Consider the following 57,671-nt stretch of genomic DNA (forward strand, 5'->3'; position numbering starts at 1 on the left):
GCCGCGCAGCGGCCGGGGCGGCGCGGGTCGCGCTGGCCGACCTCGCGCGACGCGGCGGGGAGTTCGCCGCGGCGGCGGACCTGCTCGAGGTGGCCCTCACCGACTTCGCGGCCGCCGAGGACGACGCCGGTCGCGGTCGGGTCCTGCACCTGCGCGGCACGCTCGCGGGTCAGCAGGGCCGGCTCGACGAGGCCCGTGAGCTGTACGGCCGGAGCCTGGAGATCCGCCGACGCGTGGGCGACCGCGCCGCGGAGGGGTCGCTGCTGGCGAACCTCGGGATGATGGCCGAGTACGCCGGCGACTACCCCACCGCGATCGCGCTGACCGAGGAGGCGTTGGCGGTCCGCGAGGAGGTGGGCGACCGCTGGGCCGTCGGGCACGCCCACAGCAACCTCGGGATGCTGCTGCTGGCGGTGGGGGAGACCGACCGCGCGATCGCGTCGCTCACCGAGGCGTTGCGCCTGCACCGCGAGGTCGGTGACCTCTGGATGATCGCCATCGGCCACGAGAACCTCGGCGTCGCCGAGCTGCGGGCGGGCGACCTCGCGGCCGCGGCCGACGACCTGGGGACGTGCGTCGAGGCGCACCGGCTGATGTCCGACCCGTGGTCGAGCGCTCACCTGCTGGAGGACGTCGCCCGACTCGCGGCGCGGGCGGGGTCGACCGACGCCGTCGCGGTGCTGCTCGGCGCAGCCGACCGGCTGCGGGACCAGATCGGGTCACCGCGGTCGGAGGCGCAGGCGGCGGAGCTCGCGAGCGATCTCGGGCCGGCGGCGGACGACGGTGACGGGCGCGACCGGGGACGGGAACTGGACCTCACTGCGGCGCTGGCGCTCGCCGACGAGGTGTGTTCGTCCGTGACGTCCGGTTGATCCGGTTCGTCGGTCACGAAGGTGACCGGGGACAGGACCTGGGTCGGTTCCGGATGTCGGCGGCGGGTGTTTGACTGTCGCCGCACCGCGTGGCCCGAAGCCCTCGGGCCGGTGCGTCCGATCGAGAGGCACGACCCGTGAGCACCAGCGTCGTCCGCGTCCGTGCCGTCACCGCCGGGCTCGCGCTGGTCGCCCTCGTCGCGGGTCTGCTCGTGGTGGTGCAGGTCGTCGCCGCGCCACTCGCCCGCGCGGCGAGCTTCCCCGTCGGGGGCCCCGGGTCGGTCCCCGAGGTCACGGCGCAGCCGAAGTCCTTCCAGGACGCCCCGTACGACACGACGTGCTCCGACGACGACGGCGGCTCGAGCCAGCCCGTGACCTCGCTGCGACTGCTGCGCTCGAGTGCCGACGCCGGCACCGAGCCCGTCAACGACCTGACCTTCCACTGCGAGTACCCCGCGGGCGCTCCGGTCTCCCCGCCGCTGCCCGGGCGTGACGAGGCCCTGGTCCCCGACGCGGTCTCCCAGCCCGGTGGGGACACCGGTGCCTGCGCGGCGCCGACCCCCGTCCTGGTCGGTCTCAACACCCGATGGCGGAGCGGCACGCTGGTCTCGGGTCCGGAAGGGCAGCTCGAGTTCCTCGGTGACGCCCTCGTCGACGTGCAGCCCGTCTGCGGGGTCCTGGGCAGCGACGGCCGCGCCTACGGTGCGCGCACGGGGTCGTTCGTCACCGGCGACACCGACTGGGACGGCTCGGACTTCCTGCTGTGTCAGCCGGGCGAGTTCGTGAACGGTTTCCAGGGCTCGTCGGACGCCCCGTACACGACCCCCTCGCAGATCTACGCACTCGGCATCCGATGTGACGCGCCGACCTTCGACCCGGCGGCCGTCGCGGCGACCTACCCGCGGACCACCACGGAACGTCGGGCCACGGGCATCGGTGACGTCACCGGGAGCGACTTCATCCCGGCAGCGTGCGGGGGAGGCGTGCTCGGCACCGGGTTCCGGATCGACCTGCAGGGCAACGAGGGTGGCGGCATCCAGACCTCCTCGATCGGCGTCGACTGCACCCGCCTGGCCGCGCCCGAGGCGCCGGCGACGCTCGACCCGGACTCCACCGTCACCGCCGCCTGGCCGCTCGGCGCCGATCCGTTCGAGGAGGCCGCGTGCCCGACCGGCACGGTCCTCACGGGGGCGGTCGGCTACGGCACCGAGGTCGGTCCGGTCCAGGCACTGACCGGCATCCGAGGCTCCTGCTCGCAGCTGGACCCTGACGGCACGACCAGCTACGTCGACGGGGAACCGGTGGGCACGGACCTCATCGGGCAGACGGGGGACGCGTTCGCCACCGCGGACTACTGCCCGGCGGACCAGGTGGTCACCGGCATCGCCCTCGCCCTCACCGACGCCACCCAGTACGGGACGACGCCGACCGGCCTGAACCTGCTGTGCTCGGCCGTCACACTCGCGGCCGCGCCGCCGGCCGCGAACTCGTCGTGGACGACCGCCACCGAGGTGGGGCCGAACTCGACGACCACCCAGGCGCTCACCGCCCCCGGCGGCGCGTTGTGGTTCAAGGTGCCGACCACGGCGGGGAGCACGTTGTCGGCGACGTTGTCGGACCTGCCGGTCGACGACGACCTGACCGTGTTCGGCGACATCGGCAACGCCTTCCTCGGGCGGTCGAGCCTGTCCGACCAGCAGTCGCTGACGCGGCTGTCGGCGCAGTTCGCCGCGGCCGAGGCCGCGCCGACCACGTTCAGTCCGACCACCTTCTCGCCGACGACCTTCAGCCCCACGACGTTCAGCCCGACCACGTTCTCGCCCACCACGTTCAGTCCGACCACGTTCAGCCCGACCACGTTCTCGCCCACGACCTTCAGCCCGACCACGTTCTCGCCCACGACCTTCAGCCCGACCACGTTCTCGCCCACGACGTTCTCGCCCACCACCTTCTCGCCGGCCGCGCCGCTGTCGGACTACATCCGGTCCGGGCTGTTCCCCGACGTCGACCAGTTGGCCAACGCGTTCTCGGCCGCCCAGGTGCAGAGCCTGTTGGCCGTGTCCGCCCACACGGGCACCACGCCCGAGACGTACTCGGCGCCGACCTGGAACCGGGGCGGCTACACCTACCTGCGGGTCACGGGTCGCAACGGTGCGTCGTCGCCGTCGCCGGTGACCCTCACCGTCAGCAGCAGCGGTGGCCCGTGCGCCGGTGTGGCGTTGCAGTCGTTCCCCGGCCTCGCGCTCCTGCCGGCCGGGGCGACACCTGCCGGCACGGTCGTGCTGACCGACACCGGACGCTTCGGTGGAGCCAGCACGTCGGCGTTGACCACCGCCAACGCCGCCCTCGCCCGCGCGGCGGTACCGGGCGGCCCGCTCGCGGCGATCGGGCCGGTCGCCGTGGTCGACCTCGCGGCCAGCCCGCGGGTCCAGGCCCTGCAGGCGCAGTCCGACGCCAACCCGAGCTGCCCGACCGCGGCCAACCTCGCGGCGCAGGGCATCCGCGACATCGTCAACGCCTACCGGGTCGCCGGCCCGTCGTTGCAGTACGTGACGATCGAGGGCAGCGACCACGTCGTGCCGTTCTTCCGGTACGCCGACACCGCAGGCGTCGCCCCCGAATCCGGGTACGTCCCGCCGGTCGGCGACGCCACGGCGTCGAACTCCTCCCTGCGCGGGGACTTCGTCCTCGGCCAGGACGCGTACGGCTCGGCGTTCGACCTCACGATCGGCAGCACGACCCTGCCCGTCCCCGACCTGCCGGTGGGTCGGGTGGTCGAGACGCCGGCCGAGATCGCCGCGACCCTGCAGTCCTACCTCGCCTCGAACGGCGCCGCGATCGTGCCGTCGTCGACCCTCGCGACCGGCTACGACTTCCTCGCGGCCGGCGCGAAGCAGATCGCGTCGTCGTTCGCCGCGGCCAACGCGGGCACCGGTGCCACGAACGCCACCCTCATCACCGACCAGGGTGTCGACCGCACCGTGCTCACCGCGAACGGCAAGCCCAGCCCGACGACGACCTGGACCGCCGCCGACCTGCGCAGCGCCCTGCTCGGCAGCCGACACGACGTCGTCTACCTCGCCGGCCACTTCTCGGCGAGCGCGGCCCTCGCGGCCGACTTCACCTCGACGCTGACCACCCGCGACCTCGTGACCGCGGCCGGGTCGACCTTCCGCAACACGTTGGTCTTCAGCGCGGGCTGTCACTCCGGGTACAACCTCGTCGACGGCGACGCCGTCGGCGGGGTGACCGACCCGCTGGACTGGGCGCAGGCGTTCGCGCAGGCCGGGGCCACCCTGGTGGCCGGCACCGGTTACCAGTACGGCGACACCGACTTCGTCAAGTACAGCAACCAGCTCTACGTCGACTTCACGACCGCGTTGCGGACGGGCGCCGGCGCGGTGAGCGTCGGGTCGGCCCTCGTGCAGGCCAAGCGCGCGTACCTCGCCGGGCAGGCCTCCCTGGACGGCGTCGACCAGAAGTCGTTGCTGCAGGCCACGGTCTTCGGCCTGCCGATGCAGGGCGTGAACTTCCGCACCGGCCGCCTGGCCCCGCCGGCCGCTCCCGCCCCGGTGACCACGACCGCGGTGACCGCGCAGCCGGGGCTCACGTTCGGGTTGCAGACCGGCCAGGTGCAGGTGTCGCCGCAGCTCACGCCGAACAGCAAGGCGCTGACGACCCCAGCGGGCGACCCGGCCGTCACCGCGACCTGGTACTCGGGCCCCGGCGGCGCGGTCGACTCCTCGCCCGGTCAGCCGACGGTGCCGGTGGTGACCGTCGACGCCACGGCGCCGACGGGCACGGTCCTGCGCGGGGTCGGCTTCCGGTCCGGCACGTACACCGACACGCCGGGGGTGACCCCCCTGACCGGCGCCCCGGCCACCGAGACCAACACCGTGCACGGGCCGTTCGTCTCCGACGTGTTCACGCCGTCACGGACCGCCGCCCCGAACTACTTCGACGCCCTGTCCGGCGGCGGGTCGAACGGTGCCACCCGGTTGTTCGTCACGCCGGCGCAGTACCGCTCGGACGCACCGGGCTCGCTGACCGACACCCAGCGGGTCTACTCGGGCCTCGGCTTCGTGACCTACTACAGCGGGAGCACCGCCACCTACGGCTCGAACCAGCCGGCGGCCGCGGCACCGCCCAGCATCTCCGGCACGAGCGGGTCCTCGTCGGGCGGCACGGTGTCGTTCTCCACGCACGTCGTGGGCGATCCGTCCGCGGGCGTCCACGGCGTCTGGGCGACCTGGACCGTCGTGCCGCGCGGCGGCGGCCAGGGCACCTGGCAGTCGGTGGACCTTACCCAGGACGCCGGTGACTCGACGCTCTGGACCGGCCAGGTGGCGCTGCCGGCGGGCGCGTCCGCCTCGGACGTGCGCTTCATGGTGCAGGCGGTCAACGGCGTCGGCGTGGTGGGTGTCGACGACGCCCTCGGCGCCTACCACCGCGTGGACGTCCCGAGCGTCCCGCCGCCCGCCGCCGTGCTGACGATGGGTGACCTGCCGCTCTCGGCCGTCGCGGGCGGGACGCTGTCGCTGGGCGCCTCGCTCGAGGATGCGAGCGGCCGTCCGATCGCGGGGCAGCCGGTTCTGTTCAGCATCGGCGCGTCGTCGGCCGTCGGCGTCACCGACGGGTCCGGGAACGCGACCGCGACCGTCCCGGTGCCGTCCGACCCGGGCGCGGTCACGGTCACGGCCAGCTACGCGGGCTCGGACGGCGCGGGTTCGACCGCGGCCGAGCCCGTGCAACTCGTCCTCGGCGCCCGGCCGACCAGCGCGACGGTCGCCCTCACCGGCTCGGGCTACCGGGTCACCGTGCAGGACACCACGAACCCGACCAAGCCGGTCGGGCTGCCCGCCCGCACGGCGTTCCTCGTGGCGACCGGAGCGAACGGTGCCGTGGTGGCCGTGCGTCCCGTCATCCTCGACGCCACCGGCAGCGGGGTCGTCGCGCCGTCCTCGTTGCCGCCCGGCGCCCGCTTCGTGACGGCCTGGTTCGGCTCGGCGCGCACTCCGCTCGCCGCGGGCGGCACGCTCGACCTCACCGACCCGCTCTTCGCCGCCGCGACGTCCGCCCCGCTCGACCTGACCCCCACCTCGATCACGCTCGGCGGCGCGAGCGTGGCGGTCGCGGGGTCCGCGGTGCCCTTCACCGTGACCGCGCGCTACCCGGCCACGACGCTCCCGGTGACCACCCAGTCGACGTTGACGATCGCCTCGTCGGGCGGGGCGGCCGTGCCCGGAGCGACGTGCAGTGCCGGGTCGTGCTCGGCGACGACGGCCGGGAGCTACGTCGTGAGCGCGTCCTACCTCGGCCGCACCGCGACCCGTGCAATCAGCATCACCGCCGCGGGCCTCGCCGTGCTGACGCCGTCGCCCGCGACCGCGACCATCACGGCCGGCACGACGAAGACCTACACGGTCACGGCCACCGACCGGTACGGCAACCCGCTCGGTGCGGGAACGACGACGTTCGCCATCGCGCCGGTGACCGGCGGATCGACGATCGGTGCATCATGCAACGGTTTCACCTGCACCGCCACGGTCGCGGGCACCTACGCGGTCACCGCCACCCGGTCCGGGGTGAGTGGCAAGGCGGCACTGACGGTCGTCGCCGCGGCCCCCGCGACCGTGACCGCCGTGACGGGCGGCAACCAGTCCGCGCCGGCCGGCGCGAGCTTCCCGACCGCGCTCACCGCGCAGGTGCAGGACCTCTACGGCAACCCCGTGGCCGGCGCCGCGGTCACGTTCGCGGCGCCCGCGCCGGACGCGACCACGGGCGCGGTGACCTTCCCCGGTGGGGTGCGCAGCGTCGTGGTCCGCACTGCCGCGAACGGCGTCGCCACCGCGCCGACCCTCACTGCCGGCACCCAGGCCGGTCCGGTGACGCTCACCGCCGCGGTGCCCGGGGTCGCGAGTCCGGCGTCGTTCACCGTGGCGGTCACCTCGAGCGGACCGGCGCGGGCGGATCTCGCGGTCTCGGGGCGGGTGACCAGTTCGTCGGCCACCGCGCTGACCGTCACCCTCACCGTGCGCAACAACGGCCCGAGCACGGCGAAGCCGGTCGGGGCGGCCCTGTGGGTGGCACGCGGCGGCACGATCAGCGCCGCGGCGGGCGGACGGATCGTCACGCCCCGGTTGGCGACGTTCGCCGTCGCCTCGCTCGCGTCCGGCGCGACCACCACCGTGACCGTGACCGTGACCCGGGCTTCCCGCAACGCGGCCGTGGCCGTGCTGGGTGGGGCGCTGTCGGGCGTCGTCGACCCGCGGCTGGGCGACAACCTGACGGTCGTGTTCGGGTGAAGCCGGCCCGGGACTAGCCGGTGAAGGGCTTGGCCGTCACCAGGGTGACGGCCATGGTGGCGCCCTTCGGCGTCTCGTACGAGACCGTCTCGCCCTCCTTGGCGCCGGTGAGCGCGACGCCCAGCGGTGAGGCGGCGCTGTAGACGTCGATGTCGGACGTCTTCGCCTCCTCACGCGAGCCGATGAGGAAGGTCTCGGTGTCGTCGTCGCCCTCGAAGCGGACGGTCACGACCTTGCCGGGACCTGCGGTGCCGTCGTCGTCGGGGGCCTCGCCGACCTGGGCGTTGCGCAGCATGGTCTGCAGCTGGACGATGCGACCCTCCTGCTTGCCCTGCTCCTCACGGGCGGCGTGGTAGCCGCCGTTCTCCTTGAGGTCGCCCTCCTCGCGGCGGTCGTTGATCTCCTTGGCCATGGCGGGCCGGTTGTCGATCAACTCCTGCAGCTCCGCGGAGAGCCGGTCGTAAGCCTCCTGGGTGAGCCACGTGGTGGTACTCGGAGCGGACAACGGGTCCTCCTTCACGGTGCGGACGGCGGGTGGGAAGTCACCCTCCGGCGAACGGACGAACCTCGAACGTAACACCGGAACGGGTGGGGGAGAAATGCGACGGAGGACGGTGTCGGGGGCAGGTGGAACACTGGAAGCCGTGACGACACCTGGTCCCGAGGGCGACGCGCCCGACCGACTGCGGCTCATGGCCGTGCACGCCCACCCCGACGACGAGTCCAGCAAGGGCGCGGCGACCATGGCCCGCTACGTCGACGAGGGGGCGCAGGTCGTCGTGGTGACCTGCACGGGCGGCGAACGCGGCTCGATCCTCAACCCGGCCCTGAAGGACCGGAAGGACATCGAGGAGAACATCTCCGAGATCCGCAAGGCCGAGATGGACCGCGCCCGCGAGATTCTCGGCGTCGAGCAGCACTGGCTGGGCTTCGTGGACTCCGGTCTGCCCGAGGGCGACCCGCTCCCGCCGCTGCCCGAGGGCTGCTTCGGGCTCACCCCGGTCGAGGTGGGGGCCGAGGCGCTGGTCCGGGAGATCCGCCGGGTCCGGCCGCACGTCATGACCACCTACGACCCCAACGGCGGGTACCCGCACCCCGACCACATCATGTGCCACAAGATCTCCGTCGCGGCCTTCGAGGCGGCGGGCGACCCCGACCGTTTCCCCGACGCCGGCGAGCCGTGGCAGCCCCTGAAGCTCTACTACGACGTCGGGTTCAACCGGGAGCGGATCGAGGCCCTGGACAAGGCCATGACCGACCGTGGGCTGGAGTCGCCGTTCGCCGACTGGAAGAAGCGCTGGGAGGACCAGAAGCTCCCGGACGACTGGTACCGGGTCACGGTCACGACCCAGGTGCCCGTCGGCGACTGGTTCGAGCGGCGCGACGCCGCGCTCATCGCCCACGCCACCCAGGTCGACCCCGAGGGCATGTGGTTCAAGATCCCGCTCGACCTGCAGCGTGAGGTCTGGCCGACCGAGGACTTCGAGCTCGCCCGCTCCTTCGTCGACACCGAGCAGCCCGAGGACGACCTGTTCGCCGGCGTCCGCGACCGGGTGTCGGCGTGAGCGTCCTCGCCGCCGGCACGGCCGGCCTGACCCGGCTCGCCTACCTCGCCGACGACACCGACGTCGGCGACGAGACCCACAAGGCCGGGCCGATCGCGGTCGTCGTGATCATCGTGCTGTGCGTGGCGTGCTTCATCCTGTTCCGCTCGATGAGCAAGCACCTGCGCCGCGTCCGCGAGGAGTTCCCCGGGACGGAGACGCCCGGACCTGAGGGCGGCGCCTCGGCGGCCGGCGAACCGACCGGACCGGACGAGATGCTCGACTCCGGCCGGGAGCCGGGACCGGTCGCGAGCGGCCCGTCGCGCGCGGCGCCGAAGTCCCGGACCCCTGGCTCCGACGAGTGATCCCGGCTCCGGAGCAGCTCACCACGGACCGGCTGCTGCTGCGGCGGTGGCGGCCGTCGGACCTCGAGCCTCTCGCGGCGCTGAACGCCGATCCGGAGGTCATGCGCTGGTTCCCCTCGCCGCTCGATCGCGAGCAGAGCGACGCCTGGGTCGCCGCGCGGGTACCGGCGACGTTCGAGGAGGGCGCCGGGCTCTGGGCGCTCGAGCGGCGTGACACCGGAGCCTTCATCGGCTTCGCCGGATGCGCCTGGCAACGGTTCGACGCGCCGTTCACCCCGGCCCTCGAGGTCGGCTGGCGCCTCGCCCGTGAGCACTGGGGCGTCGGCTTCGCCCCCGAGGCCGCAGCGGCCGCGCTCGACGACGTCGTCGCGCGCGGAGTGGCCGACGAGGTCGTCAGCCTGACCGCGGTCGGTAACGTCAACTCCCGCCGGGTCATGACCAAGCTCGGCATGACCCACGACCCCGCCGACGACTTCGACCACCCGAACGTGCCCGCGGACAGTCCGTTGCGCCGGCACGTGCTGTACCGGCTGCGGGCTCAGGACTGGAGGGGGAGCTCCTGGAGCGTCCAGGAGTTGCCGTCGGGGTCGGAGAACCAGGCGTAGCGGCTGCCCGGTGTGCCCGCCGGGCCCATCTGCACGACCTCGCCGACCTCGACCCCGCGGCTGACGAGGTCCGCCCGCACCGCGTCGAGGTCGTCGACCGACAGCTGCGGGGCGCGGCAGGTGCCGGGCTCGCCCAGCGGCATGCCGACCCCGAACACCACGGAGGTCGGCGATCCGGGCGGCGTCACCTGCACCACCCGCATCCCGTTGCCGGGCGACACGTCGTGGTCCAGGGCGAAGCCGACCTTGTCCCGGTAGAACTCGATCGCGACGTCGACGTCGCTGACCGGGATGGCGACCACCAGCAGGCGCATGTCCATGGGGACTGCCTACCGTGCCTGTCCAGGGGCGGCCGGCGCTGAGGCCGGCGAGCTCAGTCCTCCCCGCGGACCCGGCCCCGGCCGGCCTTGGTCTCGCCCCGCTGCTTCTTGGCGCTGATCCGGCGGTTCTTCGACCCGAGGGTCGGGCGGGTGGCGCGCCGTGGCGGAGGCGGCGGCGCGAGCGCACTGCGCAGCATCTCCGCCAACCGTTCCCGCGCCTCGGCCCGGTTCTGGGCCTGGGAACGACGGGTGGTCGCGACCAGCCGCAGGCCCCCGTGGCGCAACCGCGGGCCCAGCACGCGCAGCAGCCGGGTGCGCTGGGTGTCGGTGAACGCGGACGACCGTTGCACGTCGAAGCGCAGCTCGACCCGGCTGTCGGTGGTGTTCACGCCCTGCCCACCGGGCCCCGACGACCGGGTGAACCGCTCGTCGAGTTCCGCGCCGGGGATGACCAGGCCGTCGGGGACCCCGGGGCCGGGCGGCACGCGCAGGTCGATGACGCGACCTCAGACCAACGGCCGGGACGCCTGCGACGCCCGCATCCACTCGCTGATCGCGTCGGGTTCGCGCGGCAGCATCTCCGACAGGTTCACGGCCTCGCCGTCGGTGACGAGGATGTCGTCCTCGATGCGCACGCCGATGCCGCGCAGTTCGGCCGGCACGGTCCGGTCGTTGGGCTGGAAGTACAGCCCCGGTTCGACGGTGAGCACCATCCCCGCCTCGAGCCGGCCGTCGCGGTAGAGCTCGTTGCGGGCGGTCGCGCAGTCGTGGACGTCGATGCCCAGCATGTGCGACACGTTGTGCAGCGTGTAGCGGCGGTGCAGCCCGGCGCCGGGCGCCTCGGGGTCGTCGCCGCACGAGACCTCGGCCGTCACGGGCAGGATGCCCCAGTGGTGCAGGTGATCCGCGAGCACCCACATCGCAGCGCGGTTGGCCGCGAGGTAGTCGGCACCGGCCTTGACCGCGTCGATGCCCGCGGCCTGGGCCTCGAACACGGCGCGGTAGACCTTGAGCTGGTCCTCGGTCCAGCGCCCGTTGACGGGCAGGGTGCGGGTGACGTCGGCGGTGTACATCGAGGTGGTCTCGACACCCATGTCGGCGAGCAGCAACTGGCCGTCCTCGATGCGGCCGTCGTTGCGCCACCAGTGCAACGTCGTGGCGTGGGCGCCGCTACCGAGGATCGACGAGTACCCGACCTCGTTGCCCTCGAGCCGGGCGCGACGCCAGAACGTCCCCTCCAGCCAACGCTCGCCGCGGTGGCCGCCGCTCGCGAGGACGTCGGGCAGTTCGCGGACGACGTCGGCGAAGCCGCGGGCCGTGATCTCGCACGCCTCGCGCAGTCGGTCGATCTCCCACGCGTCCTTGGTCAGCTTGAGCTCGTCGGCCGTCTGCAGCAGGTCCGACGACGACGCGGCGGTCTCCGGCGGCAGGGCCTCGTCGACCGTGACGTCGACACCGCGCAGGGTGACGGTGTCGGACGCCGCGTTCGCGAGGGCCGCCGGCAGGTCGTCGAGGCTGCGGGTGGTGACGCCGAGGGCGGCCTCGGTGTCGGCGACGCTCGGGACGTTGCCGACCCAGACCGAGCCGTACATCCGGTTGGTGAAGTAGGCGGGCGTGCCGGGGCCGGCGAACTCGCGGATGTACAAGGTGGAGTCGTGGCCGGTCTCGCCCGCGGGGGTCATGACGAGGACGGCCTCGGCCTCGGACTCCGCCGTCAGCCAGGCGAAGGTGCTGTCGGGCCGGAAGCCGTACTCGGTGTCGTTGGCGCGGGTCTTCAACCGGCCAGAGGGGACGACGATCGTCCGGCCGGGGTAGCGCGCGGAGAGCGCGGCCCGGTGGGCGGCCGCAGCGGGGCCGGCGTCCGGACGCGCGGTGTGGGGCATCGGCGGCGCGGGGTCCCAGTCGTGGGAGATCGCCTCGGCGAGGCCCCCGGGGAGCTTGATGTCGTGACTCTCGGCGCCCTCGGTCGCGGCCGGTTCGGCCGCCTCGGGGGTGACGGTGTCCGGGCTGGCGTCGGCGCTGTTCACGCCGCTCACTGTATTCCGGTGGACCCGTTCCGGGACGCCGGATGAACTCCCGGTGACCCGGCGGGCAGGGCGGGCCCGACCCGCCTACGCTGTCGCTCACATCCGCGTCACAGTCCGGGAGGGGGCTCGATGCCGGGCGCACGGTCCACGCCGCGCAGCCTGCTCGTCGGCCTGCTCCGCGACGGCGCGAGTGCGGCCGTCGCCGAACCGCGGGCGTTGCCCGAAGGTCTGACCGAGTTCCGCCGGGCGAGCACCGGCGCACGCATCCGGGAACTGTTGCAGTCGGATGCGATCGCCCCCGACGTCGACGACCTCCCCGACATCGCCCCCCGGCTGACCCACGCCAGCGGTGACGCCCGGTCGGCCGCCCAGACCGCTGTGCTGCGCCGGGCGTCCCGGTTGTCGCTGCTGGGCCCGCTCGTGTTCCGGATCCTCGCCGTCGCGGCCTCGCTCGTCACCCTGTTGACCCAGCAGCCGCTCGCCGAGGTCGGCAGCGTGCTGGTCATCGGCCTGGTGCTCATCGCGGTCAACGTCGTCGCCGTGATCGTGCTGCTGGCGCGGGTCCGGCCGCCGAGCGGCAAGCTGCGTCGCTGGCTGTTCGGTGACGTCGCGTTCGCGGTGCTGGCGTTGTCGGTGACGTCGCTGACCGTGCCGACCCGCAAGCTGCACCTCGCCAACCAGGTGAGCTGGACCTACCTGGTCGGCTCGGCGGTGCTGTGGACCGTGGCCTGGGGCGCCGTGTGGGGTTTCGGCCTGGTGATCGGGTCGATCGCCGTGCACCCGTTCACGTCGTGGCTCAACCACCTCCACGACCCCGACGGCAGTCGTGTGCACCCCATCGGATCGGCCGTCCAGGACACGCTCTGGATGTTGATCGGCGTGCTGACGGCGCTGCTCGCGCTGCTGGCGTTGGGGATCGGCACGCGCCTGGCGATGGCGGCGGGCATCCGCGCCGGCCGGGAGGTCGAACGTACCCGGTTGCTGCGGGGCGTGCACGACACCGTGTTGCAGACGCTCGAGGTCGCGGCGCTGGCGACTCCCGACGACCGGTTGCGCCCCGCGACGACGCTGACCGCGTTGCGGCGGACGGCGCGTGCCCAGGCGGGGCAGCTGCGCCGGGCGCTCGACTCCCTCGACGAACCGCTGACGGGATCGGTGCACACGACAACGGACGAGGCGCTGCCGCTGGCGTCGTCCGGGTCGCACGTGGTCGACGAACTCGGCACGCTGGTCGACGACATGGCGCTGACCGGGTTCATGGTCGAGTTGGTGATCGGCGACCTCACCGACGACGACGCCGGCGCCGACGTCGTCACCCTGCTTGACGCCCTGCCGCCGGACGGCCTGTCCGACGAAGCGCGGGCCGCGCTCGTCGGAGCGACCCGCGAGGCGTTGCGCAACAGTCACAAGCACTCCGGCACGGAGCAGGGTGTGGTCTACGTCGACCGCGACGGCGCCGACATCCGCGTCGTGGTCCGCGACCACGGGTGCGGGTTCGACCCCGCGGTGCACGAGCCCGGTTTCGGCACACGGGAGTCGATCCACCGGCGGTTGGTCGAGGCGGGCGGCCGCGCCACCATCACCTCGCGCCAGGGTCGCGGCACCCGGGTGACGCTGCGGATCGGTGCGGCGCACACGGCGGAATCCGCCGTTCCCACCGATGTCATCGTGCTGCCCGACTCGCCGGACCGTCCCGGTTCGGCGTTCTCCCCGGCGGTGTGACGCCGGTGCGGATCCTGCGCGCCGCCGCGGCCCTCGGTCTCGCGGCGACCGTCATCGGCACGCCGGTGCACGCGCTGGCGGCGGCCGGCTGCTCGAAACCGACCGGTGTCTACACCGGCACGACCGCGTGGTCGCAGGCGTTGCTGCAGCCGGCGCGGGTGTGGCCGGTGGCGAGCGGGGCCGGTCAGACCGTCGCGGTGATCTCGTCGGGCATCGACCGCAGCAACCCGCAGTTCGCGCCGAACCAGATCCGCGCCGGTGCCGACGTCCTGCCGACCGGTCAGAGCGACCCGTTCACCGACTGCGACGGCCGCGGCACGTTCGCCGCGGGCATCGTGGCCGCCCGACCCGATGACGGGACGACGTTCGCCGGCGTCGCCCCCGACGCGTCCCTGCTCGCGATCCGCGACATCCAGGCCACCGGCGACGCCGCCGAGGGTGCGGGGCCGCTGCCGGATCTGCTGGCGGCGGCGATCACCACGGCGATCGACCAGAAGGCGACCGTCGTGCTCATCGGCGTCCCGACCCCGCAGGACAGCCCGGCCCTGCGCGCCGCGGTCACCGCCGCGCGGTCGGCGGGCATCGTCGTGGTGTCGCCGGCGACGCAGACCCAGGCGGGTGCTGTCAGTTACCCCACCGCCTATCCGGGGGTCATCGGTGTGGGCGCGATCGACCGGGCCGGTGCGCCCGCGGCCGACGAGTCCGGCGACTACATCTCGCTCGCCGCCCCCGGCTCGCAGCTGGTCTCGACCGCGGCCGGCGCCGCCGGCAAGCTCGGACACGCCTACCCGGTCGACGATCCCTCGTTCGCCGCGGCGTACGTCGCCGGGGCCGTCGCGGTGCTGCGTTCGGCCCGGCCCGAGCTCACGCCGGACCAGGTGGCCGCGCAGTTGACCTTCACCGCCGACCACCCGCCGAACGGCCGCGACCCGCGCCTCGGTTGGGGCACGGTCGACCTGGTGGCGGCCGTGACGGCCGAACTGCCCGCCACGATCGCGAGCCCGGGCGCGACCGGTGCGTCGACCGCGCCGACCCGCACCGCGATCGCCGCTCTCGCTGCGCCGCCGGCGACGCCCGCGCCCGACCGCACCGCCGGTGTCCTCGCCCTCTCCGGTGTCGCCGGCGCGGTCGTCGTCTGCATCGTGGCCGTCACCATCCGCCACGGCCGTCGCCGACGCTGGAAGCCCGGCCACGCCGGAGCGGTCGGGTCCTAGGACGGCCTAGCCCTGCAAGCGGGCCTCGACGCCGAGGTGTTCGCGGTAGAAGCCGGCGAGCCGGTCGGCCACGGGATCGACGAAGCGCGGTTCGTCGTAGAGCTGGTAGTGCCCCGCACCTTCGACGACCACCAGGTCGACGGTGTGGGGAGCGCGGGCGGCCAGATCGACCCCGGCCTCGTACTGGCCGGTGTTACCGCGCCGGCCTGCGACCACGACGAGCAGCGGTTGCGTCAGCAGTTCCTCGAGGAGGTGGAACGCGTCGTAGCCGATCAGCAGCGAGTCGCTGCGGCGCAGGCGGCGGTTGGTCGAGCGCTGGTGGCTGCCGCGGGGGGTGCGGTAGTACGTCATGGCCTCGGTCGTGTCGATGTCGGTGAGCCCCGCTGCCGTCGCCTCCTCGAGGGTGTCGGGCAGCCAGTTCGCCCGTTCGAGCGGGGCGGCGCCCGTGGCTTCGCGGGTCCGCAGGCGCGCGAGCTCCTCCAGTGCGGCGACCGGGCCGTCCGGCGCGAACGCGGGCGAGCGCCACGACCTGCCCATGTTGCCCGCGACGACCGTGGCCAGGGCTCTGATGCGGTGGTCGGTGCGGGCGGTGTGGACCGCGTAGCCGCCGCCGGCACAGATGCCCAGCGCGCCGATGCGGTCCGGGTCGATGCCCGGGACGGCGGACAGTGCGTCGATCGCGAAGGAGATGTCCTCATCGCGGCGGTACGGGTCCTCGAGGTCGCGCGGCTCGCCCTCGCTCTCGCCCTGGTGTGCGGGGTCGAAGGTGAGGGCGGCGAGGCCGCGCTGGGCGAGACGTGACGCGTAGTTCGCGCCGATCTGCTCTTTCACGCTGCTGCCCGGAGTCGACAGCACCACGGCGGGCAGCGGCGAGCCGTCGGCGTCCTCGGGCAGGTGGAGGTCAGCGGCGAGGGTGAGGCCGTCACGGGGGACGGCGAGGTGACGGATCACGGGCGCTCCTCGGTCCTAGAATGTTCGAGTCAGCTGATGGTTCGAGGCCTCAGCTCGTTCGATCTCGTACTAGTACGACACCGTATCAGTTTTTGGAGGCATGCGTGGTCGACGACGACGCGGCGCAGTTGTGGAAGCTCAACCAGCGGCTGCTGACGCGCGTCATGAACGCCGCCTACCCGCAGTTGTCCGCACTCGGCATCGACACCAAGGAGTTCTTCGTCCTCGACGAGGTCGACACCTGCCGCTACCCCGCCGTCATCGCCGACACCCTCATGCTGCCGCGCGCGAGCGTCACCGCCTACGTGCGGAACCTGGTCGCCGCCGGGCTGGTCCGCCGCGAGATCGACGAGGACGACCTGCGGCGCCACCGGCTCGCCACGACGGCCAAGGGTCGCAAGGTGCTGGCCGAAGCGCTGGACTCCCTCTCGGTCGAGTTCTCCGCGATGATGTCGCGGCTGGACCGCAAGCAGCGCACCGAGTTCCGCCGGAGCCTGCTCACGATGCTGGGCGACGACTGATCGTCGCTCCGGCTGAGTCCTCGGCTTGCCGTTGCGCGGTGCGCCAGTTTCGAGAGAACTGCGAGTAGGCGTACCCGGCCCTCGTGGGTGGTGCGGTGGACCAGTCCGTCTCTCGCGGTCGGCTGGCGGTTCGGCTTCCCGTGTACCTGCTTGTGGTGCTGTTCCGAGAAGAGCGGGCGGTGACCACGGGCAGGTGAAAGGCGCGCGGCGGGTGGGCCGAGAGCGGGAGCTGGTCTGATCCAGTCGACCACGCCGTCAGGTCGGGGACCCTCATCGCAGTTCTCTCGGAACTGGTGCCCGGCGTGACCGCCGCGGACCCGCGATGCGTGCGCAGTTCTTCGTTCGTCAGCGGCGGTTGCGCCGGGGTCGGGTTCCGAGAGAAGGACGAGTAGGGGTACTCGGCCCTCGTGGGTGGTGTGGTGGATCAGTATGTCTCTCGCGGTCGACAAGCGGTTCGGTTTCCCGTGTACCTGCTTGTGGTGCTTTCCGAGAAGAGCGGGCGGTGACCACAGGCAGGTGAACGGCGCGCGGGACGCGAGCCGAGAGCGGGTGACGATCTGGTCCACCGCACCACCCATGGAGGTCGGGGACCCTCATCGCAGTTCTCTCGGAACCCAGCCCGCGCGCAACCGCCGGCCGCGGAATCAGTATAAAATCATTGACGTTTCTGTCTCGAGTGGTAGACTCGAACACGTGCACGAATGGGTGGCGACCCTCGACGAGTGGGTGCCGTGCGAGCCGGTCTTCCTCGAGACCGCTGCCGGGTTCGTGCTCTCCGACCAGGCGCAGGCGATCCTGGCCGCGATGGACGCCGCCGAACACGGCGGGGCTGAGCCGCTGTCGATGCTCGACCAGATCGCGGCTCTGCGCGCTCAGGTCGACACGCTCGCGGCGATGATCCCCGCCGCAGTACGCGACGCGGAGGGGTATGAGGTCCTCGGTGCGGTCCATGAACTGCAGGCCGCGGTCAACGTGCTCGCCTCCTGCGACCAAGTTCTGATCGCCGAGATCGAACGACGGCCCGACACCATCGAACGCACCGGCGCTCGCTCCACCGCCGCGTGGCTCGCCGGGGCTCTCCGGATCCGGCCCGCGGAGGCGAAACGGCGTGTGCGCACCGCCAACGGCTGCGCCCCACGCGTGACCCTCACCGGAGACCCCCTCCCGCCGCTGCGGCCGCACGTCGCCGCCGCCCAGACTGCCGGGCTCATCACCGCCGACCATGCCCACACCATCGACCGCGCCCTGACCGCCCTCCCGGTCGGTCTCCCGGTCGAGGTGGTCGACGCCGCCGAGCAGGCCCTGCTGAAGGTCGCCCGCGTCTACGACGCCACCGACGTCGCGCAGCTCGGACGGGACCTGCGCGACCGGCTCGACCAGGACGGACCGACACCCCGCGACGAAGCCCGGCGTCGCCGCCGGTCCCTGCGGCTGACCCAGCACGACGACGGCGCCTGCGCCGCCCACGGCGACCTGACCGCCGGGCTGTTCGCCAAGCTGCAGACCGTCCTGAGCCCCCTGGCCGCACCCCGCCCGGACGACGGCCACGGACCCGACACCCGCCCCGCCGACGTCCGCCTGCACGACGCCCTCGAGGAACTGTGTGACCGGTTCCTGCGGTCGGGCACCCTGCCCGACTCCGGCGGCGTGCCCACCACCCTCGTCGTCACCATGACCGTGCACGACCTCGAGACCCGCACCGGCCGGGTCCACACCAGCCACGGCGGGGACATGTCCGTGGCCGAACTGCTCAACCTCGCCGCCGAGGCCGAGATCATCCCCGTCGTCCTCAACGACGCCGGCGGCGTCCTGAGTCACGGCCGCACGAGACGGCTGGCCAGCCCCGGCCAGACCAAAGCGCTCATCGCAAGAGATGAGCACTGCAGCTTCCCCGGCTGCCGCATCCCACCCCAGTGGTGCCAACGACATCACGTACTCGACTGGCTGTTCGACGGCGAGACCGAGCTCGACAACCTCACCCTGCTGTGCGGGCACCACCACCGCAACTTCGGGCGCTGGGGCTGGACCTGCGAGATGCGTGACGGCGTGCCGTGGTGGACACCGCCACCCGAGGTCGACCCCACCCGAACACCGTTGCGCAATGCAACGGTGTGAGTGTGGGAGCGGTCAGGCCGGAGGGATCGGGCGGGCACCGAGGTCGGCGCGTCGCCACACGGCGACGGGCTTCTCGGCCACCTCGTGTCGCCACTGCTGAGCAGTGACCTCCGGCGGCCGCGCGGCGTCGCCGCCCTGCGTCTCGAGGTAGCGCGTGGCGAGTGCGTCGTCGTCGCCGCTGTCGTGGAGCGACTCGCACCCGGCGCAGATGCACCAGTACTGCGGGAGCGTGTGGCCCCGCTCGAAACGGCGGTACGTCACCTCGGCCGCGGCGAGGGGATGCACCCACGCCACCTCGGAGACACCGCAGACCGCGCAGGACTGGTCGCGGCCGTCGCGCGGCAGAACGGTCACGAGGTCGGGGCGTGCAGGCGGTGCAGCGGCGGGCTGTGCAGCGGGATGGTCGGCCACAACGCGCGGAAGGCGCGGGTCGCGGGATCCAGGATGAGCGTCAGCGTGTGTGGGGTGTCGAGAAAGCGGAGATCGGCGCGGAGTTCGCCCCGCGGGGTGAAGGCGCCGGCGGCCGCCACCGGGACGACGTCCCCGCTGGTGGCGGTGACGTGGTCGGCGGTCCACGTCGGCCGCAGGGTCACCGTGAACGAGGTGTCGCCCTCGACCAGCGTGAGCTGCCAGCTGCCGTCGACCCGCGAGCGCGTCACCCGGACGGCGGTCAGCGACTGTTGCACCCGGCTCACACCACCGCGGGGCGCGAAGGTCGCGCCGTCCCACAGCGCCGCGTCCGGCGGCGCAGGGTCGCCGACGGGCGTGGGCAGCTGCAGAGACTCGAGGCGGGTGGCCAACTGACCGTCCGCTGCATCCTGCAACGGTTCATCACCGAGAGCCGGGAGCAGGTGCGTGTACACGTCGTCGAGCACGGACTGCATCGCGAGCGTCGCCGACGTGATGACCACGACGGCGTCGTGGCGGGGGAGCACGATGCAGAACTGGCCGTACGCACCGTCGCCGCGGTAGCCGTGGCGGCCCTGCCAGAACTGGTAGCCGTAACCCTGCTGCCAGTCGGGGTTGGGCTCACCGGGAGTCCCGACCTGCCGGGAGGTCGCCGCGTCGACCCACGTGGTCGGCAGGACCTGCCGGTCACCCCAGCGGCCGCGCTGCAGGTACAGGTGACCGAGGCGGACCACGTCGTCGTGGCTGGCGTGCAACCCGCTGAACCCCAGCGAGCGCCCGCCGGGCTGGTCCAGCCAGGTCACCGGCCCGCCGCCGACGACGTCGAACAGCCGCGGCTGCAGGAACTCGGGCAGCGACAACCCCGTGAGCTTCTGGACGATCGCCCCGACCGTGTAGGTGCACGACTGGTTGTACGAGAACACCGAGCCGGGATCGGCGGGCGGTGCGAGACGCAGGAACGCCTGCACCGGGTCGCCACCGGCGGCGACGACGTCGGGCCAGGTGTCGGCGGTGTGGCCGCTGCTCATCGCCAGCAGGTGCCGGATCCGCCACGAGCGCACCCGGTCGTCAGCGGCGTCCTCGGCGTACTCCGGGAAGTGGTCGAGGACCAGGTCGTCGACCGAGAGCAGGCCCTCGGCCACCGCGAACCCGACGGCGGTCGAGGTGAAACTCTTGCTCAGCGAGTACAGCAACCGTGGCGCACCGCTGCGGTACGGCGCCCAGTGGCCCGACGCCACGATCCGTCCGTGCCGCACGACCGTCAGCCCGTGCGGTTCGACGCCCTGACGCTGCTCGAGCGCGTCGACCAACGCCAGCACGCCGCCGGCGTCGACGCCCTCGGCCGCGGGAGTCGAGACCGGCAACACTGCGAAGCCTTCAGACAAGGTGCGGCACGACCTCGCGGGCGAACAGCTCGACCGACGACGGGTCGTAGGCGGCGTCGGCGAAGTACGTGATCGCGTAGGTCATCCCCGCCTCCTGCAGCGCGCGGAGCTTCTCGACGAGTTGCTCCGGCGTGCCGACGAGCGGGCCGGACGCGAACTGCTCGTCGGTGGTGGCCAACCGGTCGGCGGGCAGCAGCGGCGCGTAGTGGTCGTGGATCCACGTGAGCCGGTCCCGCACGTCGGCCTCGGTCGCGCCGATGACGACGTTGTAGTTCGCCGACCGGGTGATCTCGCCGTAGTCGCGGCCGACTTCACGGCAGTGCTCGGCGAGCACCTTCGACTTGTGGGCGAAGCCCTCGATGCCGCCCTCGAAGTTCGTGTACCTCGCGTACCGCGCCGCGATCCGCAGGGTGACCTTCTCGCCGCCGCCGGCGATCCAGAGCGGGATCCCGCCGGGCTGCAACGGCAGCGGACGGCTGATCGCGCCGTCGACCCGGTAGTGCTCGCCGGCGAACGTGGCGGTCCCGTCGCGCCACAGCTGCGACATGATCTGCACACCTTCGTCGAGCATCCCGAGCCGCACGCCGGCCCGCGGGAACCCGTAGCCGTACGCCTCCCACTCGTGCTCGTACCAGCCGCCGCCGATGCCCATCTCGACCCGGCCGCCGGAGATGACGTCGATCGTGGCGGCCACCTTGGCGAGGTACGCGGGGTTGCGGTAGCCCATGCAGGTGCACATCTGGCCCAGCCGCACCCGCGAGGTGGTGGCGGCGAGCGCGGCCATGAGCGTCCACGCCTCGTGCGTCGCCTCCTCGCTCGGCACCGGCACGGTGTGGAAGTGGTCGTAGACCCACACCGACTCGAACGGGCCGTCCTCGGCCAGCTTCGCGACACCGGTCACGGTCGACCAGTGCTCGGCGGGGTCGATGCCGGCGAGGTCCATCCGCCAGCCCTGGGGTACGAACAGTCCGAAGCGCATGGGGCCGACCCTAGGTCCCCGAGATGTACGACCTACTCTCGGCTCCGGACCCGGCGGACGTACGCCGGCGCCACCACGACGCCAGGAGAACACCCACGATGGACGAGGTTCCGGACTGTCCGGCCTGCGGGGGCAACTCCGCCGTCACGGCCACCGCGAACGGCGACACCGTCACCTACCGCTGTGCCGCCACCTACGCACACGACGACCGCGCACCGCGGTTCTGGACGGTCACCAAGACCGCGGCGCGCGCCGTCAGCGCCCCCCGGACCCCCCGCGCGCCGAGGGCCGCCTCGACCCGTACGGCCGGGACGACGACCACCCGCGGCACCCGCACGGCGAGCCCGTCCGGACCGCCTGCGACGACGGCGGAGCTGACCGAACCGCTGCTGGGCGTCATGAAGTCGCTGCCGACCGGCTGGATCGAGCACGGCGTCATCGAGTACCGCCTGCGGCAGGACCACCCGGAGCTGTTCGGCCGGCACGTCGCCGACGTCGGGCACGTGCTGCTGCGCGACGGTGCGTCCAGCGGCACGACGGCCAGCGGCACGCGGTTCGCCACGGCGTTGTTCAAGCTCGAGCGTGAGGGCAAGCTCACGCACTACAACGCCGCCCCGACCGGTGCCGCGTGGCAGCAGGACCGGCTGGTCGGCTACTGGGCGGTGCGGCCGAAGCCGCCGAAGGACCAGGTGCTCACCTGGGAGGAGTACGCCACCGCCACGCTCGAGCGCCCGGACGGCGGCTGGACCGACGAGGACCGCGCCGAGGTGACCCGGCTGGCGTCGACGTACGGCCGGGGTCGCTGAGCGCCGGTCCTCGGACCCGCGAACGGTCTACACGAACCCCTCGGGGAACACGCGCTCCTCGGAGTCGCCGATCACGAGCACCGGGTCGGACTCGCCGACCACCTCGAACGACGTCCAGTCGTCGGGCTCGTAGACCACGGCCTCGTCGTCGGTCTTGACGTGGAGCACTCCGCCCCGGTCGTGGAAGTCGATGTGGCCGGTCGGGATCTCGTCCCAGGAGCCGTCGGGGCGCTTCACGCGGATCGTCACGCTCCCTGACCTACCCGGTGACGGCGTGCCTCACGCGTGACCGGCTACGCCGTCACCCGCGCCTGAGCGACCCCGATCGCGACCCACGCGCCCAGGTCGTCGTCCGACTCGTAGGCGGGCGGGTCGACCCGCAGCCACCCGGTCATCTGCTTGCCCCGCATCTCCCACCGGTCGACGTGCTCCCGCGCCGCGAGCTCCTCGGTGCGTTCGGGCGCGCAGCGCAGCAGCAGGCCGCCACTGCCGCTCACCGCAACCGCCATGTGCCCGTCGACGAGGAACGACAGCCCGCCGAACATGGCCTTCTCCGACACGCCGGAGGTGGTCGCGAGGCACTCCCGGAGGCGGTCCGCGGTCTCGGTGTCGTACGCCATGCCGTGATCATGGCCCGCCGTGGGGGAGGATCGCGAGGTGCGTCGCCTCCGGATCCGCGCGGCCGCGGTGGCTGCCGCGCTGGCGCTCGGCCCCCTGACGCTGGTCGCCTGCGGTGGCGGCCCGGCGTCGACGGTCTCGTCCGCATCGCCGTCCGCGTCGGCCGACCCGGACCCGACCCCCGGGACGACGTCCGCCGCGGCGCCGACCACCTCCGCCGCGGCGAGACCCTCCGCCCGGGCGACGCCGTCGGCCGCCGGCCGTCCGGGGACCGACGTCGGCCCCGGCGAGAGCGAGGCTGCTCCCACGACCGCGCCGACCGCGCCGGTCGCCGGGGACACCGGGCCGGTCATCGTCATCGACCCCGGGCACAGCCCGCAGATCACCTCGACCGACCCCGCCACCGGACTCGACGACTCCACCTACGAGAACGACCCCGAGATGGCCGACGTGTTCGCGGTGTCGCTGCTGGTGCGGCAACGCCTGCAGGCCGACGGCTACACGGTGGTCATGACCAAGAACGCCGTCGACGACCGGGTCTCACTGGGGCAGCGCGCGGCCATCGCGAACCGGGTCCACGCCGCGCTCGCCATCAGCGTCCACGACCAGGCGGGAGCGAACGGCGGGATCCCCTTCGCAGGCGGCAACAACATCGTCTACACCCAGACGGTGGGGAAGTACCGGATGACGCCGGACGGCCGGAAGGTCACCTTCACCGACGCCGCGGTGGCCGACACGTCCCACCGCTACGGCGCGGTGTTCCAGGCGCAGCGGGCCAGGGTCGAGGGGCACGCGGTCACGGTCATGCCCGACACCGGCTACGACCAGGGCACCCGCGGTCACCCCGGCGGGAACATGTGGATCGTCCAGTTGCTCTCGACCGTGCCGTGGATCTACAACGAGGCGGGCGGCAACAGCCCGGGCCAGGTCGGGCTGTCGGCCGCTGACCGCCAGCGTTACGCCGGCGGCCTCGTCGCGGGCGTCGAGGCCTGCGTCCCGCGTTGACACGGAGTCCACACCGGACAAGCGGGCGACAAGCGACGGACAAGGCCCTCCCGCCACCCTTCGAGCAGTGGCGACGACCCGTCGTCCCCCGATCGAAGGAGTACCCCGGTGGACACCGCGCCCGACCCCCGCCCGGACCTGACCGCCGCCCAACGCATCGCGATCGCGCTGGGCACCGCGGAGAACCCGCTCACCGACCCGTCGCCGCCCGCCGCCGGGATGCATGCCGCCGCCGGCCCAGCTGTGTCCGCCCCGGCCGTGGCCGTCGACGACCCCGCTCGGGACGCTCCCGCGTGACCGCTTCCCGGGGTAGTTTCACCCGGCCGACATCCCCGAGCGCGCAGCGGAGGTGGCCGTGAGGTTCGGCGTCCTCGGCCCCACCGAGGTGTGGGACGGCGTCCGGCTGGTCGAACCCGGCCCGGCGCGACGACGGCTGCTGCTCGCCGCCCTGCTGGTCGACCTCGGCCGCGTGGTCCCCGTCGAGACCCTGCTCGACCGTGTGTGGGACGGGCGCCCGCCCGAGTCCGCGACCAGCACCCTGCAGACCTACGTCTCGCGGCTGCGGGCCACGCTCGCGTCCGCGACGGAGTCGGCGCCCGCGACCGTCACGACCAGCCCACGGGGGTACGCGCTCGACGTCGCGGACGACGACCTCGACGCCCGGCGGTTCGAGGCCCTGCTGGGCCGGGCCGGTCGACGACGCGACGACGGCGACCCGGCCGGCGCCCGGGCCCTGGTCGGCGAGGCGCTCGGCCTGTGGCGTGGCGAGGCGTACGCCGACTTCGCGACCGACTTCACGTCGCTCGAGGCCGCCCGGCTGCACGACCTGCGGGTGTCGGCCCACCACCTCGCCGCCGAACTGGACCTCGCGCTGGGCCGCCACGTCGAGGCGGTGCGGTTGCTGCAGCCGTGGGTCGCCGCGGAGCCGCTGCGGGAGCCGTTGCGGGCGGCGCTCATGCTCGCGCTCTACCGGTCGGGCCGCTCGGCCGAGGCGTTGCAGGTGTACGCCGACGGCCGCGAGCTGCTGGCGGACCAACTCGGCGCGGACCCCGACGTCGCCAGCCAGCAGTTGCACGCGCGGATCCTGCGGCAGGACCCGACGCTCGACCTCGCCCCGCCGCCGGAGCCCGCGCGCGTCGCCAGCCCGGTCGCGGCGCCCTCACCGCTGCCGGCCGCCGGCGGCGAGCGCCTCGTGGGTCGGACGGAGGAACTCGCGCGGCTCACCCGGGCGCTCGAGCGGGCCAACGCAGGGACGACCGCGTTCGTCGCGGTCGTGGGCGAGGCCGGGATCGGCAAGAGTCGGCTGGTCGAGGAACTCTCCGGGCGGGCCAGGGCGGCGGGACAGCTGGTCGCCTGGGGCCGTTGCTGGCAGCACGAGGGTGCGCCGCTGCTGTGGCCATGGGTGCAGGTGCTGCGCGAGCTCGGGCCGCGCGTGCCCGACGACGTCCTCGCCGCTGCCACCACCGGCCGGGCCGCACCCGTCACGACCCTGGTGCCCGAACTGGTGCACACTGCAACAACGCCGGCGCCGGCCACCACGACGTCGCTCGACGAGGTCGAGGTCAGCGTCTTCGACGCCGTGGTGACGTTTCTCGGGGTGGTGGCCCGCCACCAGCCGCTGCTGCTGGTGCTCGACGACCTGCAGTGGGCCGATCCCGCCTCGCGACGCCTGGCGGAGTACGTCGCCACCCATCTGCGCACCGAGCCGGTCACGGTGGTCGTCACGGTGCGCTCGCCCGGCCTCGACGACGACCACCCCGACCTCGAGGTCCTGGCCGCCCTGGCCCGCATCACCCGGGTGGAGCGGGTCGACCTGCCCCCGATCTCCGCGACCGACGTCCACGACCTGGTCCGGGACCGCATCGGCGACGACGTCGACGAACCCACGGTGGCCGCGCTCCACGCCCGGACCGGTGGAAACCCCTTCTACATCGGCGAGATCGTGCGGCTGGTGCTGACCACCGGCGTCGACACGGCGATGGCCGACGGCGTACCCGACAGCGTGCGCGGTGTCATCCGCAGCCGGGTGCAACGGTTGCCCGAGAGTGATCAGGCGGTGCTCCGCGCCGCGGCGGTGTTGGGCCGCACCTTCGACATCGAACTGGTCGCGGCCGTCACGGGCATCGACGGCGACACCGTGGACGAGGCGGTGGACCGCGCCATCGACCTCGGGCTGCTGCGCTCCGAGCCCGGCACGGCCGATCTGCTGCGCTTCACCCACGCCCTGCTGCAGGAGACGTTGTTCGACGAGACCGGGCCGTCGAGGCGCCGGCGGCTGCACCGACGCACGGCCGACGTGCTCGTGGAGCGCCGGGAGGGCGTGCGGCGGGGGCCGGTGTCGACGCGGTGGATCGCGTACCACCTGGCCGAAGCCGGCTCCGACGAAGATCTCGAGCGCGCGGCCGAGTTCTACCTGCTCGCGAACGACGAAGCGCTGGAGCGCCGCACCTACACCGAGTCCAGCGAGTTGTTGCACCGCGCGCTGGAGACCGCCGACCGCGTTCCCGGCGGTCGCGGGGTGACGCTGCGGGCCGCGGCGACCTACCGGCTGCGCTCGTTCCACATGCTCTTCGACGGCACGCTCTCGCCGTACGGGAGGTGGGCCGAGGGTCCGGTGGAGTTCGACCCTGACGCGCCGACCCGTGACCTGCTGACGACCCTGCACGCCTGGTGGGGCGACCTGCACGGTCGCAACGACATGATCGCTGCGGCCGAGGTCAGCGCCGTCCTCGCCCGGCTCGCGCAGGACCGCGACGACGACCTGCTGCGCCTCGGCGCGCTCATGACGTCGGGCTACAACCTGCTGCAGGAAGGGCGGTTCCGCGACGCCCACGACGCCTTCGGCGCGATGGAGGCGCTGTACGACCGCGTCGAGATCCCCGAGTTGGTCTTCACGCCCGACCCCCGGGTCGGCGGCCCGCTGTTCCAGGGCATCTGCGCGCTGCACCTGGGCGACCTCGAGCGCGACGACGAGCTGTTCCGCCTGGCCGACCACCGGGCGCACGCCCTCGGCGACCCGGTCGCCCAGAGCTACGTCGACGGCATGGGGGTGTTCCGGCAGTTCTGGCGTCGCGACGGACCGGCGGCCCGGGCGGCGAGCGAGGTCGTGGAACGCAACATCCAGGCCCGCAACATGCACATGATGCGGATCTACATGGCCATCCCGACCGCGTGGGCCCTCGCCGACGTCGACCTCGCCGCGGGGACCGAACTGGCCGACCGGGAGATGGTCACGGTCGGTGAGCCCGCGTCGGTGGTGTGGCGGCCGACGTTCCTCGCGATGTACGCGGAGATCCTCCTGCGCGCCGGACGCCTCGACGACGCCGCCGCGGCCGTCGACCGGGCCTTCGCCGAGGCCGCGACCTCCGGGGCCCACGCGGCGGACGCCACGCTGCACCGGATCCGGGCGCAGGTGCTGCGAGCCGGCGGTGCCCCGGCGGCTGCCGTCGACGCCGAACTCGAGACCGGCCTCGCCGTCGCCCGCGCCCAGGAGGCGGCGCTGTTCGTGCGGCAGCTCGACGCGGAGCGGGTGGGCGCGCGAGTGGAGGCGGACCGCCGCTGATCGCGACGGTCCGCCTCGGAACCCGGTTCAGACCGTTGCGTCGTGCAACACCGCGGTGGCACCGAAGACGCCGTGCGGGTCGTGTTCGCGCGCGACCGTGGCGAGGCGCTCGAGCGTGGCCCGGCGGTAGACCCGCCCGGCCCGTTCCGGTGTGACCGGGCCGCCGAAGTTCGGCAGGCTCCCGCCGGTCGACCACGGCGCCACGGCGTCGAGGATCTGCGCGGCACTGGCCGCGGTCGCCTCCGCGACCGGCGGGGCCGCGATCCCGATGGCCAACAGGTTGTAGGCACCGTCGCGGTGGTCGACGGCGTCCGCGACCTCGGGGCGTCGCTCGAGGGCCCCGCCCAGCAGCCGGACCTCGACGACGACCTGTGGGCACGACGTGTCCGGGCCCGCGGTGCGCAGCAGCGCCTCGACGGTGTCGGCCGTGAACTCGGCCAGCACCACGCTGTCCTCCGAGGCGGGCATCGGGTCGACGGGATCGTTGTGCACGGCACCGATCGCCGCGGCCGGCATGGTCCCGATCCCGCCCAGGACCGGGGTCGCCGCGGTGGCGATCGGCGCGATCACCTCGTCGCCCTCGGCGGGGTCGCCGAGCCAGGTGAACCGCACGGCGAGCACCGTCTCGCCGGCGAGGACCGGCGGGACGCCGGGCATCGCAGGCAGCCGCAGGATCGCGGCTGACGTCGCGGCCCGGTCGGGCAGCGTCGCCGACCAGCGCCGCCAGGTGTGCAGCACGCGACCGATGTCGTCGGCGCCGAAGAACAACGTGCCGCCGTGGATCGTCGCCAACGGCAGCAGGTCGATCTCGACCGCCGTCACGATGCCCGCGGCTGCCTTGCCGCCGCGCAACGCCCAGAACAGGTCGGCGTCCTCGGTCGGCGTGACGTGGCGGCTGACGCCGTCACCGGTGACGACGTCGAAGGCGCGCACGTGGTCGGTCGCGAGGCCGAAGCTGCGGCCGAGCGGGGAGAGGCCACCGCCGGTGAGGTAGCCGACGACCCCGACGTGGGGCGCGGACCCGCACAGGCCGAACAGCCCGTGCGGGGAAGCGGCGTCCAGCACCTGCTGCCACCGCACGCCCGCGCCGATCCGGGCCGTGCGGGCGGCGGGGTCCACCGTCACGTCGTCGAGTCGGCCGGTGTGCACGAGCAGCGTCGCACGCGAGACCGGCGCCGGGCAGTGCCCGGTGGCCCGCACGTCGACCTGCAGGCCGTGGGCCGCGGCGAACCGGACGGCGGTGGCGACGTCGGCCGCCGACGAGGCCGCCACGATCGGGAACGGGTGCGGGGGCACCGCGACGTTCCACGGCGTGGCGAGGGCGGTGTGCTCGGGATCGCCGAGCAGCAGCAACCGGCCGTCGAGGCTCTGGGCGAGGCGGTCGAACGGGACGTCCGCGACGGGTGCGTCGGGGAGCAGTGCGGTCATGACGACTCCAAGGGGAGAGGGGTGGTTCCTGGTCGTCACGAACCCTCGCCCGGCGCGCTTGCGGACCGGTTGACGGCCGCTTGTCGGTCGCTGCCGCGGAAGGACTCCGGGCGCGGTGTCAGGAGGTGAGTCGGTCGACCGGGACGGGCCCCCGACTGCTGACGGTGCGGATCGCGAAGGTGCTGCGGGCGTCCTTGATCCCGGTGACGGTGAGGAGTTGGTCGAGCAGGAGCCGTTCGTAGGCGTGCAGGTCGGGGAGCACCGCCTCGAGCAGGAAGTCGTACTCACCCGAGACCACGTGGCAGGCCACGACGTTCGGGATGGCCGTCAGGGCCGCCTCGAACTCCCGCGACCGTTCCCGGGAGTGCTGGTCGACCCGCAGTGAGATGAACACGGTGAGGCCCTGGCCGACCCGGTCGCGGTCGACCTCGGCGCGGTACCCGGCGATCACGCCCGCGGCCTCCAGGGCCTTGGTGCGGCGCAGGCACGCCGAGGGTGACAGCGACACCGCGTCGGCGAGGTCGACGTTGGCCATCCGGCCATCGCGCTGCAGGTGCATGACGATGGCGCGATCGGTCGCGTCGAACGAGGTATCCGGCATGGAGGCGACCATATCCGCTACCTGACCGCACGTCGTTGCGTCGGAGGAGCCTGTAGCGCACACATCTGCAATCGCGTGTCGCGGGTTTCGCGGCACGGTGGACGCATGACGACGACCCGGGCCGCGGCCCTCTCGATCGGGGCCCTGCTCGGCCCCAGCCTCCTGCTCGTGCCCGGTCTGGCGGCGGCGATCGCGGGCCCGGCCTCGATCGTCGACTGGGTGGCGTTGCTCGCGCTGTCCGGCCTGTTCGCATGGGTGTTCACCGCGCTCGGCCGTCGCGTCAAGGGTGCGGGCGGGGTCGCCGCCTACGCCGAGGCGGGTCTCGGTGCGACCGCCGGCCGCGTCGTCGCGTGGGCTTTCCTCGCCGGCGTCGTCCTCGGCGCGCCGGTCGTGTGCCTGGTCGGCGGCAGCTACGTCGCCGAGGTGTTCGGCGCGGGACTCGGCACCACCACGGCGGTCGCGGGCGGCCTGCTCGCCCTGGTCGTCGTGGTGACACTGGCCGGCGCACGGTCCTCGACCACCGTGCAGTTGGTCCTGGTCGCCGTGCTCATCGCGCTGGTCGCGGTGGCCGTGCTCGGTTCGGCGGGGTCGGCGCACCTGGCGCACTGGACGCCGTTCGCGCCGCACGGGGTGCGCTCGATCGGCGACGCCGCCTCGGTGCTCATGCTCTCGTTCGTCGGGTGGGAGGCGATGGCGTCGATCGCGGGCTCGCTGCGCGACGTCGACCGGCAGCTGCCGCGCGTCGTCGTCGTGACCTTCGCGGTGACGGCCGTCCTGTACCTCGCGCTCGCCGTGGCGGCGATCAGCGTGCTCGGGCCACGGGCTGGCGGGGCGGCTCCGTTGGCCGCGTTGCTCGAGGTCGCGCTCGGTCCGGTCGGGACGGTGGTCGCAGCCGTCGCCGCGGTCGTGCTCACCCTGGCCGGCACCAACGCCTACCTGACCGGCGCCGCCGAGCTCACGGTGCGACTACGCCCCGGACTCGACCGCCGGGTGCTGCAGCTGGTGGTGGCGGTCGTCGGCGCGGTGGTCATCGGCGCGGTTCGTCACGCTGGCGCAGTTGGTGGCGGTGCCCACGTCGTTGTTCCTCGCGGTCTACCTCGGGTGCACGGCGTCCGGGGCACGGGTGCTGCGAGGACCGGTCCGGGTCGCGTCGGCGGTGGCGTGTGGCGCGACGCTGGTGGTCCTCGCCTTCAGCGGCTGGGCGGTGCTGGCCGTCGTCGCGGTCGTGCTCGGGGTCCTGGTCGCGGCCGCGGGTCAGCGGATCTCGAGGACGAGGGCGACGACGTCGCCCACGTCGACCCCCTCGGCCCGGCGCACCGCCACCTTGAGCGGCACCAGGTAACCGCCCTCGCGGGGGAACAGCGAGGTCGTGAAGGTCGTGGCGCCGACGGTCACGGTGGCCGGGATGACGCCCCAGCCGTACGAGACCTCCGACGCGATCGAGGCGATCTCGTCCGCGACGTCCGGCGGCACCTCGACGAAGTGGTGCGGCGCCGGTCCGCGCCACTCGAACACCGGCCCCGAGAACGTCCGTCGCACGCGACCATCCTCCCGTTCTGGCGGCGGGTCAGCCAGCCGCAAGGTGCACGCAAGGACGGTGCGGGACGGTCGGGCCATGACCACGACACGCACGGCCCACCGCCCGGCCACCACCGTCTCCACCGCCTCGTTCTCGACCGGAGTCCTGCACTACGACGACGTCGTCACGCGCCGTTCCCGGTCCCCGCGCAGGTGTGGGGTCAGGCGGAGTCGGCGCTCGCCCCGATGACGACGTCACCGCGCCCGCTGCGGGCGATCTGCACGCCGACGTCGGCGCGGATCCCCGCGGCGGGGGTGGCGCGGAACTGCCGGGCGATCTCGGTGTCCGACGACCGGTCGACCTCCTCGAAGCCCTCACCGACCAGCAGGTCGCGCACGGGCCCGTCGAGGCGGTCGACGGCGTCGGCCGGGACGGGGACACGCACCAGGTGCGACCAGCCGTCGTAGGTGCTCGCGCCCTCGGTGTTCTCCTCCAGTGCCGGAGCATCCACCGCGCTGCGGCCGTCCCCGGGGCCGGCGCCGAACAGTGCCGCGACCTTGTCGACCAGGCCGCGCACCTGCACGGCCAACGCCTGCAGTTCGTTGCTGTCGAGCGTCATCGCACCTCACCACCGCTCGTGACCGGACCACCGGTCATGGCGTGGTAGAGGTTCCACCACGCGTCGGAGTGGACCTGGGTCCAGCCGTCGTGCTGCCAGGTGATCGGCCAGCCGCTGGTGAAGTTCCCCGTGTCGAGCTTGATGTTCCCGGGGAACAGGTCGGGGTCGGCGCCGTGGCCGATGCCGAACAGTTCGGTGCCCTGGGTGAGCTGGATGGGGTCGACCGGGGCGGTCATCGCGTACCGCGTGACGCCGCTCTGCAGGTCCGACGGGTTCCACACGCCGTGGCCCATCCCCGCGCCCTCGACGTAGATCTCGCGGTCGAAGGTCGCGCCCTGCTGGTCACTGAGTCCGAGCACCGCGCCACCGTACGACCAGGCCATGCCGGTCGTGGTGACGTTCGCTCCGGGCGCGTTCGCCGCGATCTGGGCGTCGAGCTGGTGGGTGAACTCGGCGAGCCGCGGTGCCATCGCCTGCGAGTACGACGGATCCGGCGCCTGCGTCACCAGGCTCTGGGGGAAGTCGCCGTCCTGGTAGACGAAACCGGCCAGTGACTTGTCGGGTGAGGCCTGCACGAACGAGTTGACGACGTTGTAGGCGTCCTGCTCGTTGCCCATGCGGGCGAAGGTGCCGGGCGTGTACACCATGACGTTGCGGGTGTCGGCGTTGATGTCGCCGACCATCTCGACGATGCGCCCGTTCCGGGTCGGGTCGAAGACGACGATCTTCCGGTTGTCGTCGAGGATGTTCTGGTAGAGGTCGACCTTGCGCTGGGACTCCTCGACCTGCTGGCGCAGCGCGTCGGACTCCGGGTCGGCCGTGCGCTGGGCCTGCAACGCCGCGAGGTTCGCCTGCTCGTCGGTCAGCGCGGTCTGGACCTTGCCGCGGTTGGCGTTGACCTGGTCGGCGAACGCGCCCGTGACCAGCTGGCCGGATGCCGACGCCACCGTCCGGGGCGCGGACCGCCCGGCGGTTCCCGCGAGCTCGTCGAACTCTTCGGCGATCCGGGCGTCGGCGGTGCGGTAGCCGTCGGCGCTGTCGTGGACGCCCTGCGCCACGGTCTCGATCGACGTGGTCTGGTCGTCGATGACCTCCGAGAGGCCCTTCACCGTCGTCGTGTTGAAGTCGGCGAACCGGGACGACGACGGCACCTGGCCGAACGCGTCGGCAGGCGGCGGTGACGCCGAGACGTCGGTGGACAGCCGCTGCTGGGCGGTGGACTGCTCGGTCGCGGCGCGCGCTTCGGAGTCGAGCGCGGTGGGCGTGACCGTGAAGTGGTCGGTCGCGGGCACGGCTCAGCGTCCGATCCAGGGTCGGGGGTCCGGTGGTGGTGCGTCGTCGCCGACCACGCTGGGCGCGACGACCGACTGCTCGCCCCACACGTCGTCGGTCTCGACCAGCCAGGCGGGGCTGCGGCGCGCGCCGTCCATGCCGCCACCCATGCCCGCGCCCATCGGCATCATGCCCATCGGCATGCCACCCGCGGTGGTGCCCGCCGCGCCGCCGACACCCGCAGCGACGCCGGACGCGCCCGCCGAGAGACCCGAGACGCCGGAGGCGGCCGGCAGGCCACCCGCGCCGGCGGCTGATCCCGCGAGCGCGGTGTAGGCCGACGGCGCCGCCGCGCCGATGCCACCGGCGACGGCACCGCCGCCGATCCCTCCGATGCCGCCGATGCCCCCGCCGAATCCGCCGCCACCGCCGAACCCGCCGCCGCCGCCGAACCCGCCGGCGCCACCGCCACCGGGCGAACCGGCACCGGCACCGGTCAACGCGGCCGCGGGGTCGGCGAGGCCGGTCTTGCCGGGCAGGCCGGTGGCGGTCTCGTACGGGTTCAGCGGACGACCGGTGAGCGGGTCGAACAGGCTGCCCGACCCCTCGACCTCCGGGGTGGTGCGGCGGGTCAGGAAGCTCGGCAGCTTCGGCAGCAACGACCCGAACCGGCCGACGGACGCGGCCGACGCCGCGGCGAGACCCGCGGTGAACATGCTGCCGAACAACGGCACCTTGGACGACACGCCTTCGGCGCCCGCGACGAGTTGGCCGGTCACGGGGTCGACGAGGTCGCCGAGCGAACCGCTGCCGGAGCCGTCGCCCGAGCCGGCGCCGGCGCCGGCCGAGCCACCCCCGAAGAGCGGCGCCGCCGTCCCGCCGCCGGAGCCGCCGCCGGTCAGGCCCTGATAGCTGCCGTCGGCCGCGTAGGGCGAGGCCGGGATGGAGATCGCGGAGTCGGTGTAGCTGTCGGCGAGCGTCGTCATGACCTGCACGGCCTGGGCGTGCGCGGCGTCGGCGGCACCCTGTGCGGCCTGCTGCGCCTGCACGGCGGCGACGGCCTTGCTCTGCTGCTGGTGCGCGGTGAGCATCGCGGCGGGCGACGCGGTCGGGTCGGGGGTGACCGGCGTCGAGGCCATGGCCATCATCTCGGGCGACAGCGAGGGGACGGCGACCGGCGCGGGCATCGTGGCCCGGGCGGTGTCGAGGGCGTCGGCGGCGTGCGCGGACAGGTCCCGCATGCGTCGCGCGTGGTCGGCGACCTGACGCACGCCGCGCGCGAGGTCCTTGACCATGACCTCGTAGCTGGCCGCGGCGTCGCCCTGCCAGTGGTCGGAGAACCCGGCGAGCTGGCCGTCGAGGGCCGTCGCCTGCTCGGACATCAGCGTGGCGGTGTGCTCCCAGTGAGCGGCGGTGCGGTGGGCGCTGTCGGGATCGGCCGCGGCCAGCATGGCGATGAGTTCCTGATGGCTGTACCGCGCGAAGTCGGTGCGGGGCACCTCCTCGCGGTGGTGGGCCACGGCGTCGCCAGCCGGGCCACCGTTGCCTGGTGCACCGCTGTGGGCGGGACTGTTGCTCGGTGCACCGTTCGTCGCCGCGCTCGGGCTGACGTCCACCACCTGGTTCGGACCCTGCATCAGACGATCCCCCCGTTGCCGCCGCGCGGGCCGCCGGTGAGCGCACCGAGGATGGACCCGGTGGCGCCGCCCACGGTCTGCGTCACGCCGTCGGTGACTCCTCGGACCGCCTGCCCCACGCCCTGCACGGTCTGGCCGACGCCGTCGACGACTCCACCGAGGGTGTGGGTGAGACCGGCCGTCACGCCCCCGACGGCACCGACGGCCTCGCGGGTGGTCCCGGTGGCGATGCCCACGACCGTCCCGACCGGTGCGTGACCGCCGAGACCCCACGACACGTCGTCGTCGGCCTGGGCGTACCCGGTCGCCACGGTGCGGGTGACCTCGTCGGCGAACTGCATGGCAGCGCGGACGTCGCTGATGAGTCCCTGCATCTGGGTGGCGGCGTCGTCGGACCAGGTGGTCAGCGTCGAGGCCTCGGAGAACGGCCCGAACGCCGGTGGGTCGGTGAGCAGTTCGCCGACCGCGTCGAGCGGCTTGGCGATGCCGTCGACCTGGGTCTGCAACTCCCGGCTGATGTCGGTGAGGCCCTGCAGGTGGACGAGGAACGACTGCTGGTTGGGCGCCGGCAGAGAACCCACGGGGTAGGACGCGCTGGTCATGGAGTCCGCACACCTTCGGATCGGGACGTACGAGGTCGGAGCCGTACAACCGCCACGACCGCGCCGCCTCCCGGGTGGGGAGTGACGACGCGGCCGAGGCGGATGGAGCAGGTCGGACTCAGGCGAAGAAGCCCGCGTTCTTGTTCTCCAGCGCGAGCTGCATGTCGTGCGCCTCGTTCGTCTTCTGGGAGAACGTGGTGATGATCTGGCTGATCTCCGCGGTGGCGGCTCGCAGCCGGGTCTCGGACTGCTCGGCCGCGAGACCGGCGGAGCTGCCCGACGCGTACCAGGACGCCTTGAGCGGCGCGAGGTTCGCGGACAGCTGGTCGAGGTAGTCGTCGAGTGCCTTGGCCTTCATGGCCAACGAGTCGGCGCTGGAGCGGAGCGCTCCGAACTGGACGTTGATGACATCGGCAGCCATGTCAGCGTGCCTCTCTTCTCTGCGGGCGTGGGAGGTCGGTGGAGGTCAGGTCAGTGCGCGCTGCCGCCGACGAGGCGGGAGAGCACGGCGCCGCCGGCGGCGGCCTGGTTCGCCACGGTGTTGAAGCTCTGGTGGGTCTCGGCGTCACCGCTGCCGTAGTTGTGGTAGCTCTGGTTCACCAGCGTGGACATGGTGTCGAGCTCCTTGCTCGCCGCCTGCATGTCCTCCTGGAGCTTGGTGTGCAGGCCCCAGAACGCGGTGGCCTGGTCACCCTGGTACTGGGCGAGCGTCGAGGTCAGTTCCTGCTCGAGGCTGCTCATGGTCTGCCGCGCGTTGTTCGCGGTCTCCTCGAATCCCTGGACCGCTCGCGTCATGGCGGCTGAATCTGACTGGAAACCCGGGCTGCTCATCGGGCGGACCACCTCCTCTCATCCGTGATCGGAACGCTGCACTTCGGGTCCCGGCGGGGCCCTCGCGTTTGTTGGCAAGCAGAACGCTACGAAGCGGCGGAGGTCACGCACACGTCACAACTGACCTTTTCCAGCGGGGTCGAACTACCCACAGCTACCCCGTCCCCGCCGGCCGCCCGGGCGGGGTCGTCAGACTGGGCCGGTGACGCACCCGCTGGACCCGCTGACCGCCGACGAGATCCGCACCGCGGTGGGGGTGCTGCGCGACGCCGGTCGCGCAGGGCCCGGCTGGCGGGTCGGCTCGGTGGAGGTCGTGGAACCCGCGAAGGCCGTCGTGCGGGCGTACGTCGCCGGTGACCCCGTGGCCCGCTCGGCCGAGGTCATCGGCTGGGACCGGTCGACGGGTCTGACGTCCAAGGGCGTCGTCGACCTCGACGCCCGGGCCGTCGTGAGCTGGACCGACGTGCCGGGAGCGCAGGCCCCGGCGACGCTCGACGAGTTCCACGAGGCGGAGGCCGCCGTGTTCGGCGACGACCGGGTGGTGGCGGCGCTCGCCGCCCGCGGCGTCACCGACCTGTCGCTGGTGCTGGTCGACACCTGGACCTTCGGCCACGCGCTGATCCCCGAGGAGTTCGGCGACCGCCGCGTCGGCTGGTCCGACCTCTGGGTGCGCGACTCCGAGCACGGCAACCCCTACGCCCACCTCGTCAGCGGGCTGAAGGTGATCATCGACCTGGACGCGATGACCGTGCTCGCGGTCGAGGACACCCCCGGCGCGCCCGCGGCCCCGACGATGGGGGAGTACGTCCCGTCGCTCGTGCCGGGTCTCGAGGTGCGTGACGACCTGAAGCCCGTCGAGATCACCCAGCCGTCCGGCATCTCGTTCGACCTCGACGGGTGGGGACTGACCTGGCAGAACTGGTCGCTGCGGATCGGGTTCAACCACCGCGAGGGACTCGTCCTGCACACGGTGGCCTTCGACGACACCATCACCGGACGGCGCCGGCCGGTCGCGCACCGGCTCTCGCTCGCCGAGATGGTCGTGCCCTACCGCGACCCGTCGGTCGACCACGCGCGACGCACCGCGTTCGACATCGGCGAGTGGGGGCTGGGGTTCATGACGACCTCGCTCGAACTCGGCTGTGACTGCCTCGGCGAGATCCGCTACCTGGACGCGACGCTGCACGACACCACCGGTGAGCCGTACACGATCCGCAACGCGATCTGTCTGCACGAGGAGGACGACGGCGTGCTCTGGAAGCACGTCGACTCGCGTGCCGGCGCGGAGGTCCGGCGCCGCCGACGCATGGTGATCAGCTGCCACGTCACGGTCGCCAACTACGAGTACCTCGTGTACTGGCGGCTGTACCAGGACGGCACCATCGAGTGCGAGATCCGCGCGACCGGGATCATGGTGACCACGCCCTTCGGTGACGACGGCCCGCCGCCGTACGGCACGGTCGTCGACACCCGCACCTACGCGCCCATCCACCAGCACTTCGTGGTGGCCCGCCTCGACCTCGAGATCGACGGCGAGACCAACACCGTCGTCGAGTCGCACACCGAGGCCCTGCCGATCGGCCCCGACAACCCGCACGGGCTCGCTCTCACCCAGGTCGCCACCCCGCTGCGCACCGAGCAGCAGGCGATCCAGGACCAGGACTGGTCGTCACAGCGCTCGTGGAAGATCACCAACCCGTCGTCGCCGAACCGGCACGGCGACCCGGTCGCGTACAAACTGGTGCCCAGTGCATCGATCCCGCCGCTGCTCGACCCGTCGTCGCCGGTGTTCCGCCGCGCCCAGGCGATTGGCCACCAGCTGTGGGTCACGCCTTTCGCTCCCGAGGAGCGCTGGCCGTGCGGTGAGTTCGTCAACCAGAGCGCCGACGACCTCGGCCTGCCGGTGTGGACCGCCGCCGACCGCCCGATCGAGGCCGCCGACGTCGTCCTCTGGCACGTCTTCGGCATCCACCACGTCCCCCGTCCCGAGGACTGGCCGGTCATGCCCGTCGACGTCGTGAGCTTCCGCCTGGTCCCCTTCGGCTTCTTCGACCGCAACCCCGCCCTCGACGCCGCCCCCACGATGGGCAGCCACTGTCACTGAGCCGCCTCCCCGCTCGTCACGCGTGTCGTCTCGTCGCGCTACACCAGCCACCGCCGCTGTCGCCTTCGACGAACACTGACGCCTCACCACGGGCTGCTGGACACGACAGGACGCGGCGCTGAAGTCCCGCAGGTCGCTCGCGCTCTGTCGCTCCACCCACCCGCGTGTAGTTCGGCGAGCGTGACCGCGCCGCACCGGCCGGCGGGGAGTTCGGGCAGCCGATGCACCGCTGAAGCCTGTCGGATCCGGCCGACCGCCGTTCCGGTTGTCCACAGCCCGGCTCGCGTCGCACATCGAGGTGGGTGGGCGGTCGGGTCAGGCGTGGCGGCGGGGGAGCAGGCGGCGCAGGGGTGGGTGGGCGGCGGTGAGCAGGCCGGCGAGGGTGGCGAGGGCGCCCGCGACCACGAGCAGCCACAGGCCGATGTCGGGGTGGGCCTGGAAACGGATCAGCGGGATCGAGTCGTCGCTGGTGGCGCGGATGGCGAGCCAGGCGGCGCCGACGCTGCCGAGCAGGGCGGCGCCGAGCGCCGCGACGACCGCGGCCAGGGCGGAGAGCCGGGGACGGACCACGGCGGCCACCGCGACGAGCAGCAGCGCGCCGCCGAGCCCGAGCCACCACGGCCCGTACGACACCCCGCGGTCGAGCGACACCGAGAGCACCGACGTGTACGGCTGGTCGCCCGGGGTGAGGAACGCGGGTGAGCTCGGGCGCAGCGGCACGGTCCGGCTGTGGCCGAACGCGTCGTAGGGCACGCGGGCGTCCTGGGTGGTCGTGGCGTCGAAGTCGACGACGAAGGCCGTGCGGTCGACGGCGTAGAGCGGCACCAGCATCGCGACCCCGACCAGCACCGCCGCCACGGCCGTCGCCGCCGCGAACAGCCACCGCCCGGGCCCGGTGCGTCGACGCGGTTCCGCCGTGTCCTGCACCCCGACGGGCACCGCCGGCGGTTCCTCGTCCGCGTCGACGAACTCGATGCTCACCTGCGCAGTGTGCCCGCGTCGGGCGGCGATGGCCGGTCCGGCCGGTGGGCGGCCGTCGTCACGACGTGGGCGCCGGGGTGTCGACCTCGTCGGCCGGGGGTCGCCACGGCAGCTGGACGAGCTGGGTGCCGAGGCGGCGGTGCACGAGCATGCCGCGGCCGGGCGGCAACGGCTGCGCCTTCTGGTCGCCGAGCAGGACGCCCTCGTCCTTCTGACCGGACATGATCAGCCCGGGTGTGCCGAGTTCGCGCAACCGTTGCACCACCGGCTCGAACAGCCCGCGCCCGGCGCCGCCCGCGCCGCGCGTCATGACCACGTGCAGGCCGATGTCGCGGGACTGCGGGAGGAACTCGAGCAGCTGGTGCAAGGGGTTCTTCGCCGACGACGCGATCAGCTCGTAGTCGTCGAGCACGAGGAACAGCTCCGGGCCGCTCCACCACGACCGGGTGCGCAACTGGGCCGGGGTGACGTCGGGGCCGGGGATGCGCAGCCGCATCGCCTGCACGACCTCGGAGATGAAGCCCGACAGCACCGGCTCGGAACCGGCGTACCCGAGCAGGTGTGACTCGGGGACGGAGTCGAGCAGCCCGCGGCGGTAGTCGGCGACGATCACCGCGGCTTCGTCGACCGTGTACTTCTCGACGATGCCCGCGGCGATCTGCCGCAGCAGGCTGGTCTTCCCGGATTCGACGTCGCCGAACGCCAGGAAGTGCGGGTCGGTGGCGAAGTCCAGCTGCACGGTCTGCAGGTCGTGTTCGGAGATGCCGAGCGGCACACCGGTCGGACGGCCGTCCGGGCCGGCGGGCACCTTCGGCAGGGCGGTCGCCGGGAACTCCCGCGGCAGCAGGCGCACCGGCGGAGCCTTCGGGCCGGTCCACGCCTGGGTGAGCCGCGAGTTGAGGTCGGCGGCGCCGGACGGCAGCGTGGCCGTGCGCCGGTCGGCGTCGACGCGGGGCAGGCCGGTGAGGAAGTGCAGCTTGTCCTGGGTGATGCCGCGTCCGGGCTTGTCGGCCGGCACCGTCATGGCGGTCCGGCGGTCGATGACCGAGTCAGCCGGATCGCCCTGCCGCAGCTCGAACCGGGTGCCGATCGCATCGCGCAGCGCGGCCCGCACCACCATCCACCGGGTCGCGGAGACGATGACGTGGATGCCGAAACCCAGGCCGCGCGCGGCGATCCGGGTGATCTGCTCCTCGAGCTGTTCCTGGTCCGAGCGCAGGGTCGCCCAGTCGTCGACCACGAGGAACACGTCGCCGAACGGACGGCCCTCGCCGTCGACCGCCGCGTGCTGCGCCATGGTCGCGCCCTCGGCGGTGAGCCGCGCACGCATCGCGCGGTAGGCGGCGATGCCGTCGAGCCCGTGAGCGCCGAAGGCCTTCTCCCGCCGCGCGAGCAACCCCGACACCTCGGCGACGACCCGACGCACACGTTCGGGGTCGGTGCCCTGCGCGTAGCCGCTGGTGTGCGGGAGCCCCGCGAGCGACGACAGCGCGCCGCCGCCCATGTCGACGACGAAGAACTGCACCTCGGCCGGCGTGTGGGTCAGCGCGAGCGCGGTGACCGTGGTCCGCAGCAGCGTCGACTTCCCGCTGCGCGGCGCACCGACGACGATCCCGTGCCCGGCGCTGCCGGCGAAGTCCGCCCACAACAGGTCACGACGCTGCTCGTAGGGCTTGTCGACGATCGCGACCGGCACGGTCAACGTGCCCGTGCCTCGCCACCAGGTGGTGCCGTACCCGCGCGCGGGGTCGACCGAGAGCGGGGGGAGCAGTTGGTCGAGGGTGGGCGGATCGGCGAGCGGAGGCAGCCAGATCTGGTGCGCGGGCGGGCCGGATCCGAGCATCCGGTCGACCAGCGCCGACATGATCGTGGGCGCGTTCACGCCGGGCCGCGCGGCCATCGCCTCCTCGGCCCAGGTTTTCGGGTGACCGTTGTCGACAGCAACGGTCGTCGAGGTCGAGGCCGAGGCCGGGACCTCGACCGGGCCGAGGCGGAAGGGGACGGCGAGCGCGTTGGTGTCGGGCAGTTCCTCGACCAGACCGCGTGGCGGCAGTTCGCCCGACACGTAGGCGGCCTTCAGCCGCAGCAGCGTCGAGACGTCGACCTTGAGGAACGCCGAGCCCGGCACGGGCGGCAGTTCGGCGGCGTCGGCCACACCGAGCACGGCGCGTGACTCCGAGGCGTTGAACGTGCGCAGGCCGATGCGGTACGACAGGTGGGAATCCAGGCCGCGCAGGCGTCCTTCCTCCAGACGCTGCGAGGCGAGGAGCAGGTGGATGCCCAGCGAGCGGCCGAGGCGGCCGATCATGACGAACAGGTCGATGAACTCGGGCCGCGCCGACAGCAACTCGCTGAACTCGTCGATGATCACCAGCAGCGACGGCAGCGGGTTCAGCGGCGCGCCGCCCTCGCGCGCCCGCTCGTAGTCGCGGACCGAGGCCATGTTGCCCGCCTTGCGCAGCAGTTCCTGCCGGCGGACCACCTCGCCGGAGATGGCGTCGGCCATGCGGTCGACGAGCGCGAGGTCGTCGGCGAGGTTGGTGATGACGGCGCAGACGTGCGGCAGGTCCTCGAGCGACGCGAACGTCGCGCCGCCCTTGAAGTCGATGAGCGCGAGGTTGAGCGCCTCCGACGAGTGGGTCACGGCGAGTCCGGTCACGAGCGTGCGCAGCAGCTCCGACTTGCCGGACCCGGTGGCGCCGATGACCAGCCCGTGCGGGCCCATCCCGCCCTCGGCGGACTCCTTGAGGTCGAGGTCCACGGGACGGCCGTCGGGGTCGATGCCGATCGGGATCCGCAACCGGTCGCGCGCCGAACGCGGTTTCCAGGTCTCACGCACGTCGACGTCGCGGGGGTCGCCGAGGCCGAGCAGGCCGGCCAGGCCGAAGGTCGCGGCCATCGGGGTCGAGGTGGCCATCGGGGCGACGCGGTGACGTGGCGTGAGCTGACGGGCGAGTGCGGTGACGCCGGAGACCGACATCGAGTCGGGACGGCCGAGGTAGCCGATGCCGTTCTCGCCGACCACCCCGAGCCGCAGCGCGGGGGTCCGGGACGAGGCGTCGGGTTCCGCGGGCTGCACGACCAGGTCGAGCGTGATCGGGTTAGGCGGCCGCACCGAGGTCTCGCTGGTGACGTCGAGCAGGGTGATCCCGTACCGCCCGCCCGCCGGTGCGATCGCGGTGTCGCCCGCAGTCGCGCCACCGTCGACGACGACCACGACGTGCGGGCCCTCGAAGCCGTTCGGGGTGCGCTTGGCGAACGGGGGCCGCTCGCCGAGGTCGTCGCCGAGCAGGGACGCCAGCTGTTGCAGCGATTCCGCGACCAACCGCACCGGACCGGCGCCGTCGACCGCCTTGCCGTGCTGGGCGTGCGGCAACCACTTGGCCCAGTCCCAGTCGCGCGCCCGGTCGGGCGAGACGCAGAAGGCGATCTTCACCTCGGACGGCGCGTGGAACGTCGCGACCTGGGCGAGCAGCGCCCGGGTCAGGCCGAGGACCTCCGCCCGCGGCCCGGCGATGCCCACCAGGGCGAACGCCTTGAGCGAGATGGCGACGGGGAGGTCGGGAACAGCGGCGTACGTGCGGATGAAGTGCCGCAGGGCGGTCGAGCTGACCGGGTCGAGGTCCTCCAGCGGCGCGGTCTGCGGCGCCTTGAGTGGGGTCGCGAGCCGCTGCGGGCCGGTGCCCACCCGCACCCGCCCGAAGTCCTGGTCGTGCCGGCGTCGTTCCCACAGGCGGGGACCGTCGACCAACGCCCAGAGGTCGGCGGGGTCGGGCTGCTGGGCGGCCAGCGCGTACCGCTGGGCCTCCTCGACCTCCCGCACCTGCTGCCGGAGGCCGCCGAGGTAGCGCTGGTAGTCGCGGCGTTCCTCGTTGACCTGCGCCTTCTTGGCCATCCCGCCGCGCGACATCGACATGACGACCATGCCGATCATGGCGCTGCCGTAGAGCGCCGCGAAGACGTAGGTGAGGGGTCCGCCCGACCGACCGATGTAGACGAACGACATCGCGCCCATCCCCAGCATCATCGGCATCATGAACATCAGCTGGGTTGCGCCACCGCCGCCGCCCGGCTTGGGGAGGGCCGGCGGGGCCTGCAGGGTGATCTCGCCCTCGGGTGCCTCGGGCAGCGGCACCCGCCGGGTCAGCCCCCGGGGTGCGACGCCCGGGGCGGGGGCGGGACGTCCGTCGGCGGTGTCGACCGTGGTGCGCGCTCCCTGCTGCGGAGCCCCGGAGGACGGGGGACGGGACGTGATCGTCACGCGCTGGGAATCCCCGTGTCACGGGCCACACGGCACACACCGACGGCCCCGGTTGCGGTCACTTCGGCCACCTTCCAATGGGTAATTCTGCCGTCGGGGACGGCGCGAGCCGGACCATACGCTGCGGATCGACCACCACCAGGTCGCGGCGAGTCGTCGGTCCGACGGCACCATCTCACCAGGGTCTCGGGCCGGGCGCGCGTCGCGAGCGGGTGACACCGCGAGCACGAGCAGGGACCGACGAGGAAGGCAGCCACCATCGATGCCAGCCGACCCGACCCGGGGCGCGAACCCGGGGGTGACGCCGACACCGGCGCCCCCGGTGGCTTCGTCGCGCGTCCCGAGGCGATGCGGCACGTGGTCGGCGGCGTCGGCGCCCTGCTGGTGCACGCCGTGAGGACGGCGGTGGACCTCGGCGCCACCACGCTCGACCCCCGCGGGTTCGGCGCGTTCGGCTCGCCCGTGGCGACCGCCCAGCAGGCCCTGCAGGAGCGTCACGTCGACGCCCTCGAGGGGTTGTTGGACGGCCTGCAGCGGGTAAACGGCGACATCCGCCGGGTCGCCGACGCCTACGAGCAGCTCGACGGCTCGGTCGCGGCGGGGTTCCGGGCCACGGGGTCGTCCGGTGACGACGGCGTCCACGAGGGGAGCGTGGGGACGGGGGTCGTGGCGCCCGCCCCGGGCGACGTCGCAGCCGGCCACCCCGCCGGGGGGCTGCTCGCCGGCTTGTGGGGTTCCGGGGTCGGCTCGGCCGTCGCGGACCACGCGCGGTTGCACGTCGGGGACGGCGAGCCCTCCTCGGTGGTCAACGTCGTCGGGTACCTGCGTGACGGCGGGGTCGGTCGGGTCGGGAGCGACCCGCTGCCCAGCGGCTCGTTCGACGGCCCCACCTCGTTCGCCGACTGGCTCGACTCCGACCCCCACCACCAGACGCAGGTGGGAGTCATCCACGTCTACCGCGGCGACGTCCGCGACCTCGCCGACATCCCCGGCGGGGTCCGCGCGGGCGACGTCGTGGTCGTCGAGCCCGACGTCATCGGCGTCGCCACCACGTCCGCCGCGGCGGGCGGGGTCCAGCTCGTCAACCACGGACCGCTCGACCCCGACCTCGGCCACCGGGCCGCTGTGCGGGTCTACCGACCGCTCTGACCGATCACCGACCGCACGAAGGAGGAGAACCGACATGGCGTTCATGCCGCCGCCGTCGTTCGCCATGGATGCCACCGCGGGATCCGGGGGGCCGAGCACGTTCCTGCCCGAGATCGTCACCGGGTCGCCCGAGGCGATCATGGCCCACGTCTCCCAGATGCTCCAGCAGGCGAGCACCTTCCTGCAGTTGATCGAGCAGTTCGAGCAGGCCGGCAAGCAGCTCGAGGAGTCGTGGTCGGGCAAGGCGTCGGAGTCCGCGGCCCAGAAGATCACGAACACGCTGTCCGCCTTCACGTCGATCGTCGACACCATCCAGCAGGGCGCGCAGCTGCTGCAGACGTCCTCGACCCTGGTGCAGACGGCCCAGACGGCCTACCAGAGCGTCGTCGCGTCGGTGAACCCCACGGTCGCCTCGCTCATGTCCAACCCCTGGACGTACTCCGCGGCGGTCGCGCTCTCGACCTCGACCAGCGCGTCGCTGCGCGGGTTCATCGAGGCCGTGGGTGGCGTGCTGAAGGCACTCGGAGCAGGTCAGTTGGCGCAGACGGTCACCTCGGTCGCGCAGATCATCGGTCAGATCGAGCAGCTGTTCGGTGGCGGGTCGCAGACCGGTGCGGACGCCGGCAGCGGCTCCACGCCGACGAACTCCACCGTGAGCTCGACTCCGGTCACCGCGCCGCCCACCCCGCAGACCGTTGCATCAGGCAGCGGTCAGCAGGCGGTGGGCGCGGCCGGCGGTACCGGCACCACGGCCACCGGCTACGACACCGCGGCCCAGCAGAGCACCGCCGCCGCCGCGGCCGCCGCCACCCAGCAGAACGCGGCCGCCGCCGCCCAGCAGGACGCGGCCCACCAGGCGGCGCTCACGCACCAGGGCCTGGCGAACGTCGACCCCGGCTTCGGCACCAGCACCGCCGCCGGCACGGCCTCGGGCTCCGTGCCGACCTCCGCAGCGGTCGGGACACCGGCGGTGAACGGGGTGGGCACGACGCCGACCCAGGTCCCGACGGCGGGTGGCGGCGCGAGCGTCGGCGACGTGAGCTACCACCCGGCGACCGCGGGCACGGTGCCACCGCCCGCGACCGTCGGCTCGGTGCCCACGCCCGCCACGGTGGGTGCGGCCGCCGGTGGCGGCGGCGTGCCGTCGATCGACGCGTCGGGCTCCGGCTGGATCGCCACCGACCCGGGTGCGGACTACGCCGGCGCGGGCACCCACCCCACCGGCTCATACGTGGACCCCGGTGTCTACGCGAACGGCGGCGGTGCGGCCTACGGTGCTGACCCGTCCGCGGGCTACGGCCTCGGCCCGACCGCTGCAGCAGGCAACGGTTCCGGTGACGTCTCCATCGACCTCGACAGCAGCGGTCACATCACGTCGATCGACGCGCCGTCCGGTCACGACTACGACATCACCATCTCCACCACGGTCGACGGCGTCACGACCAGTCAGCACGCCACGATCGACGACGGCGCCGTCGACCACTCATGACCGCCGTCGCCACGTCGGGCACCGTCGACTGCTCGGGGCTCGTCGGGGGCATCCTGCAACGGTTCCGTGCGGTCGGGACCCGGATCGCCGAGGAGGTCGAGGGCGATCCGGGAACCGTGCGGGCGGCGTCGCAGAAGCAGCAGCAGCAGAGCCAGGGGCTCTCGCAGCTCTCGCAGCAGGCCCGGCGGCGGAGCACCACCCTGGCCAGCAGCTGGGAGGGCGGCGCCTACGACGCCTACGCCGCCAAGATGGGCCGCACGTGCGACCAGCTCGACCAGACCGCGCAGAAGCTCGCCCTCCAGTCGCAGAAGCTCGAGATGGCCGCGGATGCCCTGGAGTCCGCGACCCAGCAGATGACAGCCGTCCTGGCGGACTTCGACGGCAAGGCGAACCACCTCATCGCCCTGGCCCACACGTCGGCTCCGGGCGCGGTGAACGCTTTCGTGCAGGCGGCCAACACCCTCGGGCACTCGCTGGTCGACGCCGGCGAGAAGGTCCGCGACAACCTCTCGCGCTCGCTGGACGTCATCGCCGGCAACGACCCGACCAAGCCCGAGGGCAACGACCACGGCAGCAAGACCAAGCTGGACTCCAACCTCCAGAAGTGGCTGGGCCAGCAGGACTGGTTCACGAAGTGGTACGCCCGACACGGTGCTGGAACCGATCCCACGAAGCCCCAGTTCGGCGCGCTGGACCACCTGAACACCGACCTGCTCGACGAGCTGATGGGCAAGAAGCCCGATCCCACGACGGCGCTGGGCAAGGCGTGGGAGAAGACGAACGTCACGGCGTGGAAGTGGGACAACGACGGCAAGCCCCTGTGGGAGTGGGGGGTCGGTGACAAGGGCACGCTGCGCACCGATCTGCCCGGCGGCGGCGCGGCCGGCCTGTCGGGAGGCTACTTCGCGGGGCCGCAGGTCACCGCCGACGCCAAGGCGGGGCTCGAGGGCAACCAGGCCTACCTGGAGGCGAACGCCAAGGCCACGGTGCTCGACGCCAAGGGCAACGCCTACGTCACCTACGGCCCGGCGACCGCCCAGGCGGCCGGTGAGGTCTACGTCGGGGCGAACGCCGACGCCAACCTCAAGGTCGGGCTCGACGGCGCGTCGGCGCACGCCGGGGCCTTCGCGGGCGGCAAGGCCGAGGCGTCGGTCGCCGGTGACGTCGGCGGTATCGGGGCCGGTGTCAGCGGTTCGGTCCGCTACGGCGTCGGCGCGGAACTCGACGCCAAGGCGACCTGGGAGCACGGCCACATCCAGATCGGACTGCAGGCGGGCGCGGCCGTGGGACTCGGCGGCAGCATCGGCGGCAGCGTCGGCGTCGACCTGCCGAAGGTCTGGGAGACCTACGAGCACTACGACCCGGTCGGCGCCCAGGCGCTGCGTGACGGCGCGGCCTGGGTGGGGAACACCGCCCACGAAGCGAGCGACGCCGTCGGCAACGCCATCGACTGGTTGGGAGGCCACTGATGTCCGCACCGTCGGTCGACGACCTCTCGGTGCCGCTGGCGTTCACGCTGCCGCCGAGGTGGCAGCAGCTGGACCCGGACACGAACGGCGCCCCGGGCTCGGCGATGCTCGCGCTCTACGAGGACCGCGGCGAGACGTTCACCCCGAGCATCACCATCGGCATCCAACGCCGCACGGACCGCGCCACCCTCCAGCAGATCGCCGAGGAGGCCGTCGCACGGCTCGCGCAGATCGCCGAGTCGGTCGAGGTCATCGACCGGCAGGAGGTCGGCTCGGGCGAGGCTCCGGGCATCACCCAGACGCTGCTGCTCGTCACCTCCTACGGCGGGGTGACCCAGGAGCTGGTGCAGTCGCAGGTGCACATCGAGGTGCCGCTGGTGCCGCCCACCCCGGGTGAGGTGCCGTCCGACCGGTTGGCGATCGAGCTCACCGGCACCAGTGGACGCGACCAGGCCACGACGGTGCTGCGCGACTTCCAGAGCTTCGTCGACAGCGTGCACGTCGAGGTGAGACCGGAGGACGACTCCCGCGCCCGGCACGCCGCGCCGCCGTCGGCGCCGCCGCCCCGGTCGCCGTCAGGAGATGGAGAGCAGGCCCCGTGACCCTCCCGCCCACGCCCGACCTCGACGCGCTGCTGGAGCAGGTGCGCCGGCAGCAGGAGCAGGTCGCCGACGTCCAGCGCAGCGTCGAGGCCCTCGAGATCCGCGGCGCGTCCCGCGGGGACGAGGTCAGCGTCACGTTGCGCGGCACCGGCCAGTTCACCGACGTCACGTTCCACGGCGACACGCTCCGCCGGTACGGCGCCACCGAACTCGGCGACATCGTGCTCGAGGCCGTCAACGACGGCCTGGTCAAGCTCGCCGAGGCGAGCCGCGCGCGGTTCGCGCCGTTCGTCGACCCCGCCGCGGAACAACCCGATCCGTACGGCGAGACCTACTGACGCCCACCGGACGAGCGCGGTCCCCGCGAGCGGCCCGGTAGCGTCCGCCCCATGACGGACCTGAGCTCCCTGACCCAGGCCGGGTGGTTGTCCCGGGAGGACATGGACCTCGCGCGCGAGCGCCTGCCGATCCTGTACGTCGACGCCGTGCCCGTCCGGGTCGACGAGCAGGGCACGGTGACCGAGGTCGGCATGTTGCTGCGGGCCGGCGAGGACGGCGCCATCAAGCGGGCGCTGGTCTCCGGCCGGGTGCTGTACCACGAGCGGGTCCGGGCGGCCCTGCTCCGGCACCTCGAGAAGGACCTCGGCCCGCTCGCGCTGCCGAAGGTCCCGGTCTCGCCGCAGCCGTTCACCATCGCCGAGTACTTCCCGACCCCGGGCGTCACCCCGTTCCACGACCCGCGCCAGCACGCGGTGTCGCTGGCCTACGTGGTCCCGGTCGAGGGTGACTGCGAACCCCAGCAGGACGCCCTCGAACTGACCTGGTTCACGCCGGAGCAGGCGCGGCAGCCGAGCGTGCTCGCCGAGATGGGCAACGGCCAGTCCATGCTGCTGCTGCAGGCTTTCGCGCACCTCGGCGTGTGACGTCGGGAGGGCGTCGGATCCGGCGCGCCTGCGGCCCGCGCGCCCGATAAGTTCCCCTCATGACCACGTCGGCCGCGCCGCCCGGCAACGCGGTGACGGCACCGCCCGAACACGCCGTCAACACCCCGACCCGACGCGTGACGGTGGTGACCCCGACCGCGCGCGTCGACGTCGCGCTGCCGGTCGAGGGGACGCTGGCCGAACTCGTGCCGCAGTTGGTCCGCATGTCGGGCGCCGCCCCGACCGTCGGGGCCGCGGTCAACCCGGGCTGGACGCTCGCCCGCCTGGGGGGCGCCCCGCTGGAGCCCGGCCTCACCGTCGCGGGCGCCGGGGTCGACGACGGCGAGATCCTCTACCTGCAACCGCGTGGACGCTCGTCGGCGCCGCTGCTGTTCGACGACGTCGTCGACGCCATCGCCTCGGCCGCGCAGACCCGCCGTGGTGTGTGGGGTCCGGTCACCGCCCGGCGGGTCGCCCTCGTGGTCGCGGTGCTGGCCTTCGTCGGTGCGACGCTGCTCGTCCTGCCGATCACCGCGAGCCCCTGGACCGCCGTCCCGGTCGGCGCGCTCGCCCTCGTGCTGCTGGCGGGCGGACTCGCCGTCTCCCGCGCCTGGGGTGACAGCACGGCGGGTGCGCTGTGCGGCGTCGCGGCCGTGCCGGTCGCGTTCCTCGCCGGGCTGACCGTCCTGCCCGACCGCGCCCTGTTCCCGTTCCAGGCCGGCCCGTTCGCCCTGGCCGGGGCGGGGGTCGCGCTGGCCGCGGTCATCGCCCTGTTCGCGGTCGGCGACCGCGGTCCGCTGTTCGTCGGGATCGCGGTGGCGGGTGCGGGCGCGGCGATCGCCAGCGGCATCACCGCGATCGTCCCGACCGACGCTGTCGACACCGCGGCCGTCGTCATCGCCGTGGCCACGGCGCTCGGCACCCTCTCGCCCATGCTGTCGCTGCGGATCGCCCGGCTGCCGTTGCCGCGCGTGCCGGCCGACGTCGAGACCTTCCGGGCCGACGAGGGCAGCACGTTCGGGCGCGACGTCCTCGACCGCACCACGGCCGCGGAACAGGTCCTGGCTGCGCTGCTCGGCGCGCTCGGTGCGTTGACCGCGGGCGCCGCGATCGTGCTGCTCGTGGGCGGGCCGGACACCTGGGCGTGGGTGCTCGGCGGGGTCGCCGGCCTGGCCTGGTTGCTGCGCTCGCGTTCCTACGTCGGCACCGAACAGCGGATCGCTGCAGTGTGCACCGGTCTCGTCGTGCTGGTGTTCGGCGGCCTGCGCCTGGTCGCGAGCGGCGGCACCCTCGGCATCGCGATCGGTGCGGGTGTCACCGCGCTGGTCGGCGCCGCCCTGGTGGTCTACGCCCACCGGGTGCCGACCCGGGCGCGGTCGCCGTACTGGGGGCGGACGTTCGACGTCGTCGAGTTCATCTGCCTGCTCGCGATCATCCCGCTCGCGGGGCAGGTGTTGGACCTCTACACCGACCTCCGCGCCGCCATCAGTTGAACGGCCGCGCGGCCGTCCCACCGCCCGCCAGTACCGTCGTGGGCGTGAACAGCGCATGAAGATCGTGTACGACAGCTTCGGTGGCCGCTTCTCCGACAGCCCCCGGGCGGTGTTCGAGGCCCTGTACGGAACCACCGGCCGCCACGAACACACCTGGATCGCTGACGACGCCCACCGCGGTGGTTTCCCCGACGGTGTGAACATCGTCGCCGCGGGCGGAGCGGATGCGGTGGCCGCCCTCGAGGACGCCGACCTCGTGATCGCCAACACCCACGTCGAACTCGACTGGGCCAAGAAGCCCGGCGCCCGCTACCTGCAGACCTGGCACGGCACGCCGCTCAAGCGCATCCACCACGACGTCCTGTGGGCGCCGGAGGGTCGGCTCGCGTACCTCGACCTCGACGTGGCGCGCTGGGACCTGTTGCTGTCGCCGAACCACTGGAGCACCCCGGTGCTGCAGAAGGCGTTCGCGTACGACGGCGAGGTCGCCGAGACCGGTTACCCCCGCAACGACGTGCTGGTCGGCGAACGGGGCGAACGGGTGCGCCGGCAGGTCCGCGCCGACCTGGGGATCGCCGACGGCGTGACGGCTGTCCTCTACGCGCCGACGTGGCGCGACCAGGCGACGCTGCTCGACCCCGCGGCCGAGGTGCCGCTCGGGCTCGACGTGGCCGGCGCGGCCGCCGCCCTCGGCGAGGACTACTGCATCCTGCAACGGTTGCACTACTTCAACACATCGCGCCGCCCGGCGGCCACCGGCCCGAACGTGCACGACGTCAGCTTCCACCCCGACATCGCCGAGCTCTACCTCGCCGCCGACGTCATGATCACCGACTACTCCTCGACGATGTTCGACTTCGCCGTCACCGGCAAGCCGATCGTGTTCCACGCCTGGGACCTCGCCGAGTACGGCGGCACCACCCGCGGTTTCTACCTCGATCTCGAGGAGGTCGCGCCCGGCCCGGTACTCGCGACGCAGGACGAGGTGGTGGACGCGCTGCGTCATCTGGACGTCGTCGCCGAACGGCACCGCGACGCGTACGCCCGCTTCCAGCAGACGTTCTGCCACCTCGAGGACGGCCACGCCACCGAGCGGGTCCTCGACCTGCTGGAGCTGCGATGAGCGCCACGTCGCCCACCGTCGTGATCCTCGCGGCGGGACTGGGCACCCGGCTGGGGCGGCGCCACCCGAAACCGTTGACGCGGTTGCACGACGGCCGGTCGATCCTCCAGCAGCAGCTCGACCACGTCCGCTCCGACCTGCGCAAGCGCACGCGCGTCGTCATCGTGGTGGGCTACAAGAAGGAACTCATCATGGAGGCGGCCGCGGCCGACGCCACGTTCGTCTACAACGACCTGTTCGACGAGACCAACACCAGCAAGAGCCTGCTGCGGGCGTTGCGGATGGCCCCGCCCGGCGGGGTGCTCTGGATGAACGGTGACGTGGTGTTCACCCCGGGCCTGTTGCAGTTCCTGCGCGGCGAGGTCGCGCACGGCTCGTTCGTCGCCGTGAACACCGCCCGGGTCGCCGACGAGGAGGTCAAGTACACCCTCGACGCCGGCGGCCACATCGCCGAGCTCTCCAAGAGTGTGGTCGGCGGCCTCGGCGAGGCCATCGGCATCAACTACGTCACCGGGGCGGACCGCAAGGTGTTGGCGCGGCGGCTCCACGAGGTCGACGCGCAGGACTACTTCGAGAAGGGCATCGAGAACGCGATCACGAAGGACGGCCTCAAGATCCGGGCCGTCGACGTGTCGCAGTTCGGCGTCGTCGAGGTCGACTTCGACGACGACCTGACGCGCGCCAACCTGCTCGACTGACGCGCGTCGCGGGCGGGGAGCCGGTCGAACCTCAGAGCGCGAGCGGCAGGGTGCAGCGCACGCCGCGGGCCTGCTCTCCGACCACGGGGACCAACCCGGCGTCGAGGCGGCCGACGGCGGTGTCGAGCGCGGAACGCACGTCGGTCCGGCCGGTCTCGACCGGAACCCCCACGCGCACCAGCACTTCCTCCTCCACCGCGCCGTAGAGGTCGCGCCGCAGCGTCGTCGACACGCACGTGAACGCGGCGCCGGGCGCGTGGGCGCGCAGCAGGCCGAGATGGTCCTCGATGCCGCCCGCCCGCGCGGGACGCAACGTCACCTGGTGGATCGCGCCCGCCGACCACGCCCGCCAGCCTTCGTGCGCCGGAGGTGCGGCCTCGGCGCCGGTGAGGACCAGCGGGTCGAGGCCGACAGCGACGCCGAGTTCGCCGCGGAGTTCGCGGACGCCGAGCGGCGCGGCGGGGACGCCCGCCTCGGTGAGGTCGCGGGCGAGGCCGAGCGCCGCCATCGCGGTCGCGCGGATCGCCCCGGGCAGGCCACCACCGCGGGCGTTCGCCGCGGCGGGTGCGGCCGCGGGCAGGTAACGGACGGCGAGCCAGTGCACGCGCAGCACGCTGTCGCGGGCCGGGCCGGGTACCGACCAGACCACGACCTGCGCGGCGGCGAGGGGGATGTCGGCCCGTTCGAAGGTGCTGCGCAGCCCGCGCAGCAGCCGGCTGGGTTCGGGGTCGACGCCGGCGGCGACGCGGACCACCCCGGACACCGAGTCGGTGCCGTCGTCGCCCAGCACCACCACGCCGGCGCGGTTGCCGGCCCGGTCGACGTGGGCCCGGACGGCGAGCCCGGACAGGCCCAGGCCGAGCAGGGCGGGGTCGAGGGCGTCGAGGGTGCTCTCGTCGCCGGCCCCGGAGGCCCGGCGCTCGGTCCGCCCCCGACGCATCGCGCGCCACCGGAACGTCACGGCCCGCGCCGCCCACTGGTCCAGGCTGCGACCGCGGCGGCGGATCCAGGTGGCCAGGACGGCGACGAGCGCGAGCGCACCGACGGTGACCTGCAGGGGCCGGACCGGCTGCAGCGGCCAGAGGGTGGCGAGCACGGCGACGGCCGCGATCTCCAGGACCGCCAACCGCACGAGCCAGCGCCGGTGGGTGCGCGGCTTCGGGGTCGCCGCACGGCCGCGGCGGCTCCTGGGGACGTCGGGGTCGCGGCGTCGCCGCCCGGCGCCCGTGCGCACCACCCGCGAGGTCGCGGTGCCCTCGACGGTCCGGACGTCGCCGCCCCGGTCCGTGGAGGTGGTGGTCACCTGTCGTGCCTCCGGGTCGGGTCGTGTCACGTGGGCGGGTCGGTGCGAGCGATGTCGGGCAACACATCCGGCGACGACCGGCGGTGTCGTCTAAGTTCTGGACCAGGCCAGATTCTGGCACCGCGGACGTCAGGCCGCCCGGCGGGCTGCGAGCAGATCGGGGAGCAGGGCAGGTGTGGACCCAGCGCGACCAGATCCAGGCCTACCAGTTCCTCCGGCGTCGGATGGTCTCCGCGCTCACCCTCGGTGACGCGAACGCGCCGACCTCGCCGAGTCGTCGCACCGTGCTCGCCACCGTGCTCGGAGTCGTCGCGACGGTCCTGCTGCTCGCGGGGTTCGGCATCTTCGCGGTGATCAGGCCGGGCGCGCCGTCGGACTGGCGGCAGGGCGGCACGGTGATCGTCGAGAAGGAGACCGGCGCCCGCTTCGTCATCGGCGCCGACGGCAAGGCCCACCCGGTCCTGAACTACACGTCGGCGCGACTGCTCGCGGGCGGCGACGGTTCCAAGACGGTCTCGGTCGCGGCGAAGACGCTCGCGACCGTCGGCCGCGGCCTGCCGCTCGGCATCCCCGACGCCCCGGACTCACTGCCGGTGTCGTCGTCGTTGTTCACCGGACCGTGGTCGGTGTGTTCGCGGGTCACCCCCGGCGCACCGGCCAGCGCCGTGCCGACCACGGTGGCGGTCCTCGGGCCGCTCGCCGCCGGCCCGGTGCTGCTGCCCGCCACCGACGCCCTCGTCGTCCGTGACCCCGGTGGCGGCCGCTACCTGGTCACAGGTGGCACCCGCTACGCGCTGGGTGACGACGCCGCCGTCGCGCTCGGCCTCGGCACCGCGCAGGACGTCCCGGTCTCGACGGCCTTCGTGAGCGCCGTGCCGGTCGGCCGGAAACTCGCCGTCATCCCGGTGTCGGGTGCGGGCTCGCCCGGACCGCGGGTCGGGACGGCCGCGACCCTCGTCGGGCAGGTGCTCAAGACCGACAACGTCGGTGCGGGCGCACGTTTCTTCGTCGTGCGGTCCGACGGTCTCGCGCCCGCGACCGAGTTGGAGGCGGCGCTGGTCCTCGGCGCCCCACAGAACCGGGTGGCCTACGGCGCGGGCACGCCGCAGCCGCTCGACGTCGCCTCGGCCGACGCCCTCGGCGCCCCGCAGTCGAGGCAGAAGCTGCCCGAGCCGCCGTCGGCGGACGGGAGCAACAGTGCGTCGGCCTACCCCGCCGTGGTGCCGACCGTCCGGCCGTTGACCGACGACCTCACGGCCGGGTTCGTGGTGTGCGCGAGCAGTCCGGGCCAGGGGGCGACCGCGATCATCGCCGGCCCGACCCTGCCTCTGACCGCGGGCGCGCTGCCGGTCAGCACCCCGCCGTCGAAGGACCCCCGGATCGCGGACGCGGTCTTCGTCGCACCCGGTCGCGGTCTGCTGGTCGCCGCGGCCGCGGCGTCGGGCTCCCCGCAGGGCACGACCTACCTCGTCACCGACCAGGGGGTGAAGTACCCGATCGGATCGAAGGAATCGCTGTCGGCGCTCGGGTACGGCTCGGTCCGCGCGGCCGGTGTGGCGTCGTCGTTGTTGGCGCTGCTTCCCACGGGTCCCGCGCTGTCGCAAGCCGCGGCCGAGGTGGTGGCCGCCGGGTCGACCGCCGCCGTGCCCACCACGACCGCGTCGGACCAGCCGTCGTCGACGCCGTCGGGTGCTCCGTCGGGGTCACCCTCACCGGCGGGGAGCTGACCGTGGGTGCCACGGTGACCCTGCAGCGGCTCACGGCCGACGACTGGCGCGTCTACCGCGAGGTCCGGTTCGCCGCGCTCACCGACGCCCCGAGGATGTTCGGCTCGGACCTGGCGCGCGAGCAGGCGTTCGACCCGGCGGCCTGGCGGCAGCGGGCGGCCGGGACGACCGTTGCCTACGCCAACGATCAGCTCGTCGGTGTCGTCGGCTGGCACTGGGTCGACGAACCCCGGACCGCCGACCTGGTCGCGATGTGGGTGTCGCCCGCCGGTCGCGGCCTCGGGGTGGGTGCCGCCCTGGTCCGTGACGTGGTCGACCAGGTCGTCACGACGCGTGGTGCCGATCTCGAACTCGGGGTGCTGGTCGACAACGACGTCGCCACCGCGCTGTACGTGCGTGAGGGCTTCGTCGACATCGGCCGCGAGGTCGGGATCCGCAGCGGGGACCTGCTGCGGCGGATGCGGTACGCGCCCGGCGGCGCGGGAGAGCAGGCAACCGCGTGACCAGCAGCAGCACCGGGCCGATCCCCGAGGTGCCGATCCAGGTCGCGGTGGTCGAGGACCACCCGCTGTACCGGGCCGCCGTGGCCAACGTGCTCGCCGAGACCGAGGGTTTCGCACTCGGTGCCGTCGCCGAGTCGGTCGCGCAGTTCGCCGCCCACCAGCAACCGCAGGGCAGCGTCGTCGTGCTCGACCTCAACCTCCCCGGCGTGCACGACGCCGCGGCCGTGCTCGAGGTGAGCGGCATGGGTCACCGGGTGCTCGTCGTCTCGGCGCAGGCCGGGCAGGAGCAGGTGCTCGGGGCCATCGCCGCCGGCGCACGCGGCTACCTCACCAAGGACGCCGGCGGCGACGAGATCGTCCGTGCCATCCGCGAGGTCGCCGCCGGCAACAGTTACGTGAGCCCCACCCTGGCGTCGTTCCTGCTCGGGTCGGCCCGCGACCGCTACGCGGGCCCGAAGCTGGAACTCTCGGCGCGGGAACGGGAGGTGCTGTCGTTGGTGGCCGCCGGTGAGCGCGACCAGGACATCGCCGAGACGCTCATGATCAGCGTCCGGACCGTGCGCTCGCACCTCGACCGGATCCGCGACAAGACCGGTCGCCGGCGCCGCCCCGAGCTCACGCGCCTCGCGATCGAGGAGGGCATCGTCCACGAGCGGCGCGACTGATCTCGCCGTTGCCCGTTGGCGCACGCTCGCCGGCCGCGCCTTCCGCCACTCCGGTGTGGTTGCCCAGACTCGGTCGACGACGTCGGGCCGACCGGGGGAGGCGGAGTGCCGGATCACCGCACTGCGCTCGCCGCGGCGCTGGCCTCGGCCTTCGCGCGTCGGCTCGACCCCGGGGCCGTCGCCCCGGACGTCAGCCGGGTCGCCGACGCCGTCGCGGCGCTCGGGGTCACCGGCGACGGGCCGGGCCTGGTCGAGGCTCTGGAGCGCCGGGTCGCGGTCGACGTCACCGACGTCCGGCTCACCCCGCTCCCGCCGGTGCTGTTCCCGCCGATCCTGATCCGGCCGGAGGTCGCGGTCGTCCGTGAGGCCGACCTGCTCGTGCTGCGGGTGTCGTGGCGGGGCGCGTCGGTGGACGCCCACGTGGTGCGGCCCGACGCCGACGCCGGCGCGACGGCCGCGTTGATCGTCGAACTGCCGTCACAACACCTGATGGAGCAGGCGTTCCCGGTCATCGGCCCGGCGCCCTCGGCGCCGGTTCTGGTCCGGGCCGCGCCGCCGTCACGGCTCGCGTTCTCGCTGCCCGCCGGTGAGAGCGTCGCCTTGACCGCGTCCGGGGTCCTCGCCGCGATGCGCCGGCTGCCGCCGCGCGTCGTGCTGCAGGCGCGCCCGCGGGCCGAGCGGTGGCTGCCACCGTGGGTCGTCGGTGGTCTCGTGGACGTGCTCGAACCGGCCGGTCTGGTCGGCCTGGACGTCACCGAGATCGCGGCCCGTCACCTCACGGTGCGGCGCACCCTCGCGAGCCTCGGCGGGATCGCTGCGCTCGCCGCCGATCCGGGGGTGACGGCGGACCTCGACCGGCTGGTGCAGAGGGCCCCGGGGCTGGTGACGGTGCGCGACGACCGACCGCCGCTGCGAGGGCTGCGCCCTGTCGACCCGGACCGGGGGATCGGGGCGTTCCTCGAGACCCTCAGGCAGACCCCGACCGAACCGCCGGCTGACACGACCGCGCTGGAGCTGCCGACCCGGTTGGTGCTCTCGCCGAGTGAACGTGGTGGCTGGGCGCACGCGGACCTGCCCGTCTCGGGCGCGGACGGCACGGTCGAGCTCTGGCACACCCGGCTCGGGACCCGGCTGGTCGCCGACGACGGCACGGTGACGATCGACGAGGACAACGGCGCGCAGCGCATCGTGCGGGCGGTGTGGACGCGTGACGTCCCGTCCGGAACCCCGTTCCCGGACCCGATGCCGCCGGCCGGTGCGGAGTGGTCGGCCGTGCCGTCGGCGAAGAACCCCTTCCCGACCTCGACGACGGCGGACCAACGGGTCCAGATCGTCGCCAACAGCCTGC

49 protein-coding genes and 1 pseudogene (1 of these 50 running past the window's edge) are annotated in these 57,671 nt (G+C 73.3%); 28 read left to right on the forward strand and 22 right to left on the reverse strand.

What is annotated here, in order from left to right; translation table 11 throughout:
* Positions 1–872: tetratricopeptide repeat protein (locus tag ACXR2U_RS13375; protein WP_458825545.1), on the forward strand; the 872-nt coding region annotated here is incomplete at its 5' end.
* Between the two features lie 137 nt (positions 873–1,009).
* A complete protein-coding gene (locus ACXR2U_RS13380; RefSeq protein WP_458825546.1) occupies positions 1,010–7,177 on the forward strand; it encodes a beta strand repeat-containing protein in 6,168 nt (2,055 codons plus the stop codon).
* 13 nt (positions 7,178–7,190) lie between these two features.
* Here ACXR2U_RS13380 and greA read toward each other — a convergent pair whose 3' ends face one another.
* Positions 7,191–7,682, reverse strand: a complete 492-nt coding sequence (gene greA / locus ACXR2U_RS13385; RefSeq protein ID WP_458825547.1) for a transcription elongation factor GreA — start codon at positions 7,680–7,682, stop codon at positions 7,191–7,193.
* 187 nt (positions 7,683–7,869) lie between these two features.
* On the opposite strand from greA, the gene mca reads away from it, so the two are divergent.
* The 3 genes from mca to ACXR2U_RS13400 are packed head-to-tail and all read left to right on the forward strand — an operon-like array spanning position 7,870 to position 9,691.
* Complete coding sequence (mca, locus tag ACXR2U_RS13390) at positions 7,870–8,742, forward strand: mycothiol conjugate amidase Mca (protein ID WP_458825602.1); 873 nt, start codon at positions 7,870–7,872, stop codon at positions 8,740–8,742.
* Positions 8,739–9,086: a hypothetical protein gene (locus ACXR2U_RS13395; RefSeq protein WP_458825548.1), complete on the forward strand. Its 348-nt coding sequence runs from the start codon at positions 8,739–8,741 to the stop codon at positions 9,084–9,086. The genes mca and ACXR2U_RS13395 overlap by 4 nt, the downstream gene beginning before the upstream one ends.
* Complete coding sequence (locus tag ACXR2U_RS13400) at positions 9,086–9,691, forward strand: GNAT family N-acetyltransferase (protein ID WP_458825603.1); 606 nt, start codon at positions 9,086–9,088, stop codon at positions 9,689–9,691. The genes ACXR2U_RS13395 and ACXR2U_RS13400 overlap by 1 nt, the downstream gene beginning before the upstream one ends.
* Here the strand turns inward: ACXR2U_RS13400 and ACXR2U_RS13405 are convergent.
* The 3 genes from ACXR2U_RS13405 to ACXR2U_RS13415 are packed head-to-tail and all read right to left on the reverse strand — an operon-like array spanning position 9,625 to position 12,038.
* Positions 9,625–10,011: a VOC family protein gene (locus ACXR2U_RS13405; RefSeq protein ID WP_458825549.1), complete on the reverse strand. Its 387-nt coding sequence runs from the start codon at positions 10,009–10,011 to the stop codon at positions 9,625–9,627. The two genes, ACXR2U_RS13400 and ACXR2U_RS13405, sit on opposite strands and share 67 nt — an antisense overlap.
* Before the next feature lie 53 nt (positions 10,012–10,064).
* Complete coding sequence (gene arfB / locus ACXR2U_RS13410; protein ID WP_458825550.1) at positions 10,065–10,496, reverse strand: alternative ribosome rescue aminoacyl-tRNA hydrolase ArfB; 432 nt, start codon at positions 10,494–10,496, stop codon at positions 10,065–10,067.
* A 21-nt stretch (positions 10,497–10,517) separates the two neighbouring features.
* The gene (locus ACXR2U_RS13415) at positions 10,518–12,038 is read right to left on the reverse strand and encodes an aminopeptidase P family protein (RefSeq protein ID WP_458825551.1); all 1,521 of its coding nucleotides are present in this window, start codon (positions 12,036–12,038) and stop codon (positions 10,518–10,520) included.
* A gap of 129 nt (positions 12,039–12,167) precedes the next feature.
* On the opposite strand from ACXR2U_RS13415, the gene ACXR2U_RS13420 reads away from it, so the two are divergent.
* Both ACXR2U_RS13420 and ACXR2U_RS13425 read left to right on the forward strand, forming a co-directional pair.
* Positions 12,168–13,760 (forward strand): sensor histidine kinase, encoded by a 1,593-nt coding sequence (locus ACXR2U_RS13420; RefSeq protein WP_458825552.1) that lies wholly within the window; start codon positions 12,168–12,170, stop codon positions 13,758–13,760.
* Positions 13,757–14,974: a S8 family serine peptidase gene (locus tag ACXR2U_RS13425; RefSeq protein WP_458825553.1), complete on the forward strand. Its 1,218-nt coding sequence runs from the start codon at positions 13,757–13,759 to the stop codon at positions 14,972–14,974. The genes ACXR2U_RS13420 and ACXR2U_RS13425 overlap by 4 nt, the downstream gene beginning before the upstream one ends.
* Positions 14,975–14,980: 6 nt before the next feature.
* Here the strand turns inward: ACXR2U_RS13425 and ACXR2U_RS13430 are convergent, their stop codons facing one another.
* Complete coding sequence (locus tag ACXR2U_RS13430) at positions 14,981–15,925, reverse strand: alpha/beta hydrolase (protein WP_458825554.1); 945 nt, start codon at positions 15,923–15,925, stop codon at positions 14,981–14,983.
* Between the two features lie 104 nt (positions 15,926–16,029).
* Here ACXR2U_RS13430 and ACXR2U_RS13435 point away from each other — a divergent pair, with 104 nt between their 5' ends.
* Both ACXR2U_RS13435 and ACXR2U_RS13440 read left to right on the forward strand, forming a co-directional pair.
* Positions 16,030–16,446: a MarR family winged helix-turn-helix transcriptional regulator gene (locus ACXR2U_RS13435; protein WP_458825555.1), complete on the forward strand. Its 417-nt coding sequence runs from the start codon at positions 16,030–16,032 to the stop codon at positions 16,444–16,446.
* Between the two features lie 693 nt (positions 16,447–17,139).
* Positions 17,140–18,561, forward strand: a complete 1,422-nt coding sequence (locus tag ACXR2U_RS13440) for an HNH endonuclease signature motif containing protein (RefSeq protein ID WP_458825556.1) — start codon at positions 17,140–17,142, stop codon at positions 18,559–18,561.
* A gap of 12 nt (positions 18,562–18,573) precedes the next feature.
* Here the strand turns inward: ACXR2U_RS13440 and ACXR2U_RS13445 are convergent, their stop codons facing one another.
* Genes ACXR2U_RS13445 through ACXR2U_RS13455 form a run of 3 tightly spaced genes read right to left on the reverse strand, consistent with a single transcriptional unit; the run spans position 18,574 to position 21,333 of the window.
* Complete coding sequence (locus ACXR2U_RS13445; protein ID WP_458825557.1) at positions 18,574–18,915, reverse strand: hypothetical protein; 342 nt, start codon at positions 18,913–18,915, stop codon at positions 18,574–18,576.
* Positions 18,912–20,336 (reverse strand): serine hydrolase domain-containing protein, encoded by a 1,425-nt coding sequence (locus tag ACXR2U_RS13450; RefSeq protein WP_458825558.1) that lies wholly within the window; start codon positions 20,334–20,336, stop codon positions 18,912–18,914. The genes ACXR2U_RS13445 and ACXR2U_RS13450 overlap by 4 nt, the downstream gene beginning before the upstream one ends.
* Positions 20,337–20,346: 10 nt before the next feature.
* On the reverse strand, positions 20,347–21,333 hold the full coding sequence (locus tag ACXR2U_RS13455; protein ID WP_458825559.1) for an LLM class F420-dependent oxidoreductase: 987 nt from the start codon (positions 21,331–21,333) through the stop codon (positions 20,347–20,349).
* A 98-nt stretch (positions 21,334–21,431) separates the two neighbouring features.
* Between ACXR2U_RS13455 and ACXR2U_RS13460 the strand changes: the two genes are divergently transcribed.
* Positions 21,432–22,139, forward strand: coding sequence for a hypothetical protein (locus tag ACXR2U_RS13460; protein ID WP_458825560.1), 708 nt, complete (start codon positions 21,432–21,434; stop codon positions 22,137–22,139).
* A 27-nt stretch (positions 22,140–22,166) separates the two neighbouring features.
* Here ACXR2U_RS13460 and ACXR2U_RS13465 read toward each other — a convergent pair whose 3' ends face one another.
* The gene (locus tag ACXR2U_RS13465; RefSeq protein ID WP_458825561.1) at positions 22,167–22,388 is read right to left on the reverse strand and encodes a hypothetical protein; all 222 of its coding nucleotides are present in this window, start codon (positions 22,386–22,388) and stop codon (positions 22,167–22,169) included.
* A 44-nt stretch (positions 22,389–22,432) separates the two neighbouring features.
* Complete coding sequence (locus ACXR2U_RS13470; protein ID WP_458825562.1) at positions 22,433–22,759, reverse strand: TfoX/Sxy family protein; 327 nt, start codon at positions 22,757–22,759, stop codon at positions 22,433–22,435.
* Positions 22,760–22,796: 37 nt separating this feature from the next.
* Between ACXR2U_RS13470 and ACXR2U_RS13475 the strand changes: the two genes are divergently transcribed.
* The 3 genes from ACXR2U_RS13475 (at position 22,797) to ACXR2U_RS13485 (ending at position 27,324) form a co-directional block, all read left to right on the forward strand.
* Positions 22,797–23,762: an N-acetylmuramoyl-L-alanine amidase family protein gene (locus ACXR2U_RS13475; RefSeq protein WP_458825563.1), complete on the forward strand. Its 966-nt coding sequence runs from the start codon at positions 22,797–22,799 to the stop codon at positions 23,760–23,762.
* Positions 23,763–23,870: 108 nt separating this feature from the next.
* Entirely contained in the window at positions 23,871–24,059 is a 189-nt protein-coding gene (locus tag ACXR2U_RS13480) for a hypothetical protein (RefSeq protein ID WP_458825564.1), read from the forward strand.
* Positions 24,060–24,117: 58 nt separating this feature from the next.
* Complete coding sequence (locus ACXR2U_RS13485; protein ID WP_458825565.1) at positions 24,118–27,324, forward strand: BTAD domain-containing putative transcriptional regulator; 3,207 nt, start codon at positions 24,118–24,120, stop codon at positions 27,322–27,324.
* Between the two features lie 27 nt (positions 27,325–27,351).
* Here the strand turns inward: ACXR2U_RS13485 and ACXR2U_RS13490 are convergent, their stop codons facing one another.
* Both ACXR2U_RS13490 and ACXR2U_RS13495 read right to left on the reverse strand, forming a co-directional pair.
* A complete protein-coding gene (locus ACXR2U_RS13490; RefSeq protein ID WP_458825566.1) occupies positions 27,352–28,752 on the reverse strand; it encodes an FAD-binding oxidoreductase in 1,401 nt (466 codons plus the stop codon).
* A gap of 118 nt (positions 28,753–28,870) precedes the next feature.
* Positions 28,871–29,353 carry an Lrp/AsnC family transcriptional regulator gene (locus ACXR2U_RS13495; protein ID WP_458825567.1) on the reverse strand — a complete coding sequence of 161 codons (483 nt, stop codon included), beginning with the start codon at positions 29,351–29,353 and terminating at the stop codon, positions 28,871–28,873.
* 105 nt (positions 29,354–29,458) lie between these two features.
* On the opposite strand from ACXR2U_RS13495, the pseudogene ACXR2U_RS13500 reads away from it, so the two are divergent.
* A pseudogene (locus ACXR2U_RS13500) lies at positions 29,459–30,250 on the forward strand (APC family permease); the annotation flags it as partial.
* Positions 30,251–30,607: 357 nt separating this feature from the next.
* Here the strand turns inward: ACXR2U_RS13500 and ACXR2U_RS13505 are convergent.
* The 7 genes from ACXR2U_RS13505 to ACXR2U_RS13535 form a co-directional block, all read right to left on the reverse strand.
* A complete protein-coding gene (locus ACXR2U_RS13505; RefSeq protein WP_458825568.1) occupies positions 30,608–30,892 on the reverse strand; it encodes a DUF1905 domain-containing protein in 285 nt (94 codons plus the stop codon).
* A 200-nt stretch (positions 30,893–31,092) separates the two neighbouring features.
* Positions 31,093–31,491 carry a hypothetical protein gene (locus ACXR2U_RS13510; RefSeq protein WP_458825569.1) on the reverse strand — a complete coding sequence of 133 codons (399 nt, stop codon included), beginning with the start codon at positions 31,489–31,491 and terminating at the stop codon, positions 31,093–31,095.
* Entirely contained in the window at positions 31,488–32,783 is a 1,296-nt protein-coding gene (locus tag ACXR2U_RS13515) for an alpha/beta hydrolase family protein (protein ID WP_458825570.1), read from the reverse strand. The genes ACXR2U_RS13510 and ACXR2U_RS13515 overlap by 4 nt, the downstream gene beginning before the upstream one ends.
* Positions 32,784–32,786: 3 nt before the next feature.
* The gene (locus tag ACXR2U_RS13520; RefSeq protein ID WP_458825571.1) at positions 32,787–34,400 is read right to left on the reverse strand and encodes a WXG100 family type VII secretion target; all 1,614 of its coding nucleotides are present in this window, start codon (positions 34,398–34,400) and stop codon (positions 32,787–32,789) included.
* A complete protein-coding gene (locus ACXR2U_RS13525; protein ID WP_458825572.1) occupies positions 34,400–35,002 on the reverse strand; it encodes a hypothetical protein in 603 nt (200 codons plus the stop codon). Before ACXR2U_RS13525 ends, ACXR2U_RS13520 begins: the two co-directional genes overlap by 1 nt.
* A 118-nt stretch (positions 35,003–35,120) precedes the next feature.
* Positions 35,121–35,423, reverse strand: coding sequence for a WXG100 family type VII secretion target (locus tag ACXR2U_RS13530; RefSeq protein WP_458825573.1), 303 nt, complete (start codon positions 35,421–35,423; stop codon positions 35,121–35,123).
* Between the two features lie 50 nt (positions 35,424–35,473).
* Positions 35,474–35,797 carry a WXG100 family type VII secretion target gene (locus ACXR2U_RS13535; protein ID WP_458825574.1) on the reverse strand — a complete coding sequence of 108 codons (324 nt, stop codon included), beginning with the start codon at positions 35,795–35,797 and terminating at the stop codon, positions 35,474–35,476.
* Between the two features lie 238 nt (positions 35,798–36,035).
* Between ACXR2U_RS13535 and ACXR2U_RS13540 the strand changes: the two genes are divergently transcribed.
* The gene (locus ACXR2U_RS13540) at positions 36,036–37,937 is read left to right on the forward strand and encodes a primary-amine oxidase (RefSeq protein ID WP_458825575.1); all 1,902 of its coding nucleotides are present in this window, start codon (positions 36,036–36,038) and stop codon (positions 37,935–37,937) included.
* A 315-nt stretch (positions 37,938–38,252) separates the two neighbouring features.
* On the opposite strand, the gene ACXR2U_RS13545 is transcribed toward ACXR2U_RS13540, so the two are convergent.
* Together ACXR2U_RS13545 and eccCa are read right to left on the reverse strand one after the other, a co-directional pair.
* Positions 38,253–38,918, reverse strand: coding sequence for a hypothetical protein (locus ACXR2U_RS13545; protein WP_458825576.1), 666 nt, complete (start codon positions 38,916–38,918; stop codon positions 38,253–38,255).
* A 58-nt stretch (positions 38,919–38,976) separates the two neighbouring features.
* Complete coding sequence (gene eccCa, locus ACXR2U_RS13550; protein ID WP_458825604.1) at positions 38,977–43,053, reverse strand: type VII secretion protein EccCa; 4,077 nt, start codon at positions 43,051–43,053, stop codon at positions 38,977–38,979.
* Positions 43,054–43,536: 483 nt separating this feature from the next.
* Between eccCa and ACXR2U_RS13555 the strand changes: the two genes are divergently transcribed.
* Genes ACXR2U_RS13555 through ACXR2U_RS13595 form a run of 9 tightly spaced genes read left to right on the forward strand, consistent with a single transcriptional unit; the run spans position 43,537 to position 52,125 of the window.
* Positions 43,537–44,328, forward strand: a complete 792-nt coding sequence (locus ACXR2U_RS13555) for a WXG100 family type VII secretion target (protein ID WP_458825577.1) — start codon at positions 43,537–43,539, stop codon at positions 44,326–44,328.
* A gap of 34 nt (positions 44,329–44,362) precedes the next feature.
* The gene (locus ACXR2U_RS13560) at positions 44,363–45,817 is read left to right on the forward strand and encodes a hypothetical protein (protein ID WP_458825578.1); all 1,455 of its coding nucleotides are present in this window, start codon (positions 44,363–44,365) and stop codon (positions 45,815–45,817) included.
* Positions 45,814–47,286: a WXG100 family type VII secretion target gene (locus ACXR2U_RS13565; protein ID WP_458825579.1), complete on the forward strand. Its 1,473-nt coding sequence runs from the start codon at positions 45,814–45,816 to the stop codon at positions 47,284–47,286. Before ACXR2U_RS13560 ends, ACXR2U_RS13565 begins: the two co-directional genes overlap by 4 nt.
* Complete coding sequence (locus tag ACXR2U_RS13570) at positions 47,286–47,888, forward strand: hypothetical protein (RefSeq protein ID WP_458825580.1); 603 nt, start codon at positions 47,286–47,288, stop codon at positions 47,886–47,888. Before ACXR2U_RS13565 ends, ACXR2U_RS13570 begins: the two co-directional genes overlap by 1 nt.
* Positions 47,885–48,226 (forward strand): YbaB/EbfC family nucleoid-associated protein, encoded by a 342-nt coding sequence (locus tag ACXR2U_RS13575; protein ID WP_458825581.1) that lies wholly within the window; start codon positions 47,885–47,887, stop codon positions 48,224–48,226. Before ACXR2U_RS13570 ends, ACXR2U_RS13575 begins: the two co-directional genes overlap by 4 nt.
* 51 nt (positions 48,227–48,277) lie before the next feature.
* The gene (locus ACXR2U_RS13580; RefSeq protein ID WP_458825582.1) at positions 48,278–48,811 is read left to right on the forward strand and encodes an NUDIX hydrolase family protein; all 534 of its coding nucleotides are present in this window, start codon (positions 48,278–48,280) and stop codon (positions 48,809–48,811) included.
* Positions 48,812–48,870: 59 nt separating this feature from the next.
* Complete coding sequence (eccD, locus tag ACXR2U_RS13585; protein ID WP_458825583.1) at positions 48,871–50,304, forward strand: type VII secretion integral membrane protein EccD; 1,434 nt, start codon at positions 48,871–48,873, stop codon at positions 50,302–50,304.
* A gap of 55 nt (positions 50,305–50,359) precedes the next feature.
* A complete protein-coding gene (locus tag ACXR2U_RS13590) occupies positions 50,360–51,427 on the forward strand; it encodes a CDP-glycerol glycerophosphotransferase family protein (protein ID WP_458825584.1) in 1,068 nt (355 codons plus the stop codon).
* A complete protein-coding gene (locus ACXR2U_RS13595; RefSeq protein ID WP_458825585.1) occupies positions 51,424–52,125 on the forward strand; it encodes a phosphocholine cytidylyltransferase family protein in 702 nt (233 codons plus the stop codon). The genes ACXR2U_RS13590 and ACXR2U_RS13595 overlap by 4 nt, the downstream gene beginning before the upstream one ends.
* A 31-nt stretch (positions 52,126–52,156) precedes the next feature.
* Here ACXR2U_RS13595 and ACXR2U_RS13600 read toward each other — a convergent pair whose 3' ends face one another.
* A complete protein-coding gene (locus tag ACXR2U_RS13600) occupies positions 52,157–53,428 on the reverse strand; it encodes a type VII secretion protein EccE (protein ID WP_458825586.1) in 1,272 nt (423 codons plus the stop codon).
* A 173-nt stretch (positions 53,429–53,601) separates the two neighbouring features.
* On the opposite strand from ACXR2U_RS13600, the gene eccB reads away from it, so the two are divergent.
* From eccB to ACXR2U_RS13620, 4 genes are all read left to right on the forward strand, one after another.
* Positions 53,602–55,155 (forward strand): type VII secretion protein EccB, encoded by a 1,554-nt coding sequence (gene eccB / locus ACXR2U_RS13605; protein WP_458825587.1) that lies wholly within the window; start codon positions 53,602–53,604, stop codon positions 55,153–55,155.
* Between the two features lie 2 nt (positions 55,156–55,157).
* The gene (locus ACXR2U_RS13610) at positions 55,158–55,658 is read left to right on the forward strand and encodes a GNAT family N-acetyltransferase (protein ID WP_458825588.1); all 501 of its coding nucleotides are present in this window, start codon (positions 55,158–55,160) and stop codon (positions 55,656–55,658) included.
* Positions 55,655–56,323 carry a response regulator gene (locus ACXR2U_RS13615; RefSeq protein ID WP_458825589.1) on the forward strand — a complete coding sequence of 223 codons (669 nt, stop codon included), beginning with the start codon at positions 55,655–55,657 and terminating at the stop codon, positions 56,321–56,323. Before ACXR2U_RS13610 ends, ACXR2U_RS13615 begins: the two co-directional genes overlap by 4 nt.
* A gap of 105 nt (positions 56,324–56,428) precedes the next feature.
* Positions 56,429–57,671: the start of a hypothetical protein gene (locus ACXR2U_RS13620; RefSeq protein ID WP_458825590.1), read on the forward strand. The gene runs 2,453 nt beyond the window's last position; 1,243 of the gene's 3,696 nt are visible here — the first part of the coding sequence; its start codon is at positions 56,429–56,431; the stop codon falls past the right edge of the window.

Source organism: Jatrophihabitans sp. YIM 134969 (assembly GCF_054456675.1).

What these genes read in the sequence shown, in the direction of transcription:
- mca (WP_458825602.1), top strand. Translation starts at nt 7,870, where the DNA reads ATGGCCGTGCACGCCCACCCCGACGACGAGTCCAGCAAGGGCGCGGCG.
- ACXR2U_RS13405 (WP_458825549.1), bottom strand. Translation starts at nt 10,011, where the DNA reads ATGGACATGCGCCTGCTGGTGGTCGCCATCCCGGTCAGCGACGTCGAC.
- ACXR2U_RS13420 (WP_458825552.1), top strand. Translation starts at nt 12,168, where the DNA reads ATGCCGGGCGCACGGTCCACGCCGCGCAGCCTGCTCGTCGGCCTGCTC.
- ACXR2U_RS13455 (WP_458825559.1), bottom strand. Translation starts at nt 21,333, where the DNA reads ATGCGCTTCGGACTGTTCGTACCCCAGGGCTGGCGGATGGACCTCGCC.
- ACXR2U_RS13460 (WP_458825560.1), top strand. Translation starts at nt 21,432, where the DNA reads ATGGACGAGGTTCCGGACTGTCCGGCCTGCGGGGGCAACTCCGCCGTC.
- ACXR2U_RS13470 (WP_458825562.1), bottom strand. Translation starts at nt 22,759, where the DNA reads ATGGCGTACGACACCGAGACCGCGGACCGCCTCCGGGAGTGCCTCGCG.
- ACXR2U_RS13490 (WP_458825566.1), bottom strand. Translation starts at nt 28,752, where the DNA reads ATGACCGCACTGCTCCCCGACGCACCCGTCGCGGACGTCCCGTTCGAC.
- ACXR2U_RS13495 (WP_458825567.1), bottom strand. Translation starts at nt 29,353, where the DNA reads ATGCCGGATACCTCGTTCGACGCGACCGATCGCGCCATCGTCATGCAC.
- ACXR2U_RS13510 (WP_458825569.1), bottom strand. Translation starts at nt 31,491, where the DNA reads ATGACGCTCGACAGCAACGAACTGCAGGCGTTGGCCGTGCAGGTGCGC.
- ACXR2U_RS13520 (WP_458825571.1), bottom strand. Translation starts at nt 34,400, where the DNA reads ATGCAGGGTCCGAACCAGGTGGTGGACGTCAGCCCGAGCGCGGCGACG.
- ACXR2U_RS13525 (WP_458825572.1), bottom strand. Translation starts at nt 35,002, where the DNA reads ATGACCAGCGCGTCCTACCCCGTGGGTTCTCTGCCGGCGCCCAACCAG.
- ACXR2U_RS13530 (WP_458825573.1), bottom strand. Translation starts at nt 35,423, where the DNA reads ATGGCTGCCGATGTCATCAACGTCCAGTTCGGAGCGCTCCGCTCCAGC.
- ACXR2U_RS13535 (WP_458825574.1), bottom strand. Translation starts at nt 35,797, where the DNA reads ATGACGCGAGCGGTCCAGGGATTCGAGGAGACCGCGAACAACGCGCGG.
- ACXR2U_RS13560 (WP_458825578.1), top strand. Translation starts at nt 44,363, where the DNA reads ATGGCGTTCATGCCGCCGCCGTCGTTCGCCATGGATGCCACCGCGGGA.
- ACXR2U_RS13565 (WP_458825579.1), top strand. Translation starts at nt 45,814, where the DNA reads ATGACCGCCGTCGCCACGTCGGGCACCGTCGACTGCTCGGGGCTCGTC.
- ACXR2U_RS13570 (WP_458825580.1), top strand. Translation starts at nt 47,286, where the DNA reads ATGTCCGCACCGTCGGTCGACGACCTCTCGGTGCCGCTGGCGTTCACG.
- ACXR2U_RS13580 (WP_458825582.1), top strand. Translation starts at nt 48,278, where the DNA reads ATGACGGACCTGAGCTCCCTGACCCAGGCCGGGTGGTTGTCCCGGGAG.
- eccD (WP_458825583.1), top strand. Translation starts at nt 48,871, where the DNA reads ATGACCACGTCGGCCGCGCCGCCCGGCAACGCGGTGACGGCACCGCCC.
- ACXR2U_RS13590 (WP_458825584.1), top strand. Translation starts at nt 50,360, where the DNA reads ATGAAGATCGTGTACGACAGCTTCGGTGGCCGCTTCTCCGACAGCCCC.
- ACXR2U_RS13595 (WP_458825585.1), top strand. Translation starts at nt 51,424, where the DNA reads ATGAGCGCCACGTCGCCCACCGTCGTGATCCTCGCGGCGGGACTGGGC.